Source organism: Streptomyces sp. NPDC031474 (assembly GCF_055581185.1).
In genome coordinates this window covers 1-48973 of record NZ_JBVIJX010000036.1, presented here as the reverse complement: position 1 = coordinate 48973, position 48973 = coordinate 1, and the positions used below count along the sequence as shown (strand labels likewise).

Below are 48973 nucleotides of genomic sequence, written 5' to 3'. Positions count from 1 at the left end.
GTCCAGGTGCGCGGCACCCGCCGTACCGTCGTCGGCACCATGGCCTGGGACCTGGACGAGATCGCCGCGGCCCGCCGTGACAACGGCCCCGAGGCTGCACTTGCCCTCCTGGGCGCCGGCCACCCGCACCCGACCCCCGCCCAGCCCCGCCCGACCCCCGCCCAAACGCAGCGCACTCTGGCCAACGGCACTACCGGCGCGCGCCTTCACCCGTACGCCGACCTGCAGCCCGCCGGCACCCGCTCGGCCGACCTTAAGAAGTTCGGCCACCGCAGCCCGGGGAGCGCAGGATGACCACACGGCAGCGCCACATCGCCCACCTGCACTTGCACGCCGCACTGACCGAGCCTCAGTACGACGAGATAATCGAACTGATGTATGGAATCACGCCTCATGTCCAGGCCGTGCCGCCCGACGCAGTCCAGCTTGACCTGACTTCGGCGCTCAGATACTTCGATCTGTCCCCCTATGACGTCGTTCAGCTGGCGAAGATGAGGCTGAAGGGGCTCTACGGCATCGACAGCAGTGCCGGGCTCGCCGGCAATCGCATGCTGGCGGCGATGGCGGCCGACGCGTCCGCGCCGGGAGACACCACCTGGGTCCCCACTGATCACGTGACCGACTGGCTGTACCCGCGGCCGGTCACGGCACTGCCTGGGGTCGGCCGCACCACGGCGGAAACCCTTCACAGATACGGCCTGCACAACATCGGCCAGATCACCGACCTGCCCTCGGCGACCCTGCAGCGGCTCCTCGGAGTCGGCCAGGCGCGGTTGTTGGCCGAGCGTGCCCGCGGCCACGACCCCCGTCCGGTCGTCCCCGCAGAACCGGCAGCACATCTGATCGCCGACCGCGTGCTGGAGCGGGACTGCCTCGACCCCGCACAACATCACCGTGCGGTTCTGGGACTTGCCGACCAGATCGGCCAACGCCTGCGCGGTGAAAGCCAGATCGCGAGCCGACTCACCCTCATGGTGCGGTACGCCGACCGCAGCTCCACCACACGCACGCGCACCCTGCCGGAGCCCACCAACCACTCGCCCGCCCTCGCTGCGGACGCGCTGAGCCTGCTGACCGGTCTCGGATTGCAGCGAGCGAGAGTACGCGCCTTCGCGATCCGCGCAGACAACCTGCTGCCAACTGGCAGGGCCTATCGCCAGCTCTCTCTGGACCCCGGCGATGCCCGCGCCCGCGCGGCTGAAGCCGCCGCAGACCGCGCCCGTCGGCGCTTCGGGCCGGAGGCTATACGTCCAGCCGCTCTGGCGAACTGACCGCTTGTGCCAAGAACCACTGGTTCCTGGCGAAGGCGGTGGTGTGAGGCATGGCGTTCGGCTCCCGTCGTTGGGTCGTGGCGACATCGTCGGGACTGGCTCCGGGGGTGCGCAGAAGACCTGGGTGCCGTTTGGGCGGGAGTCGCCGCCGACGGCGATGCGACTCGCACCACGCTACCCGGCCGGTGACGGCGTCGCGACACTGCACGACGAGCCCGAGCGAGAGAGGGGAGCTATGCGGTGACTCTGTCCGTGGCCTCGGCGTCGTCGTCGAAGGTCATCTCCGGTGCGGGCCGGCGGAAGCCGGGCAGGCATTGGACGGTGGCCCCCGCGCGCCCCATGGCCGAGCCCTACGCCGACAAGATGCGACTCGCCCTGTCCTTCCCGCGTAAGGCCAGCCCCGGCAGCAAGTGGGTCCACCACACCTCGGACACCTTCCTCGCCAGCCGCGCGATGAACAACTACCTGCGGGATAAGGCCGGTTCGGACGCCGACATCTTCGACATGCTCCGTGACGACGTGCTCGAACCCATCGGCGTCGGGCCCGACTTCCTCGTCTCCTCCCGCACCGACAACAGCCCCGGCGGGGCACCCTTCGGCGGCTACGGCATGTTCTGGACGCAGGACTCCGTCGCCCGGTTCGCGAAATTCCTCAACAACGACCACGGCGCCGTCAACGGCACACAGATACTCGACTCGACACTGCTCGCGGCCACCATGCAACGCACACCGCAGGACCGGGGCATGACCACCACCGGCACCAAGCCCATGAAGTACCAGAACGGCTTTTGGGGCGCCGAGTTCACCTCCGCCGACAACCCCGCCTACACCAGCCCCTTCTACGTTCCATTCATGTCGGGATACGGCGGCATCACCGTCGCGATGATGCCGAACGGCGCCACCTACTACTACTTCAGCGACAACAACGAGTTCAGTTGGAACGCCGCCGTCGCCGAAGCCGACAAGCTAGCGCCCATGCCCGGCGTGGCAGTTACTGCGAGGTAGACCCCATCAAACGCACCCTTGTCGGCCTGGGATGCGCTTCGCCTGACTATGACCGTTGCCGGGGTGTCCCACCCGAAGCCTTCCAGGTTCGATAGGAGACTCCGGCCAGCCGACAGTCGCTGAGGGGTGGACAGTTCAGCCTCCTTCGTGTGGTCACGTTCCTGCCCGTCGGGTACTACGACCGACGGGCAGGAGCGTGCCTGGGTGCGTCACCGGGGCGGGATCGCGGTCAAGCAATGACGCACCCAGGCTCTACTGACAGCTCCCACGCTAGGAGCCCATCAGAATCTGCGACCGCTGCTGACGAAGACCTATTCAGCCGCGCCATCCGGTCGACCCATGAGGCGGAAGCCTCGTCTGCCAGCGGAGCCGTGACCAGCGCTAATTGCCATGCAAGCATCCTCATATATGGCCTTCACTCTCAACCGCTGTCGGGCATCTCCTGAGTGAATGGCCAGCCTCCCCTTGACATCCAACTCAGAGATCATCAGTCGGGAGCGCAAGAGGACCGACTACTGGTCCGGCTTGGGTGGGAATGCTGAGAACTCGGGCTGTTCCGTCCTGGTCTGAATGGGCTGCCAGGTCTCGGATTCCCAAGTCAACGAGTTGTTCGGCAAGTGCGTCGTCGAGCGGGCTGTCGCCGAACAGGAGATGGAAGTAGACCGGTGCGTAGAACAACTGGGCTGCCGCGCTCGGGGCCAGGTCCGGGCGGAAGACACCTTCGTCGATGCCCTGACGCATCAGTTTCTCCACGGCCGCGGCGCGCTCCTGCCAGAAGCGCTCGCGGAAGTTGGCCATCGTCTCGGGGTCGTACTGCCCCTCGGCGATGATCTGGGCGACGAGTTTGCCCTGCGGGCCGGCGTAGTGAGTGATCAGCGCCTTGAGGTGTGCCAGGAGGGCGTCGCGCACCGGCACCCCTTCGGGGATGCGGGTGTGCGCCAGGTGGTTTTCCATGAAGGCGTCGATGACGACTGCGGCCTTGCTGGGCCACCACCGGTAGATCGTCGCCTTGCTGACCTTGGCCCGCTTGGCGATCGCCTCCATGGTCAGCTTCTGCACCGTGATGGCACGCCGTCCATCACGGACGAGAAGGTCCATGGTTGCGTCGAGGATCGCACGACGGCTCGATTCGCTTCGTACAGCCACAGTAGAAATTCACCTCAGGCGCGACCGCAATCCCCATGCCAGCGCGACTGGCATGCTCGTAGCAAAGGATACGACACGTATCGAATCGTTGTCGCCCGTCAGACGGTTGCTCCCGGGTGGCCGTGCCGACCGTCGTGGTTCGAGCGATCCATGCAGGCGTGACCCTCCGTGCTCTTGAGCATTTCGCGCTCCCCTGTTTTTTCAGCCCGAACGGTTCGCATCGCCGGAGGGAAGAGTCCTGTGGCTGGTGGCACTCCGTCAGAGTGTGACGGCGTGAGTGATGAGCCATAGGTCCAATTCATGGGGTTTATGGGCGGTGTGACTGGATCTTCGTTGAGTGGGGGGGCGGGTGAAACGCATGAGATGCGAAACGTATCGTTTCACATGTAGTGTTGCGTTGCCTTTCGTAGGAAGGAGGGCGCCCGATGACGGTGTGCCTTCGACAGGCGGCGTTCGTTCCGCCTTCTGTCTGTGTCGTCGCTGACGAGCTGGGGATCTACGCCGATATGGGTGTGGACATCGAGACGGTGCTCGTCGAGTCGTCAACGGATCAGAGAGACCGGTTGCTGAGCGGGAACGTCGACGTCGGCGTCACAGCCATGGACAACCTCTTGGTCTGGAACGCCGACGGCGGGGATCTTCGGATCGTGGCCCAGGTCGAGTCGACAACACCTCTTGAGCTGGTTGCCCGGCCCTCGGTGACCGGGGTGCAGGGACTGCGGGGTGCGGTGCTGGGCGTCGATGCCGTGAACAACGGGTTCGCTGTGGTGTTGCGTCCCGTGGGCCCGGGGCCGCGGATGACGCCGAGCAGATTCCCGCCCGGCTGGGCCGCCCGCCATCACCAGAAACTTGAGGACACCCCATGAGCAGTACGCCCTTCTCCCTGGGAACGTTCGCCGAAGCGTCCGGCAGTCCGTTCCCCGGCATCGTCCTGGATGACAAGGTGCACGACACCCGGGCCGTTCTGCCTGAGGCCGCCACCACCCGGGACCTGCTCGCTGACTGGGAGGCGTCCCTCGAAGCGCTGCAGGGTCTCGCCGACGCGCCCGTAGGCCCCGGACTGCCGCTCGGCGACCTGCGGGTGCTGGCCCCGGTCCAGCTGCCGGGTCAGATCATCGCTGCCGGAGCCAACTATCGCGAGCACATCATCCAGATCACGGTGGCGCACCGCCTGGGGAAGGCGGACGCCACCGAGGAGGAGCTGCGCGAGCAGGCTGCCCGGGAGATCGACGAGCGCCGGGCGAACGGTGAGCCGTATGTCTGGATCGGCGTTCCGTCAGCCATCAGCGGCCCTTACGACGACATCGTCCTGCCCTCCTTCGGTGAGAACCACGACTGGGAACTCGAGCTGGGCGTGATCATCGGTCGCGAGGCGCGAGAGGTGAGCCCTGCCGAGGCACTGGACTACGTCGCGGGCTACACCATCTGCAACGACCTCACCACGCGCAGTCTGGTGCCCCGCCCGGAGATCCCCATGATGGGCACGGACTGGATGCGGTCGAAGAACCAGCCCGGCTTCTACCCCACGGGACCGTACGTCGTCCCGGCGCGGTTCGTGGCCGACCCGCACGATCTCGACATCACCCTGCGGCTCAACGGCAAGGTCATGCAGAAGGGCAACACGGGTGACATGGTCTTCGACATCCCCGCCCTCATCTCCTACGTCTCCCACCGGTTGGTCCTGCAGCCGGGCGACATGCTCATCACCGGCTCGCCGGAGGGCAATGGTTCCCACTACGGGCGGTTCCTGCGCGCCGGGGACGTGATGGAGAGTGAGATCTCCGGCCTCGGGTCGCAGCGCAACGTCTGCAGGTAGGCACGTTCGTTTCGTCCCTACGGAACCATCACCTGGTTGAGGGGACCGTAGGGACGGCCCTGCCCACGAAGGCTCGTCGCCGGGCACCCTGGCGAGGAGGCGGACCGTAGCGATTGCCGTGGGTGCCGCCGCGGTTGTCTGTCGACCGCGGCGGCACCCACGGACCACCTGATTCGGCCAGCGTCGTCCGAAGACCTGCTTCCCCCTTCGCGCCGGAACGGTGGCATGCCGGCCGCCGGGACTGCCCCACGGTCTCAACTCCAAGGAGAATCATGTCTGTCGGTGTCAAGGCCGACTCGCTTCAACAGCACACGTCGCACAAGACGAGAGGGTCACCGGGCTCCTGGCCACGGCCACGGGGCTGTGCGTGGCCAACCTCTACTACGGGCAACCGCTGCTCGACGCCATCGCGCGCGGGTTGCATACGTCCTCGTCCACGGCCGCACTCCTCATCACGCTGACGCAGGCAGGCTACGCGGTAGGACTGCTCCTTCTCCTGCCACTGGGTGACCTCGTCAACCGAGCGAAGTTCGTGCCGTTGATGTCGCTGACGACGGCGGTCGCCCTGGCGCTGATGGCGATCGCTCCTTCCGCCCCGCTCTTTCTGGCTGCCGCCGCCGTCGCCGGAGCAGGCGCCTCGACCGCGCAGGTGTTGGTCCCGTTCGCCACCGAACTCGCGCCGGCGCATCATCGCGGCCGGGTCGTCGGCACGATGGCGATGGGGCTGCTGCTCGGCTCTGTGCTGGCCCGCACCGTGGCCGGCTACCTTGCCGATCTCGCCGGCTGGCGCACGGTCTACGGCGCTGCCGCTGTGGCCATCGGGGTGCTCGCCCTGGTCCTGCGGCTACGGATGCCGGTGGTGACGTCCTCCACGCGGATCGGCTACGGGGCGCTGCTGGCCTCCACGTTCCGAATCATCAGGCGGGAGCCGGTGCTTCGCGTGCGGATGGCGCTCGGTGGTCTCAGCTTCGCCGGGTTCTCGGTGCTGTGGACCGCCCTGACCATGCTGCTGAGCGGATCGCCTTACCACTACTCCATGGGAACTATCGGATTGTTCGGGCTGCTTGGAGTTGTAGGCAGTCTGGTGGCCCGACCGGTCGGATCACTCACCGACCGGGGACGTGGGGGCCTGCTGACCACCCTCAGTTGCCTGTTGCTCGCCCTGTCCTGGGTGGTCCTGTTCTTCGGGAACCACCACATCGTGCCGGTCATCATCGGAGCCGCGCTGTTCACTCTGGCAGTGCAAGGACTCCAGGTCGCCAACCAGAGCCGCATCTACCAGTTGGACAGCGGCGCGGTGAGCCGTGTCAACTCGGCCTACATGACGGCATACTTCATCGGCGGAGCAGTCGGCTCCGGGCTAACGGGCGCCGTATACGGGACGGGAGCCTGGACCGGGGTGTGTGTGCTCGGTCTGACCCTCGGCGTGTTGACGGTGCTGGCTTGGGCGTTCGGCAGCCGCGCCGACCGGCGGCGTCCTGCGCCGGCGCACACCTGAGAGGCTCCCGTCGGAGGCTGGAAACGCTCGCCGCCCGATACGTATGTCGCGTCTCTGGCCTCCACCCGCTGAGCGAAACGCACCGAACGCGGAGTTTCCGCCTGTCGAGGTGCCGGTCTCGGCCGGGCTCGGCACCGGACCGGCGCGGCACTCACGCCTTCTCGGCGACCGTCGCTTCGGCGAGTGCGGAGATGATCCAGCTCAACTGCTTCGCGTAGTGGTCGATGAACTCCGGTGAGGCGGGGTCCTGCTGGGTGAGTTCGCGGGCGAGCCATGGGAAGGCCAGCGGAGCGATCGAGGCGGCGATGAAGACGAGGGCCACGGCTCCGACGTCGAGATCACTGCGGAATTCACCGCGCGTCTGTCGTTCGCGCGTGTTCTCGACGCTCTTGAACAACTCGGCGACCCGCGCGTCCTCGGCGGGCGGGTGCATGCCGGGGTCCTGGCGGGTCAGCGAGTGCACCCACGCCGGGTTCTCACATGCCCAGTGCACGTAGTCTCGTGCGGCCTCCGCGAAGCGGCGAATCCGAGTGACCTGGATGGACTCCTCGAGCCGCCGCTCACTCAGTGCCTCGTACAACCCCCGCTTGCCTCCGAAGTGGTAGGTGATCAGCTGGTGGCTGACACCGGCCGCCTCGGCGATACGGACGACTCGGGCCCCGTCGAATCCGTGGGCGCCGAACTCGGCGTCGGCCGCCGCGAGGATGGCGCGTCGGGTACCGGCGGGATCGCGTTGGCGGTCCTGATCCCTGGGGCGCCTCCGGCACTGCCGCTTCCCGGAGGATGCTGCGGGCTCTACTGAACTCGTCCCCTGCGCTGTCTCAGGGGCGACTCCGTCGGCCGTCTCGTCGGCCGGGCCGAATACCCTGTCCTCCACTCGATTCACCTCCTCGTAGCTGCAGCGGTCTTCGGAGTGGCCTTGCCGACGCAGCAGTCGCGGACTGCACGCGGATCACGCTTCAGTCGACTTTCGGAGCTCACTGGGCTGCCCCCGGGGAGCCAGGAGCCGCCCGAAACCCGGGAGGGACTGGGCCGGTCGGTCCGTCCTCCAGGCGCTCCCTTGCGAACTCCACGCGGGTCGCCAAGGCGGGTACGCCAAGCTGCGCCCGTTTGCGTCGGGCGTCTGCCCGAGGCCTTCCAGCCGGTAGGCGACCCCAGGTCCGCCAGGAGTGTTCAGCTGAGGCGTTCCAGCACCATGGCCATGCCCTGCCCGCCTCCGACGCACATGGTCTCCACGCCCCACTGCGCGTCGCGCGTCCGCAGCCCGTTGATCAGGGTGGTCATGATGCGGGCGCCGGTCGCACCGAACGGATGCCCCAGCGCGACGGCCCCACCGTGCACGTTGAGCCTGTCCAGCGGGATGCGGAGTTCGCGCTGAGAGGCGATGACCTGAACGGCGAATGCCTCGTTCATCTCGAACAGGTCGATGTCCCCGATCGACAGGCCGGCGTGCGCGAGGGCCCGCCGTGTGGCCTCGACCGGTCCCAGGCCCATGATCTCCGGGGACAGGCCGGACACGCCGGTGGCCACGATCCTGGCCAGGGGAGTGATGCCGAGCTCTCGCGCCCTGACGTCGCTCATGATGACCACGGCGGCGGCTCCGTCGTTCAGCGGGCAGGAGTTTCCGGCGGTGACCGAGCCGCCTGGCCGGAAGGCAGGCTGGAGGCCTTCCAGGGCCTCGTACGTCGTGCCGGGGCGCGGGCTGTCGTCGGTCGCGATCACCGTGCCGTCGGGCCTTCGGACAGGGGTGATCTCCCGGGTGTGGAACCCGGACTCGGCGGCCTTGGCATACAGCTGCTGGCTGCGTAGGGCGTAGTGATCCTGCTCCTGGCGGCTGATCTTGAAAAGGCCCGCGACGTTCTCCGCTGTTTGCCCCATGCCGATGTAGACGTCGGGCAGCAGGCCGTCGGAGCGGGGGTCGGTCCATAGGCCGTTGGTTCGCGCGTCCTCCGCGGTACGGTCCCTGGCCTGCTCGAATGCCGGGTTCAAGACGTCGTCGGCATCCGCTCCGGTGGGTCCGAAGTGCCGGTAGCGGGAGACGCACTCGACACCCGCGCTGACGAAGACGTGGCCTTCTCCTGCCTTGATGGCGTGGAAGGCCATCCGGGCGGTCTGCAAGGAGGACGAGCAGAAACGGTTGACCGTGGTGCCGGGCACCTCGTCCAGCCCCAGCTGTACGGCCACCCGCCGGGCGATGTTGGCACCATGCTCGCCGCTCGGCTCGGCGCAGCCGAGGTGCAGGTCATCGATCTGTGTCGGGTCAAGTCCGGGTAGCTGGTCGAGGGCCGCGCGGACCGCCGTCACCGCGAGGTCGTCGGGGCGGACATCCTTCAGGGAACCCTTGAAAGCGCGCCCGATGGGCGTGCGGGCGGCAGCGACTACGACGGCTTCAGGCATGTCATGCACCTCTCAGGGTGGCGAACGGGTGCGTGCGGGCAGGCCGCATGAAGGCGGCCCTCCAGTGACGAAGATACTGTACGAACCGTTTCGAATGAGAGCGTAGGCGCCTTTGTTTCGCCAGGTCATCCAGGCTGATGACCGCTGTCTTGAGCTCGCATCCCAGCGGGCTGCATGCCAGAAAATATTACCGGCACCGATCCTAGACGTTCCGTTTCGCTTGCCCTAATGTGAGGCCACCTCGTGCAGAGAGGAGCACTCCAATGACGGCGTGCTTTCGACAGGCGGTGTTCGTTCCGCCACCCGTGTGTGTCGTTGCCCACGAGCTGGGTTTCTTCGCCCACGTCGGCCTTGAGGTCGAGACCGTGCTGATCGAGTCGTCGACGGACCAGCGTGACCGACTCCTGACCGACGACGTCGATGCGGGCGTCACGGCCATCGACAACCTGATCGTGTGGAACTCCGGCGGAGGCGACCTCCGAGTCGTCGCCCAGATCGAGTCGACGACACCGCTCCGGCTGGTCGCGCAGCCCTCGGTGAGAGGGCTGGAAGGCCTGCGGGGCGCAACGCTCGGCGTCGATGCGCCGGACAACGGATTCGCCGTCCTGCTCCGTCATCTCCTCGGTCACCATGGCCTCCCGCCCGGCGCGTACGAGTTCGAGCCGGTGGGCGGAGTGCGCGAGCGCTTCGAGGCGCTGCGCTCACGGTCGATCGACGCGGCGTGGCTGGGGCCGCCGCTGGACGAAATGGCGCAACAGGAAGGGTTCGTCTCGCTGCTCGCGGTCGAGGACGAGGTGCCGGACTTCCCCGGGCAGGGTGTTGTGGCCGGTCCCACGACGCGGCAGGCGGGGCGGGAAAAGCTCTCTCTCTACCTCACGGCCCTCGATGCGGCGCGGAAGTGGCTGCACGCCACTGAGGACGAACAGATCCTGGACGTGCTGACGAGAGGCGGCTACGGGCCGGCCTCGGCGCGGGCCGCGCTGCGCACCCGCCCCGTTTCACTGGCTCCTGCTCGTGCCGGTCTGGAGTGCGTCCTGACGATGCGCGACAAGCTCGGCATGATGCCCGACCGGGCGCCTGCTGCCGATGACCTGTACGACGGCCGCCCGCTCGGTCTGGAGCTTCGTCCATGACGCCCGACCCGTTCACGTCCGACGGCCGTCGCGATGACGCGGAGCGCGTCACGGACGGTCAGGTGGCGAAGAGCGTGCGTCATCTGCTCAGCGAGGACCGTACCTGCGAACTCCTCGGCATACAGGTCGAGTCGGCGGCCGACGGTCGGGCGCGCGCACGGATGCGGGTCCGGCCGGACATGGTCAACGGGCACGCGATCGTGCATGGCGGGCTCGTGTTCGCTTTGGCCGACACCACCTTCGCCTGCGCCGTCAACAGCTTCGGCCCGCCGGTCGTCACGGCGAGCGCGGACATCGCCTTCCGGCGCCCCGGCCGCCTCGGCGACGACCTGATCGCCGAAGCGGTGACCCGCTCCCGGCAGGGCCGCTCAGTGATCTGTGAGGTCACGGTGCGGCGCGGTGACGAGGTCATCGTCGAGTTCAGCGGGCGGGGGGCGCAGATCGTCCTGGCGGACGGTGTGCCGTCGGCGGGGAGCAATACGGTCCCGGGCAGCCTGCCCGGACGAGCCGGCCATGAGGAGCACCGCGCTCGTCCGGCGGGCGCGGACACCGACGCGGTGGACGGACCCGCCGTGCCAGGAACCACGACGGGCCGCTAGAGCCGCGGACGCCGAGCGCCCAGGTCGTCCGGCGGACGCGCGGGTGCAGAGATCAAACGGTACTTCCAAGTACCCGAGCCGCAAATGGAGTTCAGGTGTCACAGGACTGCGAAGTCATCGTTGTGGGTGGTGGACCCGTCGGGGTGATGGCCCTTGCTTTGCTGGGCCATGCCGGTGTGCGGGCCGTGGGGATCGAACGCGAGCCCGAGCTGTGGGAACAGGCGCGGGCCGTGCACTTCGACGGTGAGACCGTGCGTTCCTTCCAGTCCATGGGGCTGGGCGAGGAACTCTCCGCCCGGATCAAGCCGATGTGCGACTACCGCATGGAGAACGAGGCCGGCGAGACTCTGGTGGCCCATGCCACGGGGCAGATGGGACCTCAGGCATGGCACTCGGAGGTCCTGTTCCACCAGCCTGAGATAGACGCGCTGCTGCGCGCCGAAGTCGAGCGGCTCGCCGATGTGGAACTCCGGCTCGGTACTACGCTGCTGGACATCCAGCAAGGTGACGGCTCAGTCCGCTGCACCGTCCGTACACCGGACGGGACGACACAGACGCTCACCGCGCGATGGGTCATCGCCTGTGACGGTGCCACCTCGACCGTCAGGCGCACGCTCGGGATATCCGGCGAGAACCTCGGCACCGACGATCCGTGGCTCGTCGTCGACGGACACCTGCGCGGGACGGCGGGCATCAAGGGTGACATGGTCTTCCTCGGCCGGCACACCCGTCCCGCGCTCTGGATCAGGCTCCCCGGTGACCGGGTGCGCATGGAGTTCAAAGTCCTCCCCGAGGACGACCGGGAGGAGATCGCCACACCGGCGGGCATCGCCCGGTTGAGCCGAGGGGTTCTCACACCGCAGAACTTCGAGCCCGACCGCATCGCCGTCTACACCTTCCGCGCGCGGTTGGCCACGTCGTGGCGGGTCGGCAATGTGTTCCTCGCGGGCGACGCCGCTCACCTGGCGCCTCCGCTGTTCGGCCAGGGACTGTGCGCCGGCCTGCGTGACGTGGCCAACCTGGTGTGGAAGATCCGGCTCGTCTCGCGAGGCAGAGCCTCCGAGTCCCTGCTCGACACCTACGAGTCCGAACGCAAGGACCACGCCAGGTACTGGGTCCAGCAGGCGGCGACGATGGCCGGACTCGTCCAGACCACCGACCCCGTGATGGCCGCCCAGCGGGATGCGCACATCCGCGCCAACCCGGCCGACGGCTACCCGCCGGCACCCGCCCTGGGCCCGGGTGCGCACACGGGCCCGTCCGACCCGCACGCCGGACGTATCTCGATGCAGCCGCTACTGCCCGACGGGACACGGCTCGACGACCTCGTGGGACGCCGGTTCCTGCTCGCGGCCACGCCCGAACTGACTGCCGGGCTGCCCGATCCCGTACGCAAGGCGCTGGAGGCGGAGCCCGAGGTGGCCGTACTGACCTCCCCGCAGCACGTCGGCCAACTGCTCACCTCGGTCGAGGCCCCTGCCGTCCTGGTCCGTCCCGACCGCTATGTGCTCGGGACGGCACACACCCCCGAAGAGCTCGAAGCGCTGCTCGGGCTCCTGCCTCTCGCAGGCGCCCCGGAACCCCGGCGCGAGATGAGCCCGCCGCAGCAAGGGAACACACTGCAGGCCTGACCCGCGCGCGTGCAAACACTGTTTCACTCACAGGAGTTCACCATGCACGACCAACCCATCACCCACCTTCGGCACGTCGACATCGCCGTGCAGGACTACGACAAGCAGGTCGCCTTCTACGAGCAGCAGTGGGGGCTGACCAAGGCCGGCACCGACGGCGATGTCACGTACTTCGCCGCCGAGGGCTCGCCCGAGCAGTACGTCGTCCGGGTCCGCCGCTCCCAGGACAAGCGCCTCGACCTGGTCTCCTTCGGCGCCGCCGACCGCGCCGCGGTGGACGGCCTCGCCACCCGCCTCGCCACCGACGGCGTGAAGCTGGTCAGCGAGCCGGACACCCTCCAGACGCTGGGCGGCGGCTACGGCTTCCGGTTCTTCGACGTGGAGGGGCGCACCGTCGAGATCTCCGCGGAGGTCGCCGCCCGCACCCACCGCAAGGTCGAGGAGCGCGAGGACATCCCGGTGCGGCTGTCCCACGTCGTCCTCAATTCCCCTGAGCCCGAGCGCATGATGGCCTTCTACGAGAAGTACCTGGACTTCCGGCTCACCGACACCAACGTGCACCCGCAGCTCGGCGGGATCATGTGGTTCCTGCGCTGCAACCCGCAGCACCACAGCATCGCGATCGCCCGCTGTCCCCATGTCTCGCTGCACCACGCGTCGTTCGAGATGCGCGGGCTGGAGGAGTACATGCGGGGCAGTGGCCGCCTGATGCGCGATGGTGTCCACAAGGTCTGGGGGCCGGGCCGGCATCGCGCCGGCGACAACACGTTCACGTACTTCCACGACCCCAACGGCAACACCATGGAGTACACCACGGAGTTGGAGATCCTCGACGAGGACACCTGGCATCCCCACCTCTACAGCACCGATGACCCGGAGACCTCGGACGTGTGGGGGACGTCCAACCCGATGAACGAGTTCGTGTCCAAGGAGATGTTCAACGACCCGGACCGGGGATTGTTCATCGCACCGCCGGTGTGACCCCGCTAGCGCCTGAGGCGCGCTCGGGACGACACCACCGGGGGAGGGCTCAGGCTTCCCCGTCCGGTGACGGATGGGCCTCCAGGCCGCGGATCCCCAGTTCCACGAGCTGTTCCGCGAGCGCGTCGTCGAGCGGGCTGACGCCGAAGAGGAGATGGAAGTAGACCGGTGCGTAGAACAACTGGGCTGCCGACTTCGGATCGAGGTCGGACCGGAAGACGCCTTCGTCGATTCCCCTGCGCATCAGCTTCTCGACGGCCGCGGCGCGCTCCTGCCAGAAGCGCTCGCGGAAGTTGGCCATCGTCTCGGGGTCGTACTGCCCCTCGGCGATGATCTGGGCGACCAGCTTGCCCTGCGGGCCGGCGTAGCGGGAGATCAGCGACTTGAGGTGTGCCAGGAGGGCGTCGCGCACCGGCACGCCCTCGGGGATGCGGGTGTGCGCCAGGTGGTTTTCCATGAAGGCGTCGATGACGACTGCGGCCTTGTTCGGCCACCACCGGTAGATCGTCGCCTTGCTGACCTTGGCCCGCTTGGCGATCGCCTCCATGGTCAGCTTCTGCACCGTGATGGCACGCCGTCCATCACGGACAAGGAGGTCCATGGTCGCGTCGAGGATCGCGCGACGACTCAGTTCGCTTCGTACAGCCACGGAGTCAAGTTAACCCACGCGCGGCCTCATTCCCCAATGTCAGTGGAGGATCGACAAGGGGATGAGCCTGTCATACGATACGAAACGTTTCGAATAGATGAAGGAGTTGTACACATGAAGCTCGGTCGGATCTCAGTACCTTCTCCCGACGGCAACCAGATCAGGCTCGTCGCCGCGCGGCCCGACGAGGGCAGGGTCATCGACCTGGCCAGGGCCTACGCCCTGGGCAGGCAGGCCGAGGGCGCGACGCCGGACGCGGCCCGCCGGCTGGCCGCGGCCCACTTCCCGTCGAGCATGGCCGCCGCCATCGCCGCCGGGCCGGCCTTCCTCGACGCCGCCCACCGGGCCGTGGACGGGGCCGCCGACGACGCCTCCCTGCCCATCGAGGGCCTGTCCTGGGTGGCGGCCGTCGACCCGCCGGTCATCCGTGACGGACTGACCTTCCCGGCGCACATGAAGGGGTTCCACGAGAGGGTGGGCGGCGGACTGCCCAACCCCCAGCTGTTCAAGACGCCCGGCTACTTCAAGGGATCCACCGGAGTGGTCTACGGCCACGACGAGGAGATCCCCTACCCGAGCTACTCCGAATACGTCGACTACGAACTGGAGATGGGCCTCATCGTCGGAGCCGCGGGCAGCAACCTGACCCCCGACGGCGCCCGCGCCCACCTGTTCGGCGTCACGATCTTCAACGACTTCAGCGCGCGCGACATCCAGGGCTACGAGATGGCCATGAGTATGGGTCCGCAGAAGTGCAAGGACTACGCGTACGGCATCGGTCCCTGGATCACGACCGTCGACGAACTGCCCTCCACCGACGGGCTCAAGGGCGTCGTCCGCGTCAACGGTGAGGTCTGGAGTGAGACCACTGCCGAGGGAATGATCTACACGCCGGAAGAAATGCTCGCGTACGTCTCCATCAACGACAGGCTTCAGCCCGGCGACCTGATCGGCTCCGGCACCCTGCCCAACGGCTCCGGCCTGGAGATCGACCGGCGGCTGTCGCTCGGAGACGTCATCGAGCTCGAACTGGAAGGCGTCGGTGTCCTGCGCAACCGACTGAGCGCCGAGCCGGACAAGGCCCCCTGGTGGCCCGAGCCCCGCCCGTACCCCTTCGGTACGCCGGCGAACTGACGACGGGACCGACAAAGATGAGCAACCCGCACGCCGTCAAGCCGGTACGGCGCATCGTCACCGGCCACACCGCCGACGGCCGCTCCACCGTCATCAGCGACGGCCCGGCCCCCAACGTCTTCGTGTCCGACTCCGTCAAGGGGTTCGGCGCGATCGTCCCCTGGCAGACCGAACCGGGCGATGTCAGCAACGACGGCAACCAGGACGCGGCCTCCGCCGACGTTCAGGTGCCGATGCACCCCAAGCCCGGAGGAACGGTCTTCCGGATCGCGAGCTTCCCGCCCGACAGCGCCTACACCGAAGCCGCCGCCGACTCCCTCTTCGACGACATCGACGGCGAACACGCCCGCGACGCCGCCCAACACACCGTCGGCGGCCGCCACTTCTGGTTCCACCGCACCGACAGCCTGGACTACGCCCTTGTCCTCGAGGGTGAGATATGGCTGCTGACGGACGAGGGAGAGACCCTCGCCAGGGCCGGTGACGTGATCATCCAGCGAGGCACCAGCCACTCCTGGTCCAACCGCGGTGACACGACCTGTCGCGTGGCCTTCGTCCTCATCGGTGCCCTGCCCGTCGACACCGCTGTCTCATGAGCACCGCGCAGGACATTCTGTGGATGCCCAGCAGCGCCCGGCAGGACGGCAGCGAACTGGCTCGCTACCGCCGTGGGCTGAAGGACTACGACGGCGGTGCCGACTACCTTGATCTCTGGCGCTGGTCGACGCGAGACCTGGGCCGGTTCTGGGAGTCCGTCGCCGCGTTCGAGGACGTACGACTCGGCGGTACCCCGACCGGTCCGGTGGCTCCGCGGGAGATGCCCGGAGGTACGTGGTTTCCCGGCCGTACCGTGAACTACGCCGAGCATGTGCTGCGCCGCTGCCCGGGCGAGGCGCTCGTCGTCGTGGACGACGACGGCACGTCCCACACGCTCTCGCGAGCCGAACTCCGCAGCCAGGTCGCCGCTGTCTCCGCCGCGCTGCGCCGGATGGGTGTGGCCCACGGCGACCGGGTGGCCGCCGTCCTGCCCAACCGCGCGGAGGCGGTCGTGGGGCTCCTCGCCTGCGCGGCGGTGGGGGCTGTCTGGTCGGTCTGCTCCCCGGAGTTCGGCGCGGACGGGGTGACCTCCCGGTTCGCCCAGCTGGAGCCCAAGGTGCTGCTGCTCACGGACGGCTACCACTACGGCGGACGGACGCACGAACGCACGGACGAGATGAGCGCCCTGCTCGACCGGCTGCCGTCGGTGGAGCACGTGCTCTGGGTGGATCACCTCCACCCCGGAAGCCTGCCCACGGCGGACCGCCCCGTGTCGCTCTGGGGCACGGTCGCCGCAGGAGGAGCCGAGCCGGAGTTCGACGAGCTGCCCTTCGACCACCCGCTGTGGGTGCTGTTCTCATCCGGTACCACCGGGGCACCGAAGGGCATCGTGCACGGCCACGGAGGCGTCCTCCTGGAACACCTCAAGGTCCTGCGACTGCACTCGGACCTACGGGCCGGTGACCGCTATCTCACCGTCGCCAGCACCAGCTGGGTGGTGTGGAACATGCTGGTCTCCGGGCTCGCGGTCGGAGCCACGATCGTTCTGCTGGACGGGAATCCGGTCCGCCCCGACCTGGGGCGCGTCTTCCGCGTCGCGGACGAACACGACGTCGACACGCTCGGTGTCAGCGCCGGATACCTGCACGCCTGCCTGAAGGCCGGCCTCGCCCCTGGAACCGGGGCGCTGCGGACGGTGCAGGTGACCGGATCCCCGCTCTCCACCGACGGTTTCCGCTGGGTCTACGACCGGCTCGGCAGCGTGTGGCTGACGTCCATGAGCGGCGGCACCGACGTGTGTTCGATCTTCGTCGGCGGAGCCCCCACGCTGCCCGTCCGCGTGGGCCGCATCCAGGCGCCCGCCCTGGGCGTTTCCGTCGAAGCGTGGGACGAGGACGGCGAGCCCGTGGTCGGCAAGCGGGGCGAGCTGGTGATCACGCAGCCGATGCCCTCGATGCCGCTCCGCTTCTGGAACGACTCCGACGGCCGGCGCTATCGGCAGAGCTACTTCTCCGTGTATGACGGAGCCTGGCGGCACGGAGACTTCATCGAGTTCGAGCCCGACGGCAGCAGTGTGATCCACGGCCGCTCGGACTCCACCCTGAACCGGCAGGGCGTGCGCATGGGGCCCGCGGACATCTACCGGGTCGTCGAGGCGCTGCCCGAGGTGCGCGAAGCCCTCGTCGTGGGCGCCGAACTGGGCGAGGACGCCTACTACATGCCGCTGTTCGTCGCCCTCCAGGAGAACGCCGACTTCGAAGCGGTGGCGCAGCGCATCAACCAGGTGATCCGGGAGGAGCTCTCACCGCGGCACGTGCCCGACGAGGTCGTGCCCATGCGCGGGATCCCGCACACCCGCACCGGAAAGAAGATCGAGGTGCCGGTCAAACGCCTGCTGCAGGGAGCTTCCCTGAACGACGTCGTGGACCTGGGCGCGGTGGACGACAGCGCACTGCTCCAGGAGTACGCGGAGTTCGCCCACACCCGCCGGAAAGCATGAGGAAACCATGAGCCAGACCCCCTTCTCGCTGGGAACGTTCGCCGACGGTCAGTCCGGTCCGTTCCCCGGCATCGTCGTGAACGACAGGGTGTACGACACCCGGACCGTCCTGCCCGCCGCCACGACCACATCGGTCCTGCTGGCCGACTGGGACGCATCGCTGGACGCGCTCCAGTCCCTGGCCGACGCACCCGAGGGCGAAGGGCGGCCGGTCGGGGAGCTCACAGTGCTCGCTCCGGTCCAGCCACCGGGCCAGATCTTCGGCGCCGGAGCCAACTACCGCGAGCACGTCATCCAGATCACGGTGGCGCACCGCCTGGGGAAGGCGGACGCCACCGAGGAGGAGCTGCGCGAGCAGGCCGCCCGGGAGATGGACGAGCGTGCCGCCCACGGCGAGCCGTACGTGTGGGTGGGCGTCCCGTCCGCGATCAGCGGCCCGTACGACGACGTGATCCTGCCCTCCCTCGGTGAGAACCACGACTGGGAACTCGAGCTGGGCGTGATCATCGGGCGCGAGACGCGCGAGGTGAGCCGTGACGAGGCACTGGACCACGTCGCCGGGTACACCATCTGCAACGACCTGACGACGCGCAGCCTGGTGCCCCGCCCGGAGATCCCGATGATGGGCACCGACTGGATGCGGGCGAAGAACCAGCCCACGTTCTACCCCACGGGCCCCTACCTCGTGCCGGCGCGCTTCGTGCCCGACCCGCAGGACCTGGACATCACGCTCCGGCTCAACGGCAAGGTCATGCAGAAGGGCAACACCAACGACATGATCTTCGGGATCGCGGCCCTCATCTCATACATCTCGCACCGGGTGACGCTGCAGCCGGGAGACATGATCATCACTGGTTCTCCGCAGGGCAACGGCTCGCACTACGGCCGGTTCCTGCGGGCGGGGGACGTGATGGAGAGCGAGATCACCGGACTCGGCGCGCAGCGGAACCTCTGCAGGTAGCAGCCGTCACGTCCGTTGCTTGACCTCGGAGTGGAGCGAGTGGGTGGTCAGCTTCTCCAGCAGTGCGATCAGCGTCCGCTGCTCGTCCGAGCTGAGCGAGCCCGCCCACTCCCGTTCACGTTCGTTGTGCGCCTGGAAAGCCGTGGTGATCGCGTGCAGACCACTTTCGGTGAGGCTGAGGTTGACCGCGCGTCCGTCGTGCGGGGCACGCGCCTTGGTGACCAGACCGTCCCGCTCCAGGGTGTTCACCAGCGCCGACACGGCCGCGCGACTCATGCCGGACAGCTCCGCGACCTTCTTCGCCTCGACGGGGCTCGACAGCCAGATCGCGAACAGCACGCGGAAGCCGGGCCACGACCATCCGCGGGGCCGGTGGACGGTTGATTCCAGGTCGTAGACCAGCATGTTCGCGGCCCGGTGGAGGGTGAGCACCAACCGCATCGCCAGCGGATCGACGCCCGGAAGCTCACGGCTCGCGCGGCTGATCGCATGATCGATGAACGACCAGAAGTGCAGGTCCTCGTTGTCCGGGTGCTCGTGGTCCACATCAGGAGTGTAGGCCGGACGGCCGCTCATCCTCCGGCCCGCCTTCACGGTCGGACTCTGCCGAGTACCGCCCCCGTTTTCCGAAACATATCGAATGTCCCAGGGACCAGAAGAAGGCCTTATGAGTACCAAGACCGCACCCGCAGAAGTCCTCAGCGAGAAGTCGCTCTTCCAGGAGTCGGCCTACGTCGACGGACGCTGGGTCAGTCACGGGGAGTCCGGGCGGTTCTCCGTCGACAACCCTTCCACGGGCGCGACGATCGCGGATCTGCCGTCCATGAGCCGGGCCCAGGTGGCCGACGCGATCACGGCGGCCGGCCGCGCGCTCCCGGACTGGCGCGCCCGGTCCGGCAAGCAGCGGGCCCAGGTCCTGCGCCGTTGGTTCGAGCTCGTGACGGAACATGCGGAGGATCTCGCTCGCCTGATCACCCTGGAGGAGGGCAAGCCCCTCGCGGAAGCACGTGGCGAGGTGGCGTACGCGGCCTCGTTCATCGAGTGGTTCGCCGAGGAAGCCAAGCGCGTGCGCGGCGACATCTTCCCGGCCCCCGACCCGTCACGCCGCGTCCTCGTGCTCAAGGAGCCGGTCGGCGTGTGCGTCGCCATCACGCCCTGGAACTTCCCGGCGGCCATGATCACGCGCAAGGCCGCGCCGGCCCTCGCCGCCGGATGCACGATGGTCGTCAAGCCGGCCGCCCAGACACCGCTGACCGCGCTCGCGCTCGCTGAGCTCGCCGAACGCGCCGGCGTCCCGGCGGGCGTCCTCAACGTCGTCCTGGGCAAGGCCCGTGAGATCGGTCCCGAGCTGACCGGCAACCCGGCGGTGCGCAAGGTGAGTTTCACCGGTTCGACCGAGGTGGGACGCGTCCTGCTCACCGAGTGCGCGCAGACGGTCAAGAAGGTCTCGATGGAGCTCGGGGGCAACGCGCCGGTCCTGGTCTTCGACGACGCCGACCTCGAGACGGCTGTCGAGGGCGTCCTCGCGAGCAAGTACCGCAACACCGGCCAGGCGTGCATCAGCGCGAACCGGGTCTACGTCCAGTCCGGCATCTACGACCGCTTCGCCGAGGAACTCGCGGGGCGGGTCAGCGAGTTGACTGTCGGCGACGGTTTCGAACCCGGCGCGGAGCAGGGGCCGCTCATCGATGCCGCCGCCGTCGACAAGGTCCAGGAACACATCACCGATGCCACCGGCCACGGCGCACGCGTCCTGTGCGGCGGATCGAGCCACGAACGTGGCGGGTTCTTCTTCCAGCCGACCGTGCTCGCCGACGTGGCCCCCGGTATGAAGATCACGCGGGAGGAGACGTTCGGTCCGGTCACCCCGCTCATCCGGTTCGTCGACGAGGCGGACGCGATTCGCATGGCCAATGACACCGAGTACGGGCTCGCGGCCTACGTCTACAGCCGCGACGCCGAGCGGATCTGGCGGGTCTCCGCCGCGATCGAGGCGGGCATGGTCGGCATCAACTCGGGGCTGATCTCCAACGAGGTCGCACCCTTCGGCGGCATCAAGCAGTCGGGCCTCGGGCGTGAGGGCTCGGTCCACGGCATCGACGAGTACCTGGAGATGAAGTACCTCTCCTGGGAAGGCGCGGGTGCCCGGTAGACCTCCACGGACTCAACGCACACGACGAACGAAAGGGACAGCCATGTCCGCATACACCCGTGCCGAGGCACGTGACTGGGCCCGCGAGAAGCTTGTCGGCGCGGTCAACTGCACCATCCCCTCGTTCACCGGCGACCTGCGGGCCGTCAACGAGCAAGCCGTCCGCCACGACATCCGCCTCGCCAAGGAGCATGGCTTCATCGGCACCCTCGGTGTCTCCGAGATCAGCATCACCCTCGACGAGTACCTGGAGTTCCTCCGCATCTCCAAGGACGAGGCCGGCGACGACTTCTACGTCGTCCACCACGCGAGCTGGAACGACCTCGAGCAGAACCTCGAAGCGGTCCGTGGTGCCGAAGCGGCGGGAGCGGACCTGGTGCTGCTGGCCTACCCGCCCAACTTCTACCCGGAGTCCGAGCAGGAGATCTACGACTACACCAAGGCGGTCTGCGAGGCCACGAACCTCGGGATCATCCTGTTCCCGATGACCATCTGGAACTTCGGCACTCGCATCCACCCCTCCGATCTCCCGACCCGGCTGATCCGCCGTCTGATCGACGACATCCCCAACATCGCGGTCATCAAGGCCGAAGGCGGATACCCCAACATCCAGAGCGCCGTCGAGTGCAATCGGCTCTTCGGCGACGAGGTGGTCATATCGGTGCCGATCGAGGGCGATCTGATCCCTCTGTCGCAGGTGATGCCCATTCAGTTGTCGGCGACCAGCGACCACGAGTACTTCGGCCCGATGATCCCGCGCGTCATGGAACTGCTGCGCGACGGGAAGCATGACGAGGCGACGGCGATCTACTGGCAGCTGCATCCCGCCCGCAAGACCAAGGCCGCACTGTTCGGGACCCTGCACGGTGGGTCGGTCCTCAACCGCCAGGCGTGGAAGTTCCAGGGCTGGCTGCAGGGATACAACGGCGGACCGCTCCGCCAGCCGACGATGCGCCTCCAGGACAGCCAGATGGCCGCCCTGCGCAAGGGACTCGTGGACGCCGGCCTGGAGCCGAGCATGGATCCCATCCGTGAGTTCTTCACCGGACGCCACCCGGCCTGACAACACGACCCCGGACCGGCCCCGGGGGCGGCAGCCGCAGAGCTGCCGCCCCCGGGGCCGTAGTTGTCCGACTCAAGCGGCTGATGGCCGTTCAGTGTTCCTGGAAGGCACGGCTGATACGGGCGTCCAGAGACACACCAGCGCCCCGTTCGCCCGCGAGACGCGCGCACAGAGCCGCCACCGTCAGATCCTGCAGAGCGGACCCGACCGACTTGTAGAGCACGATGTCATCGGTTCCGGTCCGGCCCGGTGCGCGACCGGACACCACGTCGGCGAGAGATACGAGCTTGTCGGTGAACTCCAGGCCCTCGGCCCGTGCGGCGATGAAGTCGCCGGTCTCGTGGGCGACTTCGTCGACAAGGTCGCACACCACGACATCCGCGCGGTCGATGGCGACAGGGTCGAGTTCACGCTGCTCGGGCAGCGTCGACCCGATGGACACGACGGTCGTACCCGGTTTGAGCCAGGTGCCGCGAACGGTGGGCGTCTCGTCCCGGGACCGGGCGGCGCACAGCACCAGATCCACGCCGTCGACCGCGTCCTCGGGCGCCTCGGCGGGAACCACCTCGGCCGCCAGGTCGGTGAACGACCCGGCGAACCGGGCTCGGCTCGCCGGGCTCGGGCTGTAGACCCGTACGGTGGTGAGCTCCCGCGTCGAGGCCAGGGCCCGAAGATGATTCGTAGCCTCGAACCCCGAGCCGATGACGGCGACCGAGAGTGGCCTTTGCGGTGCCAGGAACCGGACGGCGAGGGCCGAGGTCGCCGCGGTACGGAAGCCCGTGATCGACCGGCCGTCCAGCAGGGCGACGAGCTCCGTGGTCTCGAGGTCGAACAGCGCCACGAGGTAGGCGCCCCTGCGCTTGCCGTTCGACACGGCGATGAGCTTGGCTCCCATCACACCGCTGCTCGGGAGTATCCCGCTGAGGGTGCGCATCCACTCCTCCTCGCCCCTGGCCATCGTCCGCGGGGGGAAGTGCGCTTCGGAGACCGGAGCGGCGTAGGCCTCGTGCAGAGCCTTCAGCGCGGACTCCCAGTCGAGCAGGGAACGGACGTCGTCGTCGGTGAGATACACGGCCATGGGGAAGCTCCTTGCGGGTGAGCCGGTCGACCGGAGGAGGGGGGTGCGCGACAGGCCGGAATGCGCCGACTACGAAGATCGCGGCGTGTGTGAGCCGAGAGATGCTGGGGCACGCCAACTCCTGGCGCCAAAGGGCTCGTTGACAGCAGGGACGTGCAGATCGCGGGGGATCCGGCGGCGCACGAGCCGGTCGACCGGCCTACTCCGTTCGATGCGGTACGTATCGTTTCGATTCGTGCTTACTTTAAGTGGCGGCCGCACTGTCCGCAATCCCGTGCGCGCCTCCAACCCTTTCGCGAGAACGACTGGCTACGCCGAGATTTCCCCGAAGCGGATCACGTGCGATCCCCGACCGCCGGCCGTACCGGTCCGTCCTCAAGGGCCCGGCGGCAGAAGTCGGCGAACGCTTTGGCTCGTCTGGTGAGGTTGGCGCGGGCGGGCCAGGCGAGCAGCACGGGCATGTCCGGCACCTCCTCCCGGATCGCGCATTCGGCCAGCGGTACGCCTTCGTGGCTGATTCCGGAGGCGGGCCGCTGGATCAGAAGTGAGTAGCCGAGGCCCCGGGCCACCAGGGACCGCACCGTCTCGAAGCTGCTCGTCGTGTGCCGGATCACCGGCCGTATGCCGAGTGAGGCGAGCAGCTCCGTGAAGTAGTGCAGGCTCGGCGGGTTGTCGAGCATGACCATCGGCTCGTCCGCGAGGTCGTGCAGGCTCACCGGCGCCTGTCCGGCCAGGGGGTGCGCGCGGGGCAGGAGCAGATGCGGCCGGGTGATGTACAGCGTCTCCTGCTGGATGCCCGGCTGCAGGTCGAGGTCGTACAGCAGGGCCATCTCGCAGCTGCCGTCGAGAAGTTTCTCCTGCAGCTCCACCTGAGTGCCCTCCGTGAAGCTCAGCCGCACCGTCGGATGCTCGGTGGCGAAACCCTCCAGGACGCCGGGCATCAGGAACGGGGCCAGGGTCGTGTAGCAGCCGACCGTCAGGTTCCCGGAGAGCTCCCCGCCCAGGTTGCGTGCACTGGAGACCAGTTCGTCCGCGTGGGCGAGCAGCGGGCGCGCGTCGGCGAGCACGGCCAGGCCGGCCTGAGTGATCGTCAGCCCTTTGGCCTGGCGGCGCAGGAACAGCTGGACGCCGAGGGTGCGCTCGAGCTCGCTGACGGCCAGGGCGATCGTCGACTGGGAGATGTGCTCGCGTGCCGCGGCGCCCGCGATGGTTCCGGCCTCGGCCGCCGCCACGAAGAACCGGAGCTGGCGCAGTGAGAGCGTCATGGTCCATACCTCAGGATTCCTGTGGTTGTTGTCGGCGCATTGCTGGATTCCAGAGTATTCCGTGCTCAGGCGCCGTACCGCACAGTCGTTGCAGCCCGATGCGGCCGACATCCCCTGTCCGGATGTCGCCGACACGTGAGGAGCCGCCATGTCCATCGCACGCAATCTCACCAGCAAGGACCTCTACGCCGACCCGTATCCCGTCTACCGCGAACTCAGGGACGACGAGCCCTGGGCCTGGTCGGACGGGCTCGGCATGTGGCTCGTCAGCCGCTACGAGGACGTCGTCTTCGTCGACGAGCACCCCGAGATCTTCACCGCGCACCAGGAGAACTCCCTCGCCGAACGCACCATGGGTCTGGTCATGATCCGAACCGACGGCGACGCCCACCGCAGGCTGCGCTCGGCGGTGGACGGCCCGCTGAAGCGTCGCAACGTACGTCAGCAGTGGTCGGCGGGGCTCACCGCGCACGCCACCGAACTCGCCGGGCGGTTGGCCGAGAAGCCCGAGTTCGACCTGGTGACGGACTTCGCGGCGCCGTTCGCCGCCCAGGCACTGATGCGGACGGCGGGGCTCCCCGACGTGACCACCGAGCAGGTGGTCGAGTGGTCGCGTGCCTTCATCGCGGGCCTGGCCAACCACGACGACGACCCCGAGGTCTGGGAACGGGCCGGACGCGCCAGGACCGAGGTGGGGGAGCTGGTCCGCGAGGCCGTCGCCCGCGTGACGGCCGTACCGGACCACACCGTGATCTCCGCGATGGTGCACGCCGAACTCGCCGAACCGCTGACGACCGAGGAGATCGCCACTCAGGTGCGTCTGATGATCTCCGGCGGCTTCAACGAGCCCTGGCATGCGCTGGCCACCCTGGTCTGGCAGCTGTGTGAACAGCCTCAGCTGCGCGACCGCGTACTGGCCGATTCCGGGGCCCTCGACGCGGCCATCGAGGAGACGATGCGCTGGCTCACCCCCGTCGGAGCCTTTCCGCGTCAGCTCGCCGTCGACCACACGGTGGGGGACGTGACCCTGCGAGCCGGGGACAAGCTGCTCGCGCTCGCCGCGTCGGCCAATCGGGACGACCGGAAGTTCGCCGCCCCCGACGCCTTCGACATCGACCGTCCCGAACTCTCGGACCACCTCGCCTTCTCGCTCGGCGCGCACTACTGCCTCGGCACCTATCTGGCACGGGAGCAGCTCCGCACCGCGGTGCCCGCACTGTTCAACTCGCTCACCGGGCTGCGCGTCACCAGCACTCCGAACCTCGTCGGCTGGATGTTCCGCGGACCGGAATCGGTCCTCATGCGTCACGACGCCCAGGGCGTGAACGGAGCGGCACAGTGATCCCGCTCTGTCCGATCGCCGACCTCACCCCCGGTGTGGTCACCCGGATCGCCAGGCCCGACGTGCCGGTTCCCCTGGCACTCGTCAAGGTCGGCGAACGTGTCTTCTGTATCGACGACACCTGCTCCCACGAGACCGCCTCGCTGTCCGACGGCTGGCTCGACGGCCATGAGATCGAATGCCCGCTGCACGAGTCACGTTTCGACCTGCGCACCGGCAAGCCCGACTGCCCGCCCGCGCGGCGGCCCATCCGTACCCACGTCGTGCAGATCGTCGACGACATGGTGTGCGTCGACGCAGCGTCGTTGGCGCCGGCCACGGAGACCGCGCGATGACCACGATCGCCGTCGTCGGCACCGGACTGGCCGGTGTCAGAGCCGCCGAGGCCCTGCGCACCGAGGGCTACGACGGGCGTCTCGTGCTGGTCGGCGAGGAGGCCGCGCAGCCCTATGACCGGCCTCCGTTGTCCAAGCAGGTGCTGCTGGGCAAGTGCGAGAGCCAGGACATCGCGCTGACGGACGAAGACCTGCGTGCCGTGCTCGACGCCGAATGGCTGCTCGGTACCCGCGCCACCGCCCTCGATCCGGCCTCACGGGCGCTCACCCTCGCCGACGGGCGAAGCCTGCACGCGGACGGTGTGGTCATCGCGACGGGAGCCCGCGCTCGCACACTCCCCGGAATGCCGCGGCTGCGCGGGGTGCACACCCTCCGCACGCTCGACGACGCACACCGATTGCGCGAGGACCTGTCCCGTCCCGCCCGGGTCGTCGTGGTGGGAGGCGGGTTCATCGGCGCGGAGGTCGCCTCCTCGGCGCGTGCCCTCGGACACGAGGTGACCATCGTCGAGTACGAACAGACGCCACTGCTACGTCAGTTGGGGGCCGACGCCGCCGGCATCCTGGGTCGCCTGCACACGGACCACGGGGTCGCTCTGGTGACCGGCGTGGGTGTGACGGGCCTCGTCGGCGAGGACGCGGTGCGAGCGGTGGAGTTGTCCGACGGCCGCATCCTTCCCGCGGACGTGGTGGTCGTCGGCGTGGGAGCCGTGCCCAACACCGAGTGGCTGACGGGTTCCGGTGTCGCCTGCGACAACGGCGTCCTCACGGACGAGCGGTGCCGGACCACCGTGCCCGGGGTCGTCGCGGCGGGCGACGTGGCCGCGTACCGCTGCCGCGGGGGGCGGCTGCGCATCGAGCACTGGACCAACGCGCGGGACATGCCGCTTATCGCGGCCGGATCGCTGCTGGCCACGTTGCGAGGGCAGGACCCCACGGCACAACCGGTCCACGACCCGCTGCCCTATGTGTGGTCGGACCAGTACGGCGTCCACCTCCAGATCGCCGGCCGACCCGGCGTCGACGACGTGCTCGAACTCGTCTCGGGCTCGTTCGACGACAGCTTCGCAGCCGTGTACCGGCGCGACGGCGAGATCTCCGGCGTCCTCGCGGTCGACAGCCCAAGGGAGTTCGGACGGCTGCGCCGGGATCTCCGCAGCGCCTGGAGCGTCCGGTAGCCCGGTCGACGCGTCGCCGACCCACTCAACTTTCCAGAGGAACCCTTCCAGAGGAACACAGACATGTCTCATGAAGTCCGCGCTGTCGTGGCCCGCAGCAAAGGCGCCCCTGTCTCGGTGGAGACCATCCTGGTGCCCGACCCCGGGCCGGGCGAGGCCCTGGTGCGGGTGCAGGCCTGCGGGGTGTGCCACACCGACCTGCACTACCGGGAGGGCGCCATCGGGGACGACTTCCCCTACCTGCTCGGCCACGAGGCCGCGGGAGTCGTCGAAGCGGTCGGTGAAGACGTCACCGACGTCGTCCCCGGTGATTTCGTCATCCTCAACTGGCGAGCGGTGTGCGGGCGGTGCCGTGCCTGTCGGCGCGGCCAGCCCTGGTACTGCTTCGACACGCACAACGCACGGCAGAAGATGACGCTGAAGGACGGCACGGAGCTGGCGCCCGCCCTCGGTATCGGGGCCTTCGCGGAGAAGACCCTCGTGGCCGCCGGCCAGTGCACGAAAGTCCCCCAGGTCCGGCCCGAAGCGGCCGGCCTCCTCGGCTGCGGGCTCATGGCCGGGCTGGGAGCCGCGCTCAACACCGCACCCGTCAGCAGGGGACAGAGCGTCGCGGTGATCGGCTGCGGCGGCGTCGGCGACGCGGCGATCGCCGGTGCCCGCCTCGCCGGAGCGGCCAGGATCATCGCGGTGGACATCGACGACCGGAAGCTGGCCCTGGCCGAGACCTTCGGCGCCACACACACTGTCAACTCCCGCGACACCGACCCCGTGACGGCGATCCGCGAACTCACCGGCGGGCACGGAGCGGACGTGGTGATCGATGCCGTCGGCCGTCCGGAGACGTACAAGCAGGCCTTCCACGCCCGTGACCTGGCCGGAACCGTCGTACTGGTGGGGGTCCCGACGCCGGACATGAAGCTGGAGCTGCCGCTGCTGGACGTCTTCGGCCGCGGTGGCGCGCTGAAGTCCTCCTGGTACGGCGACTGCCTGCCCTCGAGGGACTTTCCGATGCTGGTCGACCTGTACCGGCAAGGGCGACTGGACCTGGACGCCTTCGTCACCGAGACGATCGCCCTCGACGAGGTGGAGAAGGCCTTCGAGAAGATGCACTCAGGTGAGGTGCTGCGGTCCGTGGTGGTGTTCTGAGTGGCCGCACGAGTCGAACACGTCGTCACCACCGGGGAGTTCACCCTCGACGGCGGTACGTGGGACGTGGACAACAACGTCTGGATCGTCGGGAACGACGAGGAGGCCCTTGTCATCGACGCCTCCCACGACACGGACGCGATCGCCGCAGCCGTCGGCGAGCGTCGGCTGACCGCGATCGTGTGCACGCATGCCCACAACGACCACATCAACGCCGCCCCGGCGCTCGCCGCCCGCACCGGTGCACCGATCCTTCTCCACCTGGACGACCGCATCCTGTGGCGGAACGTCCACCCGGACACATCCCCGGACGGTTACCTTTCCGACCGGCGTCGCCTCACAGTCGCCGGCACGGAACTCATCGTGCTGCACACGCCCGGCCACACCCCAGGGGCCATCTGTCTGTACGCGCCGGACCTCGGCACTGTCTTCACCGGCGACACGCTCTTCGCCGGCGGCCCGGGGGCCACCGGGCGGTCGTTCTCGGACTTCCCCACCATCATCCGTTCCATCCGCAGCGAACTCCTGCCCCTGCCGCCGGACACCCGGGTACTCACCGGGCACGGAGCGACCACGACCATCGGGGCCGAGGCTCCGCATCTGGAGGAGTGGATCGTCCGCGGGCACTGAATTCTCCGCTCCGGTCTTCCCAGGAGCGGTCGGCACAGGTACCGTCCAAATAATCAAAGCTTTGATTACATGCTTTGATCAGGATCTTGCCCGCTTCGTCCCCAGCCCTGCTGGGCCGGCGCCGCCCCCTTTTCGGCCCTTTGCCAGAGGGCACAGCCGACGATCGACTCAAGGAGTCCTCCTCATGTCCCGAGCCCTCGCCCCTCCCAGCCCTGGCGCCCTGCGCGCCTGCATGTCCCGGTTCGCCACCGGCGTCACCGTCGTGACGTACGCGGGCGAGGACGGTCCCCGGGGCGCGACCATGAACTCCTTCACCTCCGTCTCCGCCGACCCCGCGCTGGTGCTCGTCAGCGTCGCCCGACGCGCCCGCTGCCACGACCAGCTGATCGACAGTTCCTTCTGTGTCAACATCCTCGGCGCCGAACAGGAGCCGCTGGCCCGGCTGTTCGCCGGGGCGCAGGGCGCCACCGAGCCCCGCTGGGCGACCGCGGCTCGGGTGCCCCGCCTCACGAACCCGCTGGCATGGGTGGAGTGCGAGCCATGGCAGGCGTACGACGGCGGAGACCACACCCTCCTCGTCGGCCGCGTCACCGACCTCGGCCACCGCGACGGCGACGCCCTCACCTACGCCTGGAGCCGCTTCGGCACCGCGGCCGAGTCCACCGACGGCATCGAACACCTCATCTGAACCCGCCCCCCGCTGATCACCTCCACAGGAGAACCACCATGGCCGCACGCACCGGCAAGGAATACCTGGAGCGCCTCGCCGCCTCCCGCCCCACCGTCCACATCCAGGGCGAGACCGTCACCGGCGGCATCCAGGACCACCCCGCCTTCCGCAACGTCGTCCAGACCTACGCCGAACTGTTCGACCTCCAGCACTCGGACGAGCACAAGGACACCCTCACCTACACCTCGCCCACGTCCGGCGAGCCGGTGGGCACGTCCTTCCTCACCCCGAAGACACCGGACGACCTGGCCAAGCGCCGCAAGGCGTTCAAGGTGTGGGCCGACCACAGCAACGGCATGCTCGGCCGCACCGGCGACTACATGAACAGCTCCCTGATGGCGCTCGCCTCGGCCGCCGACTGGTTCGCCCAGGCCAACCCCGCCTTCGGCGAGAACATCCGCCGCTACTACGAGAAGGTCCGCGAAGAGGACCTGCTGTGCACCCACACGCTGATCCCGCCGCAGGTCAACCGGTCCGTGGCCGGCACCCAGCAGGCCGGCGGCAAGCTCGCCGCGCGGATCGTGAAGGAGGACGACAACGGCGTCGTCATCAGCGGGGCGCGCATGCTCGCCACCATCGCCCCGTTCGCCGACGAGATGCTCGTCTTCCCCTCCACCGTGCTGCGCGGCACCCCCGAGGACAAGCCGTACTCCTACGCCTTCGCCATCCCCAACGACACCCCCGGCCTGCGCTACATCGCCCGCGAACCCCTCGACTACGACCGTCCGCGCCACGACCACCCCCTCGCCTCCCGCTTCGAGGAGTCCGACTGCGTCGTCGTCTTCGACGACGTGCACGTGCCGTACGAGCGCTGCTTCGCCCTCGGCGACGCGGAACTGTGCAACGGCTTCTACTCGCAGACGTCCTCCGTGGTGCACATGACCCACCAGGTCGTCACCCGCACCACCGCCAAGACCGAGTACGTCCTCGGCCTGGTGTCGCTGCTGACCGAGGCCATCGGCATCGAGCAGTTCCAGCACGTCCAGGAGGACGTCGCCGAGATCATCACCACGCTGGAGATGTTGCGGGCCTTCCTGCGCGCCGCCGAGGCGGACGCCGAGGTCAACGAGTACGGGGTCCTGACCCCGGCCTTCGCCCCGCTCAACGCGGCCCGCAACCTGTACCCCAAGCTGTACCAGCGCTTCCCGCAGATCCTGCGCAAGCTCGGCGCCTCCGGCCTCATGGCCACCCCGACCGAACTCGACATCCAGGGCCCCGCTGCCGCCGACATCGAGGCGTACCTCCAGTCGGCCACCCTCACCGGCCCCGAGCGCGTGAAGCTCTTCCGCCTGGTGTGGGACACCTGCATCTCCGCCTTCTCCAGCCGCCAGGCCCTGTACGAGTACTACTTCTTCGGCGACCCGGTCCGGATGGCCGGCGCGTACGTGAAGAGCTACGACCGCGAGCCGTACAAGGCCAGGGTCCAGGCCTTCCTCGACCGCGCCTGATCCCGGACGGACGACATGACGCACCCGCTCGGAAACTCCCCCTCGAAGATCATCGCTCTGCATCTCAACTACCCCAGCCGCGCCAAGGAGCGCGGCCGGATCCCCGCCCATCCGTCGTACTTCCTCAAGCCACCCTCGTCGTTGGCGGGCACCAAGGAGGCACTCGTCCGCCCCGACGGATGCGAACTCCTCGGCTTCGAAGGCGAGATCGCCCTCGTCATCGGCTCGCGCGCGCAACGGGTGAGGCCCGAGAACGGCTGGCAGTACGTGCGATGGGTGACCGCCGCCAACGACGCCGGTGTGTACGACCTGCGCTACGCCGACCGCGGCTCCAACCTCCGCTCCAAGGGCGCAGACGGCTTCACGCCGATCGGACCGCGACTGCTGGACGCACGCCAACTCGACCCGGCCGCGCTGAGGTTGCAGACCTGGGTCAACGGCGAACTGGTCCAGGACGACACCACGGACACCCTGCTGTTCCCGTTCGGCGAGCTGATCGCGGACCTGTCGAGGCAGGTCACCCTGGAGCCGGGGGACATCATCCTCACCGGCACGCCGGCCGGCGCCTCCGTGGTCGCCCCCGGTGACGTGGTCGAGGTCGAGGTGACCGGAAACGGGCTGTCCACCGGCCGCCTCCGCAATCCCGTCGCCGCCGGGCCGGCCCTGGACTCGTACGGGGCGATGCCCAAGGCCGATCCGGCGGAGCGGGAGGCCGCGTACGGGACGGCGTACACTCCCGCGCCCCTGCTGGACAAGCGGGTCGAGGAGGGGCTGCGCTCGGTCGCAGTCGCCACCCTCAGCGCACAGCTCCGTGCCCGCGGCCTGCCGCACATGTCCATCGACGGTGTCCGCCCCACGCTGCCGGACCGGACCATGGTCGGCGTCGCGCACACCCTGCGCTATCTGCCGCTGCGCGAGGACCTCTTCAAGAAGTACGGCAACGGTATGAACGCCCAGAAGCGGGCGATCGAGGAGCTGAGGCCGGGCCACGTGCTCGTCATGGACGCACGCCGCGACACCTCCGCCGGGACCCTCGGCGACATCCTCGCGCTGCGGGCCCAGACGCGTGGTGCGGCCGGGGTCGTCACCGACGGCGGCCTGCGCGACAGCGCCGCGGTCACCGAACTCGGCCTGCCCGTCTACCACGGCGGGGAGCACCCCTCCGTCCTGGGCCGCCGCCACATCCCGTGGGACTCGGGCGTGCCCATCGCCTGTGGCGGCGCGCTGGTGCAGCCGGGCGACCTGATCGTCGGTGACGCGGACGGTGTCGTGGTCGTGCCACCCGAGCTGGCCGTGGAGCTGATCGCCGACTGCCGGGAGCAGGAGCTGCGAGAGCGCTTCATCACCGAGCAGGTGCGTGCCGGGCACAGCGTCGACGGGCTGTACCCCCTCGGTCCCGACTGGCACGAACCGTTCGAGCAGTGGCGCCGCAGCCACGCCCCTTCGCAAGAGTCGCAAGGAGAAACCGCATGAAGTTCCGCAGCGATCCCACCACCATCCGCGGATCCATCGCCCCGGTCGTCACCCCGTTCACCGACGAGGGCGCCGTCGACCACGACAGCCTCCGCTCCCTGATCCGCTTCCAGCTGGAGTCCGGTTCGCACGGCATCTCGCTCGGCGGCTCCACCGGCGAGCCCAGCGCACAGACCGTCGCCGAGCGGATCGCCACCATGCGTACGGCCGTCGAGGAGATTGGCGACCGGGTGCCCTTCCTGCCCGGAACCGGCTCGCACAAGCTGAACGAGACCCTGGAGCTGACGGCCGCCGCACAGGACCTGGGAGCGGACGCGGCCCTGGTGATCACCCCCTACTACGCGCGCCCCACCCAGGAGGCGCTGTACCAGTGGTATGCCACGGTCGCCCGGGAGTTCCCGGACCTGCCGATCGTCGCGTACAACGTGCCCTCCCGCACGGCGGTCGACATCGCCCCCGAGACGGTGAAGCGGCTGTTCACCGACTTCGACAACTTCGTCGGAGTCAAGGAGACCACCAAGGACTTCGAACACTTCTCCCGCGTGCTGCACGCCTGCGGCCGCTCGCTGCTGGTGTGGTCCGGCATCGAACTCCTCTGCCTGCCGCTGCTCGCCCTGGGGGGCGCCGGCTTCGTCAGCGCCGTGGCCAACCTGGCGCCGACCGCCGTGGCAAGGATGTACGAGCTGTGGGAGTCGGGGGACTTCGACGGCGCGCGGGACCTGCACTACCGCCTGCACCCGCTGGTGGACCTGCTCTTCGTGGAGACCAACCCGGCCCCGGCGAAGTGGGTCCTCGCCCAGCAGGGACGGATCGCCTCGCCTCACGTACGGCCGCCGCTCATCACACCCACCGCCCCGGGCCTGGCCCGCATCCGCACTCTCCTCGCCGAGGGCGGGGACCTGACGCAGCAGCTCGGAACGCAAGCGAACGGAGCCGACAAGTGAGCACCGCCCCCGAGGGCCTGCCCTCGACCATCCGGCACTGGATCGGTGGCGAACTCGTCGACGCGGCCGACGGCCGTACCTTCGACGTCACCGACCCGGTGTCCAACACCGCCTACACACAGGCCGCACGGGGTGCGCGGGACGACGTCCAGCGGGCCGTCGAGGCAGCGCGGGCCGCCTTCCCCGGCTGGTCGTCCATATCCAACCGCGAACGCGCTCGCGTCCTGTACCGCATCGCCGACGCCGTCGAGGCCCGCCACGACCGCCTCGCCCGGTTCGAGTCGTACGACTCGGGCCTGCCGATCACCCAGGCCAAGGGCCAGGCGCGGCGCGCCGCGGAGAACTTCCGCTACTTCGCCGACGTCATCGTCGCGCTCGGCGAGGAGGCCTTCCGGCAGGGCGGTGAGCAGTTCAGCTACGTGGTCCGCACCGCGGTCGGGGTCGCCGGCCTGATCACCCCGTGGAACACCCCGTTCATGCTGGAGAGCTGGAAGCTCGCGCCGGCCCTCGCCTCCGGCTGCACGCTCATCCTCAAGCCCGCTGAGTGGACGCCTCTGTCGGCCTCGCTCTGGCCTGAGATCTTCGCCGAGGCGGGCGTGCCGGCCGGAGCCGTGAACATCGTCCACGGCATCGGCGAGGAGGCCGGGCAAGCTCTCGTCGACCACCCGGACGTGCCGCTGATCTCCTTCACGGGCTCGACCGACACGGGCCGCCACATCATCCGCTCCTCGGCCGAGCACCTCAAGACCACGTCGATGGAGCTGGGCGGCAAGTCCCCGGTCGTCGTCTTCGCCGACGCGGACATCGAGGCGGCCCTGGACTCCGTGGTCTTCGGCGTGTTCTCGCTCAACGGCGAACGCTGCACGGCAGGTTCCCGGGTGCTCGTCGAGCGCCCGCTGTACGAGGAGTTCACCCGCCGCCTCGCCGAGCGAGCCGAACGGGTCAGGGTCGGCCTGCCCTCCGACCCCGCCACCGAGGTGGGCGCGCTGGTCCACACGGAGCACTACGAGCGCGTCCTGAACTACGTCGAGATCGGCAAGAAGGAGGCCCGGCTGGCGGCGGGCGGCGCCCGCCCGGACCACCTCACCGAGGGCAACTACCTCCAGCCGACCGTGTTCGCCGACGTGTCCCGTGACGCCCGTATCTTCCAGGAGGAGATCTTCGGCCCCGTCGTGGCCGTCGCGCCCTTCGACGACGAGGCCGAGGCGATCGAGCTGGCCAACGCCACCCAGTTCGGCCTGGCCGCGTACATCTGGACCTCGGACCTCAAGCGCGGTCACCGCATCGCGCACGCCGTCGAGTCCGGCATGGTCTGGATCAACTCGCACAACGTCCGTGACCTGCGCACCCCCTTCGGTGGTGTGAAGGCTTCCGGCGTCGGCCGGGAAGGCGGCGCCCACAGCATCGACTTCTACACCGAGTCCAAGATCGTCCACGTCGCTCTCGGTGACGTCCACACCCCACGATTCGGAGCCGTCCGATGACTGGAACAGCCGCACCGGACGTCGTGCGCTCCGCCTACGCACAGCTCGCCGTCACCGACCTGGCCAGGGCCCGCTGGTTCTGGGTGGACATGCTCGGATTCCACGTCCAGTACGAGGACGCCGACTCCCTCTACCTGCGCGGGACCGACGAACTCACCCATCACTCGCTCGTGCTGCGCAAGGGTGAGATCGCCGCTCTCGACCACATCTCCTACCGCGTCCGCACCCCTGAGGACGTCGACAGGGCGGAGAAGTTCTTCGCCGAACTCGGCCGCCCCGTCAAGCGGTTGAAGAAGGGCGAGGGCACGGTCGGAGTCGGGGACGCCGTACGCGTCGTCGACCCGCTCGGCTTCCCGGTCGAGTTCTTCCACGACATCGAGCGTGGTGAGCGCCTCATCCAGCGTTACGACCTCCACCGCGGCGCCCAGATCGCACGCCTCGACCACTTCAACATCTGTACCCCCGACATCCCCGCCGCCTACGCCCACTACCAGTCCCTCGGCTTCGGCTGCTCGGAGACCATCGAGGGCGACGAACACGAGCTGTACGCCGCCTGGATGTACCGCAAGCAGACCGTCCACGACGTCGCCTTCACCGGCGGGGCCGGCCCCCGCCTGCACCACCTGGGCGTCGCCACCCACGAGTCCCACCAGGTGCTGCGCACCGCCGACATCTTCGGCGCGCTGCACGAGGAGAAGCACATCGAGCGCGGGCCCGGCCGACACGGTGTCTCCAACGCCTTCTACGTCTACCTGCGCGATCCCGACGGCCACCGGGTGGAGATCTACACCTCGGACTACTACACCGGCGACCCGGACCACGAGACGTACCGGTGGAACGTCAACGACGACCGCCGCCGAGACTTCTGGGGCAACGCGGTGATCGAGTCCTGGTACAAGGAGGCGACCCCGGTCCTCGACCTCGACGGACGGCAGCAGCCGGTGAGCAGCTCACTTCTGGACGAGTCCGCCGTCCAGGTCGGCGCGGACGGACTGGGCTGACCGCGTGAACAGCTCCGGTGCCGGGTGCGGCACCGGAGCGGCCAGCACGGCGCGGCCGGAGCGTGAATCTGGCCCCGCTGGCCGCTGAAACCGGCATCCTCCCTGGTCAGCAGGGGCCGCTCGACCTCGGAAACCGTTCGGCGGCTGCGTCGATTGCCGCGTATCCTAAAGGATCAAGGAGTCGTCCAAAGCGTCGACTTTGTTGGGTCAACTGCCCGACTCCACCATTGCGGAACGAGCGTTCGGGCACGCGCCGAGATTGTCCACGTTGCAGAGCGAGGGGGTGCCATGTCCGAGCCGGCGGCACCGACCACGGCGGTTACCCGGCCTGCCAAGAGGCTCTCGGCAAGCCGTGAGCGGACCATCCTGCGAGCCGTCTACGAGATACTCGCTGAGTCCGGTTACCAGGGGCTGCACTACGAGGCAGTGGCGACCCGCGCCAGGACGAGCAAGGCCACGCTGTACCGGCACTGGCCCACCAAGGCGGAACTGGTGACCACGGCCATGAGCTTGCGCCCGGCCGAAGACCTGCAGGTGCCGGACACCGGCACGCTGCGTGGCGACCTCCTGGCATACCTCCAGTTGCTCGCCGAGTGGATGGGGGGCGAGCCAGGCGCCGTGATCAGCGGTCTTTTCGTCACCATGCGCAATGATGCCGAGCTGGCGGCGCAGCTGCGCCCCTTGTTGATCCCCGCTGTGCCGCCCGTCCGGGCTGTCTGCGAGCGCGCAGAACGGCGTGGAGAACTCGCCCTGGACCAGGACGTGCGATTCATCGACGAGCTCTGTGCGCCGGCCCTGTTCATGCGCCACGCGCTGCTCGGCCTTCCCCTGGATGAGGAGTTCGTCGAGTATCTGGTCGACGGCGTTGCCATGCCGCTGCTGACCCGCGCCACGTGACGCGGTCTGTCGTCCCGGTCTGCTGCGGCCGCCCTGGGGCAGGCCTCGTTCGTCACGCGATGAGCCTGAGGTGGTGAGGGATGACGAGTCCGGCGGTGCCGAGCACCGTGGTGTGATCGTTGGCCTCGGCGAAGACGATCCGCGTGGGACCGGCCGCGTAGCGCACCGTCACCGGTCCGGTGAGGCTGCGAAAACAGATTGCCGAGTGCGGGGAGACCGGCGTGGCCGTCGTCCGCCGGGTCGGTCGACCTGGGGGGCGGTACGGCCGGCGGTCATCGCCTCGGGTCTGGCCGTATCTCGCCTGCTGGGCCGACATTCCACGGCTGGAGTTCGGTGGACCCCACCGCCGCGATGCCGTTGGTGTTGCTGCGGGTCTTCCTCAGCAGGTGCCGGCCCTGCCGCTGCTTCGGCCGTCAGTCGCGGAACGGGAGCCGGACGGGGCGTCCGGTGCGCCTCGTCCGCTCACCATCTGATCCCGGAGGTGACCGGCGCCCGGTTCCTCGTCGCCGCTGTGCCGAGGCCGACCGCCAGCCGGTTCACATGGTCGGTAGGGCTTGGCCCTGCACAGCCTGGATGTCGAGCTCCACCCGCAGGGTGGTCCCGATCGCTGCGATCCCGGCCGTGACGACCTGGTTGTAGCTCATTGCGAAATCGTCCCGCTTCAGCTCCGCCGTCGCCTTGAACGAGGCCCGTGTCCCGCCCCACGGATCGGGCCCGGTTCCCAAGTAGGCGAGGTCGAGGTCGACCTGCCGGGAGATGCCGCGCAGGGTCAGTTCGCCGTGCACCGACCATCGGTCCTGACCGACCGCGGAGAGTCCCACCGACCGGTAGATGATCTGTGGGAAGTCCTCCACGTTCAGGAAGTCGGCGGACCGCAGGTGCCCGTCCCGCATGCCGTTCCCCGTGTCGATCGACGCGGAGTTGACGATCGCCTCGACCCGTGACTTCTCGACGTCCTGCCCGATTTCGATGCGGCCGGAGAAGTCGGTGAACCGGCCGCGCACGCTGGAGATCCCGAGGTGCTGCGCGACCGCGCCGACCGCGGAGTGCGCCGGGTCGATGGTCCAGGGCCCGGGCGGTGGCAGCTCGGTGCCGCCCTGCCGGGCGAGTACCAAGGTGCCGGCGTCGGCCCGCCCGGAGGCGGTGACCAGCGTCGTGCCGGCCTGCGGCGTGTATCCGACCGCTGTCACGATCACCACGTACGAGCCCGGGGCGAACCGTGCGGCGTCGTGTACCTCGCCCTCGTCGTCGGCCTCGGCCCGCAGCATCTGGGCGCCGGTCATGTCGGTCACTGTGATGACGGCGTGCGGCAGCGCCCAGCCGTCCTTCGTACGAATCCGCGCACTGAGTCCCATGGGGTGGGTACACCTTTCTCGCGCCGCAACCGGCGCCGCTCTCGCGGGTGCTGACCACCCGCGACCAGGGTTCCCCCGTCCTGTCAGGGGCCCTGGTAGTCATGCCTGGCGTGTCAATCCCGGACCGGTGGTGGCAGGCCGTCCCCTGCCGTTCACCACCACCGGGTCCGGGATTCAGTCCGACCGGGCCGGGCGCGCCGCCGCTCTCGGCGCGCCCGGCCCGGCGACCGTCACTCGCCCGGGTGGGAGAGCTCGATGTCGTGGCCGTCCACACCGGACCCGTGCACGGTCAGGTGGGTGGCCTTCGGCGGGTAGCCGGTCGCGAGGACCGTGTACTCGCCGCGGTCCAGGTCGGCGAAGGCGTAGCCGCCGTCCTCCCCGGTGGTTGCGTTGGACACGACATTGCCGACCGCGTCGATGAGCGTGACCCGTGCGTCGTTCAGCGGCCGGCCCGCCGCCGTGACCACGCCCTGCACCTGCGAACCGGAGGACAGCTCGACCTCGGTCCTGGTGACGCCGTGCGCGGCGATCTCGATGGGCAGCGCGATCGGCCGGTAGCCGACCGCGGTCACCGCGAGGGTCAACTGGCCAGGCACCAGCTCGGCGAAGCTGAAAGTGCCGTCCGTGTCGGTCAGTCCGGCGGCGAGCACGTCACCGCGCACGTCGGCCGCGACCACCATGGCGCCGACGACCGGCTTCTTGGGATCGGCCGACCTGACTGTGCCGACCAGGCCGCTGGTGCCGGAGAGCATGATGTCGTACGAGACCGGCTCGTCGCCGACCACGATGGTGGACGCCTGTGGCTGGTAGCCCTCGGCGGAGGCGATGAGCACGTAGCTTCCCGCGCCGGGCGCGTCCACCGTGTACGAACCGTCCGGGTGGGCCACCACGCGGCCCGCCTGCCGCCCGCCCAGCGAGATCAGGGTGACGGCTGCCCGCGGCACCGGCGCCGACTCGGCTCCGATGACGTGGCCGCTGACCGGTGTGCCGCCGGAGGACGGGATCTCGGCCGTGACGCTCGCGGTCGCCGTCGGGACAGCCGTAGTGCGTGGCTGGGCCGTGTCGACGGGCGCGGCCTCGGAGGAAACCGGGCTCGACACCCGCTCGTTGCTGCGGCCGCGGAGGCCGAGTGCCGCGAGGGCGGCGCCCACGAGGGCGAGGATGCCGGTGACCAGGACGGCCGTGTGGACGCCGTTCATGAAGGCGGTGTGGCTGCCCTCCACCACGGCCGCCCTGAGCTGTGCGGGCATCGCGTCGGAGACCGGGGCGACGCCCATCGCGACCGCGTCCTTCGCCTCCTCGAAGCCAGCGGCTGCCGAGTGGGGCACGCCCGCGTCGGTAAGTGAGTCGGTGAGTGTGGAGCTGACCCGGCTGCTGATGATCGAGACGAGCACCGAGGTGCCGAGCGCGCCGCCGATCTGGAGCGAGGTGGCTTGGAGGCCTCCCGCGACACCGCCGTCCTTGACGGGGGCGTTGCCGACGATCGCGTCGGAGGACGCGGACATCACCATGCCGACGCCGAGGCCGAGCGCGGCGAACGGCGGCCACATGGTGGCGTACGAGGAGTCGGCGCTCCATGAGAGCATCGCGAACGCGGCGCCGGCCTGCAGCACCATCCCGAGCGGCATGGTCAGGCGCGCCCCGAACTTCTCGGTGAGCTTCGCGCCGAGCGGCGAGGCCACCATGGAGACGAGGCTGAGCGGCAGGGTGCGCACACCGGACTCGACGGGCGTGAAGCCGCGTACGTTCTGCAGGTACAGCATCACGAAGAAGATCACGCCGAGCAGGACGAAGAAGTTCAGCGCGGTGACGACGGTGCCGATGGTCAGGGCCGGGTTGCGGAACAGTCGCATGGGCAGGAGAGGGTGCGCGACGCGGGTCTCGTACCAGCCGAAGAGGACCAGGACGACGACACCGCCGACGATCGCGCCGAGCGTGCCGGCCGAAGTCCAGCCCCAGGTCTCGCCCTTGACGACGCCGAAGACGACGGCGAGCAGTCCGAGCGCGAGCAGCACGACGCCGGGCACGTCGAACTTCTCGTTTGCGGCGGCCTCGTTCCTGGACTGCGGCAGCACCAGGAGACCGAAGACGAGGGCGATCACGCCGATGGGGGCGTTGATGTAGAAGACGGACTCCCAGTTGACGTGCTCGACGAGCAGCCCGCCGACGATCGGGCCGAGCGCGGTGGAGACGGACGAGATCATCGCCCAGATGCCGACGGCCATGCCGAACTTCTTCGGCGGGAACACGGCGCGCAGGAGTGCGAGGGTGTTGGGCATGAGCATCGCGCCGAAGAGGCCCTGCAGGGCGCGGAAGGCGATGACGCCCTCGATCGAGCCGGCGAGGCCGATCGCGACGGACGCGGCGGTGAATCCGACGACGCCGACGAGGTAGAGGGTGCGGCGCCCGAAGCGGTCGCCGAGCTTGCCGCCGAGGATGAGGGCGGCGGCGAGGGCGAGCAGGTAGGAGTTGGTGACCCACTGGAGTTCGGCGGTGGTGGCGTTCAGGTCGCGGGCGATCTCGGCGTTGGCGATCGAGACGACGGAGCCGTCGAGGCCAACCATGAACAGGCCGAAGGCGACGGCGATCAGCGTCAGCCAGGGGTTGGCGCGAAGACCACGGGGGTGGGGGTCGGATACGGGAGGGGGCGCTGTGGACACAGCGGCGACAGACATGGGTGAGGTGTCCTCGGGACGTGTAGCGCGCAGATGCGGGCGCATGGACATGGGGGGCGGCACAACCCGGCCTGGCCGCAGCGGCGGCAAGGGCACTGGGCGTACGGGGAGCCGGACCGGTCAGGAGGAGCGGTCAGGCGCAGTGGTCGCGCAGGCGCCGGGTGAGAGCCTCGAGGGCGCCGAGTGCCGAGCCGAGGGCCTCGAGGTCGCCGTCGGTGAGGGTACGCAGCGCGGACGCGAGCTGCGCCGCCGCGATGTCCTCGACCTCACTGATGCGCTGACGGGCCTTGGCCGTGACACGCAGGTGCGCGACGCGCCTGTCGGTGTCGTCCTGGTGCCGCTCGAGCAGGCCCGCTTCGGTGAGGCGGGTGACCAGGGCGCTGACGTTGTTCGGCATCATCCGCAGCGCGCCGGCCGCCTTGTGGACGGTGGCGCCGTCGTGCTCGGCGACGTACTGAAGCAGCGCCAGCTGCCGCTCGGGGAGCTTGGGGTAGGGCAGTTGGCCTGCGATGCCCCGTTCGATGGACCGGTTCAGCGCGGGCAGGCACGCCACGAGGCCCGCGGCCACGTGGCCGATGCTCTGGCTCGGGCGAGCCTCGCTGACTCCGGACACGCCCACCAAGCTATATATGAGGAGACACCTATGTCAAAATACTGATTGTCGGGAGAGGCTCACCAACGACACCATCCCGGCTCCATCGACACCCTTCTGGTGCCGGAAGGTGTACCAGCCGACTTGGCCTCCGTCTCGGGCACGCACGACGTACCGGAGGAGCTGACCGGACACCGTCTCCGAGGCACTGGACCCGCTGGGCGCACTGCGCGCGGGCCCGGGAGTACCCCCGTATCAAGGTGGATCCCGACCTTCTCTTCCTCCTGGCCTCTTCGTCACCCGCGCAGGCATCGGCGCGGGCACGGCCCTGGCCCCGGCCATCGTCGAGAACGACTACGGCACCTATGTCGCCCGCAGGGTCGCCCGGCGGATGGTCGTCTTCCTGCAACGTCCTGGTGGCCAGGCCCAGTTCAGCATCTGGTCCGAGGGGGGTGCTCCCGCCGGCCATCGGCGGCAAGGACGTCTTCGCGCAGCTCGGTATCTGGCTTGCGGCGACCGAGCGCATCGTGGTCGGTTCCGGCATCGCCAACATGTGGGCACGACCCGGGCGAACCATGCACGGCGCCGCGGCCGTGCTGGCCGACGGCTATCCCGGGCGTTTCGTGCTCGGCATCGGCACCGGCAAAGCGGATCAGGCGGCCGCAGTCGGCCTGCGTTACGACCGGCCGCTGGCTCAACTGCGCAGCTACCTCGACCGCCCTTGACCATCGCACCGCCTCCGGACGCGCAGTACCCCCGGCTGCTGGCGGGGGTGGGGCCGAAGATGCTCGCGCTGGCCGGCGAGCGCGCCGATGGCGCGCTGCCCGCGGCGGTGCCGCCCGAACAGATCGCCGCCGCCAGGGAGACCCTCGGTCCGGACAAGCTGCTGATCCAGATGCTGGCGACCGTGCCCGACACCGATCGGCAGCGTGCGCGGGACATCGCCCGCACGATCGTGCGGTCCATCATCAAACGCGCCGAATCACAGTACGTATACAGTCTCGGTCGACTGGGGTTCACCGACGCCTGCCAGGACCAGGCGGCCCGTCGGTGCGACCCGGGAGGCGAGCGCGGGCGTCCACTTGCCGAAGGTCGAGGCGTCCAGGGTGTCGTGCGCGAGGGGTGCGAACTCGTCCGTCAGTCGCCAGAGAGGGGCGTCGGCCGGCTGGAGCGCGAAGGGCCAGCGGTCGTAGTAGGCGCGCCAGGCGCCGGTGGGCTGCGCGGGGGCGATGAAGCGGGTGAAGGTGACACGTTCGCCGACGGCCGGCAGCAGGCGTCGTACGCCTGCCGCCGCCTCGGTGTAGCGGGGAGCCGCCCAGGGGCTCGCGGGGTCGGCGAAGACGTCCTGCATGTCGATGACGGCAAGCCAGCCGGTTGTCATACGGTCACCGCCCCCTCCTGTGCGCGGACGCGGTCGCGGCCCAGGGGCAGGGTGCCGAGGAAGCCGGGGGCGGCGGCACTGGCGGCCAGGGTGAGCAGCAGCGGGAGGGCGGGTACCTCGCCGTTGCGGTGGTCGGGGGGCGGTGGAGATGGAGCGGTCGGTCCGCTGTCGTGTCGGCTCGGTGTTTACCTGGGACCGCGTGAACCGGAGGTGACCACGAGGATTCGTGTGTCGAGGGACGGCGGCGCCACACGCTCAGCGTCGCTTGACTGCCTCTGGGTGGCCCTCGAGTGCGGGACGCTTCAGGATGTGCCCACGTCAGCCGTCAACGGAAGGACAGTGGCGAAGCGGTTGCGGCAGCAGGCGGAGGCTCTGCGCCGGCTGCTCCCGAGGCTGTTGACCTCGGAGGTTGATGATGCGGTTCGTCGCTGTCAAGGGCGGTTGCTGCCCGAGGGATGAGGTGCGGTTCAGGTTGCCTGAGTGATGGGGCGGCCTCCCCGTCGGACGCCTCTCTCACTGCGTACGCGGGGGCGCGTTCGCGGCGTTGGGCGGCGAGCAGGTATGCCGGCGATCATCGAGGTCGGCGGTCGCACTTCAGTACATGAGAGTCAATCACCAAAGCGTGCAACCGTATGAACCCTCACATATGTCTCATACTGTGACCACCAGTCCCCGACGTCTCATAAGGGGGCGTCATGTACACCCGCCATCGCCTCATGGCCATCACCGCGAGCGCACTCCTGCTGGCCGGCACCGCGGCGTCGGCCTCTGCCGCCGCCACGTCCCCGGCACCGTCCACGAGTCTGATCGTCAACGCGAGGATCGCCGGTCACTGCTCCTTCGACCGGGTCGTCATCGCTGTGAAGGGCAAACTGCCGCCGACCACCGTCACGCGTGTCAAGGAACTCCGCTACGACAGCTCGGGGAAGAAGGTCCCGCTGGCCGGGAAGCACTTCCTGGAGATCAAGCTCTCCCCAGCCGCAGCCCACAACAACGCGGGCAGGAACGTCTACAAAGGCCCGCGCCTGATCAAGCTGAGTCTGCCGAAACTCAAGGGCTTCGCACTGACCGGCGACTTCGAGGGCGTCGTCACCTTCGGGGCCGCGTTCGACAGCAAGCCCTCCTACACGACGAAGCAGCTACACCGCCCCGAGCGCTTCGTCCTCGACATCGCCCACCACAACACCTGCCGTTCCTCGCACTGAGGTGCCTTGACGGATCCTGGGGTCGCGCACCGCCTCGCACGAGGGCGGCACCGGCAAAGATCATCCTCGACTTGGAGCGCAAGTACGTCAGGGATTTCGCCGGGAGGGGCGTCGTGGTGGGAGCGTGTGCGGCAGCTACGAGTCCCGGCGCCGACTACTACGTGGGGGAGGCGAGGCAATGGCCTGTTCGACCAGGGCCCGGATTTTCGCGTGGGAGCGGTTGACTGCCTGCTGGCCCTTGGACAGGTTTTCCCACCTGCCTCGGTAGGGGACTCGAACCGTGCCTCCGGCACCGCGGTATCCCTTGTCGGCCCAGCAGGGGATGCCGGCCTCGGAGAGTGCATCGATGATGCCGTTCTCGCGGGCCGCCCGGATGTCGTGTACGGCCCCGGGCAAGGCTGGTGAGGCCCACAGGAGACGACCCTTAGGATCGGCGATGACCTGCACGTTCATGCCGTGCTTCTGGTGTTTGCCAGAGCAGAAGGGCCGGTCGGCGGCGATCCGGTCGATCGGCAGCAACGTCCCGTCCAGAATCACGAATGCCTTCGTCGACGCGGTCTTGACGGCTTCCGCGATGGTGGGCGCAAGAGCGGCCAGGACCTCGACGGCTTCCGTGACGTAGCGGTAGACGGTGGTGGTACCGACACCGAAACCGGCTGCGAGCTGGGCGTAGGTGTGTCCACTGCGCAGGTGGGCGAGGGCGAGCAGGGCCTGGCGGCCCGCGCTGAGGCGCCGCCATCGGGTGCCGAGGGCGCGGCGGTGCTCTCGCAGACGGGCGGAGAGGAAGCGGAGGGCGGAGCTGGACACGTCGATGCCGGACGGGTAAACAAGCACGCGAAGCCTCTGGTGGAGACGGTTCTCTTGGTCGAAAACCCATCTACCAGGGGCTTCACTTGCCTGTCAGCTTAACTGCAAAGCCCGCTTGCCAGGCTGAAAGGGTCAGCGTGCAGGCCACAATTGAGGAGTCGAGTTGTTACGTTGCGAGGCGGTCGGCAAGCGTTACGGCGGAGGACGGTGGGTCCTCAGCGACGTGGACATGCAGGTCTCGACCGGAGACGTCCTCGCGGTGGTGGGTACCAACGGCTCGGGGAAGTCAACCTTGCTGAGGATCCTCGTCGGACTGACGCAGCCCACCTCCGGGACCGTGTCGGGCCGACCACCACACATCGGTTACGTACCGGACCGCTTCACCGCCCATGACCGCATCTCGGCCATCTCCTACCTCACCCACATTGGGCGTATCCGTGGCATGTCAGCCTCCGCCGCCCGTGCCCGAGGAAATCACCTGCTGGAGCGGCTGTCCCTGGTGGGCGGGCGGAACGCGTCGTTGCGCACGCTGTCGAAGGGCAACGCGCAGAAGGTGGCGCTCGCCCAGGCCCTGCTTGTTCAGCCCGACCTGCTGGTCCTCGACGAACCCTGGTCAGGTCTGGACGCCTCGGCCCACGGTGTCCTCGCCGAGTTGATCGCCGAAGTGGCTGCGCGGGGCGGGGCGGCGTTCTTCACCGACCACCGCGAGGCGATCAACGAGACGCACGCCAGCGGCGCCTACGTCATCAGCGACGGCCGGGTCACCTGGCGCGGCGGCCGGCACGCCGGGAGGCGCGCCTTGATGATCGAGTTGGTCCTGACCGTGCCACCCACCGACATCATGCCGGTCGAGGTGGACTGGTCCGCGTTACCGGGCGTCGTGGACACCGTCCAGCGCGATGGGGAGGTTGTCCTGCGGGTAGCCCGGAAGTACTCGGACGCCGTGCTGCTGACGGCGCTGCAGCATCGGTGGTCAGTGGTGAGCCTGGCCGGGACTGCGGACAAACACGGTTCCCGGGTCGACGCGAGGAGGACCGCTCAGTGATCGCCCTGGTCCGCTACATGTTTTCGGTGCTACTGCTCTCCCAGCGCTACCTCGCGCCGCTGCTGCTGTTTCTCGGTCTGGTGGCCGTGCTGACCAGCAGCGACACCGGCCCGCTCACCGCGACCTACGCCTCGGTGGCCGGGGCCATGCTGCTGTGCTCGGTCTGGCTGACCATGGCACTGATCGGTCTCGAGGACGAGCCACACCGCTCGATCGTCGTCGTCAGCACCGGCAGCCATCTACGCGTCCTGCTCGCAACGGCTGGGACAGCAGCTGTGTGGTGCCTGCTGCTGACGGCTGCCGGTCTGGTGCTGCCGCTGATGTTCGGGCCCCACACACCCGGCCTTGTGGACCTGGTGCTGGGGACCGAGGCCCAACTTACCTGCGCCTTCACCGGCATCGCGATCGGACTGGTCAGCTCGCGGCTGGTGTTCCGGCGGCAGGGCTACGCACTTGTCCTAGCCCTGATGCTCCTGCTGGCCGCGCTGCTGGGCAAAAGCGTCTCACCGGTCAACGTCATGCTCACTCACCTGCAGAACACACCGGACTCGACGGCTGCCCTGGTGCCCACGAGCTTCCTGCTTGCCACCGCCGCGGGCTTATTGGGGGCCGCAATAGCTATCACACAGTCGATCTCCCGCAAAAAGGCATGAGTCCTACGGCAGTGTGCCCGCACCGGCGCAGGCGGCGCAGCACCGTTCAGCAGGACGGATGCCTCCCGCTCTCCTGGCCCCTTCGGCGCTCATGGACCCCAAGCAGCTGCCGATCGACCAACGGTACGCACGCAAACGGGTGTCAACGGTCATTGAGATGCCCAGGTGGGTGGCCGTTGGGTGTCCAGGCTGGTGGCCATCAGAAACCCAGGTGCGTGGCCAGTGGTGTTCCTGGGGGCGGGGGTCAGTTCAGGGGGACCACTCCCTTCCCGGCGAGGGCCTCGGCGAGGCGATGCGAGTCGCCGGTGGTGGTCACGAGGTGAGCGTGGTGCATCAGGCGGTCGGTGCTCGCGCCCGCGAGAGTCTGGTCCGAGCCGACCAGCCTCTCCTCGCCCAGCGCGAGCGCGAGCGGCTCGACGGGCAGGACATGCAGCGTGGTGCGTTCGACGTCCAGACGGCTCGCGGGTATCTGCCCGGTCGCCCGGTGACGGCGCGAGTTCACCGCATCGCACCAGGTCAGGCAGGCATCGGCGAGCTCGGCGAAGGTGTCGTAGGCGGACAGCAGGTTCGCGTTGGTGGGCACCAGGTCTGCCTTCGCGATGCGGACCGTGGCCTCCGCACCACCCTTCGACTCGGGGTCGTAGGGCACGCAACTGACCACCTGGCAGCCGTAATGCCGGCCCGCGGCAACCATCTGCGGATGACGTACCGGGATCCCGGCGATGTGCTCGACGGTGACCGTCTTCGCATTGTCGGTCAGCACATACGTCGGCGCCCCGCCGATCCGCCTGAGCGTGGTGTCCAGGCAGGCCACCAGCGTGCCCAACGTGCAGTCCCAGACCGGGATCACCACCCTGAACCGCGACCAGGACAGCCATGCACAGAACAGCCAGGTCCGCCGGCCGCCGATGCGCGGACCCTCGCCCCAGTCGAACTGCAGCCACCGGCCCGGCTCGGGAATCCGCGGCCGGTACGTCCGGCGCTTGCCCGCCTTCCACGCGGTCTTCGCCGCGTTCACCGCCCGTCTCGTCGAGCGTGCGCTGCCCCGGTAGCCCATCTTCACGAGCTTCTCGTGGACCACATCGGCGCGGATCGTCGCCTTCGACTGCTCGACCCACTCCTCGACCTTCTCCAGGAACGCGTCGATCATCTTCGGCCGCGGCTCTCGCTCATAGGGATTGCGCCCGCCGTTGCGGGCCTCGACATACCGCTTGACCGTCTTCGGGTCGTGCCCCGCCAGGGCCGCCGCCGACCAGACCGTGCCCGTCAGGTCGTACGCCTCAAGGATTTCCATAATCTCCGTGTCAGACTTCGTCACAGGACCTCTCCGGCCGGTAGCTGATGCGTGCAAACACCAGCAAACGGTCGGAGGGGTCTCCTCCAGTTAAGGAAGTGATCAGGAACACCACTGGTCAGACGGCCATCCACCTGGAATTTCGGTGGCCATCAGCCTGGACTCGGCTGGCCGCACATCTGGACTTTGCCACGGCCGCCGTCAACGGGCGGTATTGAAATACTCATAAGTCAGGTTGGGAAACGCTCAGTCAGCCCACTGCACTCACCCAAACCGCCTCTGAACAGGGAAAACGGATCTCACCGGTCTGGAAATGCGGCAGTTCACCGCTCAAGGGCAGCGGACTTGCTCCGCAGACCTCTATTTCGCCATGCTCGCGCACCAGCCGGTCTCGATCGTGAACCAGAAGACCTGCGACACGGTGCTGACGCGGCGAGGGGCCGCCGGGGGTGTACCGGCGGGGATAGCGGAACCAGCGAGACCACAGGGGGTGGCATGCGCATCATCGGTGTTCACGGAGTTGGACAGGGCAGGACCAACGAGATCCGCCTCGCATACGACCGGGGCAAGGCGATCACACCTAGCCCGGGGCGCCGGCCGGACGCCGCCAGGGCCGTGGTCCCCACGCTGACGGTTCCGCACTACACGACCTCTCAGGACTGGAATCCGTTCGACTCATCCACGGACTTCTCCGTACCTAGCTCTTCGACTGGGCCTGGTTGACGCTCCTCTTGCCGAAGGAATTCCTTGGCATCGGGGACAACAGCCCCAATCCTCCGTAGTCGGATCCGGATCTCACTCGCGCGTGCATGACCCGCTTGCCTTCAAGGCCTTGCACGCAGACGCGAGCGCTGTTGGGGGAGTGGAGCCGAGCGGCCTGCCGGAGATGAGCGGACGCGAAGCCCTGAGCGCCGAGCTGAGCACTCTCGGCATCGACGTCTCCAAGCGCCTGATGGAGCACCATCACCGGTTGCTGCGCGAGATCGGCGCGACCGACGCGGCCCACCTGGCCGGACTGCGCGCCGGTCAGCAGGTCCTCGTCG

42 protein-coding genes and 4 pseudogenes are annotated in these 48973 nt (G+C 68.8%); 33 read left to right on the top strand and 13 right to left on the bottom strand.

What is annotated here, in order from left to right; all coding sequences use genetic code 11:
* The 3 genes and pseudogenes from ACZ5SK_RS44865 to ACZ5SK_RS44855 form a co-directional block, all read left to right on the top strand.
* Positions 1-294 (top strand): annotated as a pseudogene (locus ACZ5SK_RS44865) (DNA polymerase III subunit alpha); the annotation flags it as partial.
* A complete protein-coding gene (locus ACZ5SK_RS44860) occupies positions 291-1271 on the top strand; it encodes a DNA polymerase Y family protein (RefSeq protein WP_334583501.1) in 981 nt (326 codons plus the stop codon). The pseudogene ACZ5SK_RS44865 and the gene ACZ5SK_RS44860, both read left to right, overlap by 4 nt.
* A 240-nt stretch (positions 1272-1511) precedes the next feature.
* Positions 1512-2276 carry a serine hydrolase domain-containing protein gene (locus tag ACZ5SK_RS44855; protein WP_334583500.1) on the top strand — a complete coding sequence of 255 codons (765 nt, stop codon included), beginning with the start codon at positions 1512-1514 and terminating at the stop codon, positions 2274-2276.
* A gap of 477 nt (positions 2277-2753) precedes the next feature.
* Here ACZ5SK_RS44855 and ACZ5SK_RS44850 read toward each other — a convergent pair whose 3' ends face one another.
* Positions 2754-3422, bottom strand: coding sequence for a TetR/AcrR family transcriptional regulator (locus tag ACZ5SK_RS44850; RefSeq protein ID WP_334583499.1), 669 nt, complete (start codon positions 3420-3422; stop codon positions 2754-2756).
* Between the two features lie 425 nt (positions 3423-3847).
* On the opposite strand from ACZ5SK_RS44850, the gene ACZ5SK_RS44845 reads away from it, so the two are divergent.
* The 3 genes from ACZ5SK_RS44845 to ACZ5SK_RS44835 all read left to right on the top strand — a co-directional run bounded on the left by ACZ5SK_RS44845 (position 3848) and on the right by ACZ5SK_RS44835 (position 6736).
* Positions 3848-4288 carry an ABC transporter substrate-binding protein gene (locus ACZ5SK_RS44845; RefSeq protein ID WP_361709843.1) on the top strand — a complete coding sequence of 147 codons (441 nt, stop codon included), beginning with the start codon at positions 3848-3850 and terminating at the stop codon, positions 4286-4288.
* Positions 4285-5238, top strand: a complete 954-nt coding sequence (locus ACZ5SK_RS44840) for a fumarylacetoacetate hydrolase family protein (protein ID WP_468158647.1) — start codon at positions 4285-4287, stop codon at positions 5236-5238. Before ACZ5SK_RS44845 ends, ACZ5SK_RS44840 begins: the two co-directional genes overlap by 4 nt.
* Positions 5239-5605: 367 nt before the next feature.
* On the top strand, positions 5606-6736 hold the full coding sequence (locus tag ACZ5SK_RS44835; protein ID WP_334583496.1) for an MFS transporter: 1131 nt from the start codon (positions 5606-5608) through the stop codon (positions 6734-6736).
* A gap of 151 nt (positions 6737-6887) precedes the next feature.
* Here the strand turns inward: ACZ5SK_RS44835 and ACZ5SK_RS44830 are convergent, their stop codons facing one another.
* Entirely contained in the window at positions 6888-7613 is a 726-nt protein-coding gene (locus ACZ5SK_RS44830; protein WP_334583495.1) for a TetR/AcrR family transcriptional regulator, read from the bottom strand.
* A 296-nt stretch (positions 7614-7909) separates the two neighbouring features.
* Positions 7910-9133 carry an acetyl-CoA C-acetyltransferase gene (locus ACZ5SK_RS44825; protein ID WP_334583494.1) on the bottom strand — a complete coding sequence of 408 codons (1224 nt, stop codon included), beginning with the start codon at positions 9131-9133 and terminating at the stop codon, positions 7910-7912.
* Between the two features lie 263 nt (positions 9134-9396).
* Here ACZ5SK_RS44825 and ACZ5SK_RS44820 point away from each other — a divergent pair, with 263 nt between their 5' ends.
* The 4 genes from ACZ5SK_RS44820 to ACZ5SK_RS44805 all read left to right on the top strand — a co-directional run bounded on the left by ACZ5SK_RS44820 (position 9397) and on the right by ACZ5SK_RS44805 (position 13477).
* Positions 9397-10266, top strand: a complete 870-nt coding sequence (locus ACZ5SK_RS44820; protein ID WP_334583493.1) for an ABC transporter substrate-binding protein — start codon at positions 9397-9399, stop codon at positions 10264-10266.
* The gene (locus ACZ5SK_RS44815; protein WP_334583492.1) at positions 10263-10865 is read left to right on the top strand and encodes a PaaI family thioesterase; all 603 of its coding nucleotides are present in this window, start codon (positions 10263-10265) and stop codon (positions 10863-10865) included. The genes ACZ5SK_RS44820 and ACZ5SK_RS44815 overlap by 4 nt, the downstream gene beginning before the upstream one ends.
* A 95-nt stretch (positions 10866-10960) precedes the next feature.
* Positions 10961-12496 (top strand): bifunctional 3-(3-hydroxy-phenyl)propionate/3-hydroxycinnamic acid hydroxylase, encoded by a 1536-nt coding sequence (locus ACZ5SK_RS44810; protein ID WP_334583491.1) that lies wholly within the window; start codon positions 10961-10963, stop codon positions 12494-12496.
* A 42-nt stretch (positions 12497-12538) separates the two neighbouring features.
* Positions 12539-13477 (top strand): VOC family protein, encoded by a 939-nt coding sequence (locus tag ACZ5SK_RS44805; protein ID WP_334583490.1) that lies wholly within the window; start codon positions 12539-12541, stop codon positions 13475-13477.
* 49 nt (positions 13478-13526) lie between these two features.
* Here ACZ5SK_RS44805 and ACZ5SK_RS44800 read toward each other — a convergent pair whose 3' ends face one another.
* On the bottom strand, positions 13527-14126 hold the full coding sequence (locus ACZ5SK_RS44800; protein ID WP_334583489.1) for a TetR/AcrR family transcriptional regulator: 600 nt from the start codon (positions 14124-14126) through the stop codon (positions 13527-13529).
* A 114-nt stretch (positions 14127-14240) separates the two neighbouring features.
* On the opposite strand from ACZ5SK_RS44800, the gene ACZ5SK_RS44795 reads away from it, so the two are divergent.
* The 4 genes from ACZ5SK_RS44795 to ACZ5SK_RS44780 are packed head-to-tail and all read left to right on the top strand — an operon-like array spanning position 14241 to position 18757.
* Complete coding sequence (locus ACZ5SK_RS44795; protein WP_334583488.1) at positions 14241-15260, top strand: fumarylacetoacetate hydrolase family protein; 1020 nt, start codon at positions 14241-14243, stop codon at positions 15258-15260.
* Between the two features lie 17 nt (positions 15261-15277).
* Positions 15278-15856 carry a cupin domain-containing protein gene (locus ACZ5SK_RS44790; protein WP_334583487.1) on the top strand — a complete coding sequence of 193 codons (579 nt, stop codon included), beginning with the start codon at positions 15278-15280 and terminating at the stop codon, positions 15854-15856.
* Positions 15853-17796 (top strand): acetoacetate--CoA ligase, encoded by a 1944-nt coding sequence (locus ACZ5SK_RS44785; RefSeq protein WP_361709866.1) that lies wholly within the window; start codon positions 15853-15855, stop codon positions 17794-17796. Before ACZ5SK_RS44790 ends, ACZ5SK_RS44785 begins: the two co-directional genes overlap by 4 nt.
* Before the next feature lie 7 nt (positions 17797-17803).
* Entirely contained in the window at positions 17804-18757 is a 954-nt protein-coding gene (locus ACZ5SK_RS44780; RefSeq protein ID WP_468577813.1) for a fumarylacetoacetate hydrolase family protein, read from the top strand.
* A 6-nt stretch (positions 18758-18763) separates the two neighbouring features.
* Here the strand turns inward: ACZ5SK_RS44780 and ACZ5SK_RS44775 are convergent, their stop codons facing one another.
* Entirely contained in the window at positions 18764-19303 is a 540-nt protein-coding gene (locus ACZ5SK_RS44775) for a MarR family winged helix-turn-helix transcriptional regulator (protein WP_361709872.1), read from the bottom strand.
* A gap of 121 nt (positions 19304-19424) precedes the next feature.
* On the opposite strand from ACZ5SK_RS44775, the gene ACZ5SK_RS44770 reads away from it, so the two are divergent.
* Positions 19425-20909, top strand: coding sequence for an NAD-dependent succinate-semialdehyde dehydrogenase (locus ACZ5SK_RS44770; RefSeq protein ID WP_457495866.1), 1485 nt, complete (start codon positions 19425-19427; stop codon positions 20907-20909).
* Positions 20910-20952: 43 nt separating this feature from the next.
* Positions 20953-21972 (top strand): dihydrodipicolinate synthase family protein, encoded by a 1020-nt coding sequence (locus tag ACZ5SK_RS44765; RefSeq protein WP_334583482.1) that lies wholly within the window; start codon positions 20953-20955, stop codon positions 21970-21972.
* Between the two features lie 91 nt (positions 21973-22063).
* On the opposite strand, the gene ACZ5SK_RS44760 is transcribed toward ACZ5SK_RS44765, so the two are convergent.
* Positions 22064-23050 carry an ornithine cyclodeaminase family protein gene (locus ACZ5SK_RS44760; RefSeq protein ID WP_334583481.1) on the bottom strand — a complete coding sequence of 329 codons (987 nt, stop codon included), beginning with the start codon at positions 23048-23050 and terminating at the stop codon, positions 22064-22066.
* Positions 23051-23385: 335 nt separating this feature from the next.
* Positions 23386-24315: a LysR family transcriptional regulator gene (locus ACZ5SK_RS44755; RefSeq protein ID WP_361709879.1), complete on the bottom strand. Its 930-nt coding sequence runs from the start codon at positions 24313-24315 to the stop codon at positions 23386-23388.
* A 148-nt stretch (positions 24316-24463) separates the two neighbouring features.
* On the opposite strand from ACZ5SK_RS44755, the gene ACZ5SK_RS44750 reads away from it, so the two are divergent.
* From ACZ5SK_RS44750 to ACZ5SK_RS44695, 12 genes are all read left to right on the top strand, one after another.
* Positions 24464-25657 (top strand): cytochrome P450, encoded by a 1194-nt coding sequence (locus ACZ5SK_RS44750; RefSeq protein ID WP_468577810.1) that lies wholly within the window; start codon positions 24464-24466, stop codon positions 25655-25657.
* A complete protein-coding gene (locus tag ACZ5SK_RS44745; protein ID WP_334583478.1) occupies positions 25654-25992 on the top strand; it encodes a bifunctional 3-phenylpropionate/cinnamic acid dioxygenase ferredoxin subunit in 339 nt (112 codons plus the stop codon). Before ACZ5SK_RS44750 ends, ACZ5SK_RS44745 begins: the two co-directional genes overlap by 4 nt.
* Complete coding sequence (locus ACZ5SK_RS44740) at positions 25989-27170, top strand: NAD(P)/FAD-dependent oxidoreductase (protein WP_334583477.1); 1182 nt, start codon at positions 25989-25991, stop codon at positions 27168-27170. Before ACZ5SK_RS44745 ends, ACZ5SK_RS44740 begins: the two co-directional genes overlap by 4 nt.
* 63 nt (positions 27171-27233) lie before the next feature.
* Positions 27234-28316, top strand: coding sequence for an S-(hydroxymethyl)mycothiol dehydrogenase (locus ACZ5SK_RS44735; protein WP_334583476.1), 1083 nt, complete (start codon positions 27234-27236; stop codon positions 28314-28316).
* Positions 28317-28946: an MBL fold metallo-hydrolase gene (locus ACZ5SK_RS44730; protein ID WP_457495864.1), complete on the top strand. Its 630-nt coding sequence runs from the start codon at positions 28317-28319 to the stop codon at positions 28944-28946.
* Positions 28947-29130: 184 nt separating this feature from the next.
* On the top strand, positions 29131-29634 hold the full coding sequence (locus ACZ5SK_RS44725) for a flavin reductase family protein (protein ID WP_069758046.1): 504 nt from the start codon (positions 29131-29133) through the stop codon (positions 29632-29634).
* A 38-nt stretch (positions 29635-29672) separates the two neighbouring features.
* Positions 29673-31124, top strand: a complete 1452-nt coding sequence (gene hpaB / locus ACZ5SK_RS44720) for a 4-hydroxyphenylacetate 3-monooxygenase, oxygenase component (RefSeq protein WP_457495863.1) — start codon at positions 29673-29675, stop codon at positions 31122-31124.
* 15 nt (positions 31125-31139) lie between these two features.
* Complete coding sequence (locus ACZ5SK_RS44715; protein WP_457495862.1) at positions 31140-32597, top strand: fumarylacetoacetate hydrolase family protein; 1458 nt, start codon at positions 31140-31142, stop codon at positions 32595-32597.
* A complete protein-coding gene (dapA, locus tag ACZ5SK_RS44710) occupies positions 32594-33541 on the top strand; it encodes a 4-hydroxy-tetrahydrodipicolinate synthase (RefSeq protein ID WP_334583472.1) in 948 nt (315 codons plus the stop codon). Before ACZ5SK_RS44715 ends, dapA begins: the two co-directional genes overlap by 4 nt.
* A complete protein-coding gene (gene hpaE, locus ACZ5SK_RS44705) occupies positions 33538-35025 on the top strand; it encodes a 5-carboxymethyl-2-hydroxymuconate semialdehyde dehydrogenase (RefSeq protein WP_457495861.1) in 1488 nt (495 codons plus the stop codon). The genes dapA and hpaE overlap by 4 nt, the downstream gene beginning before the upstream one ends.
* Entirely contained in the window at positions 35022-36026 is a 1005-nt protein-coding gene (gene hpaD, locus ACZ5SK_RS44700) for a 3,4-dihydroxyphenylacetate 2,3-dioxygenase (RefSeq protein ID WP_361709899.1), read from the top strand. The genes hpaE and hpaD overlap by 4 nt, the downstream gene beginning before the upstream one ends.
* Before the next feature lie 288 nt (positions 36027-36314).
* Positions 36315-36923, top strand: coding sequence for a TetR/AcrR family transcriptional regulator (locus tag ACZ5SK_RS44695; RefSeq protein WP_326672493.1), 609 nt, complete (start codon positions 36315-36317; stop codon positions 36921-36923).
* A gap of 536 nt (positions 36924-37459) precedes the next feature.
* On the opposite strand, the gene ACZ5SK_RS44690 is transcribed toward ACZ5SK_RS44695, so the two are convergent.
* From ACZ5SK_RS44690 to ACZ5SK_RS44680, 3 genes are all read right to left on the bottom strand, one after another.
* On the bottom strand, positions 37460-38278 hold the full coding sequence (locus ACZ5SK_RS44690) for a YceI family protein (RefSeq protein WP_468577804.1): 819 nt from the start codon (positions 38276-38278) through the stop codon (positions 37460-37462).
* 230 nt (positions 38279-38508) lie between these two features.
* On the bottom strand, positions 38509-40953 hold the full coding sequence (locus ACZ5SK_RS44685; protein WP_468577802.1) for an MFS transporter: 2445 nt from the start codon (positions 40951-40953) through the stop codon (positions 38509-38511).
* Between the two features lie 133 nt (positions 40954-41086).
* Positions 41087-41566 carry a MarR family winged helix-turn-helix transcriptional regulator gene (locus tag ACZ5SK_RS44680; protein ID WP_329224276.1) on the bottom strand — a complete coding sequence of 160 codons (480 nt, stop codon included), beginning with the start codon at positions 41564-41566 and terminating at the stop codon, positions 41087-41089.
* Positions 41567-41997: 431 nt separating this feature from the next.
* Here ACZ5SK_RS44680 and ACZ5SK_RS44675 point away from each other — a divergent pair, with 431 nt between their 5' ends.
* A complete protein-coding gene (locus ACZ5SK_RS44675; RefSeq protein ID WP_334583466.1) occupies positions 41998-42270 on the top strand; it encodes an LLM class flavin-dependent oxidoreductase in 273 nt (90 codons plus the stop codon).
* A 296-nt stretch (positions 42271-42566) separates the two neighbouring features.
* Here the strand turns inward: ACZ5SK_RS44675 and ACZ5SK_RS44670 are convergent.
* Positions 42567-42926 (bottom strand): annotated as a pseudogene (locus ACZ5SK_RS44670) (cysteine hydrolase family protein); the annotation flags it as partial.
* Between the two features lie 695 nt (positions 42927-43621).
* Here ACZ5SK_RS44670 and ACZ5SK_RS44665 point away from each other — a divergent pair.
* Positions 43622-44131: an AMIN-like domain-containing (lipo)protein gene (locus tag ACZ5SK_RS44665; protein ID WP_334583465.1), complete on the top strand. Its 510-nt coding sequence runs from the start codon at positions 43622-43624 to the stop codon at positions 44129-44131.
* Between the two features lie 171 nt (positions 44132-44302).
* Here the strand turns inward: ACZ5SK_RS44665 and ACZ5SK_RS44660 are convergent.
* A pseudogene (locus tag ACZ5SK_RS44660) lies at positions 44303-44965 on the bottom strand (transposase family protein); the annotation flags it as partial.
* Positions 44966-45101: 136 nt separating this feature from the next.
* On the opposite strand from ACZ5SK_RS44660, the gene ACZ5SK_RS44655 reads away from it, so the two are divergent.
* Both ACZ5SK_RS44655 and ACZ5SK_RS44650 read left to right on the top strand, forming a co-directional pair.
* Positions 45102-45983, top strand: a complete 882-nt coding sequence (locus tag ACZ5SK_RS44655) for an ABC transporter ATP-binding protein (RefSeq protein ID WP_361709910.1) — start codon at positions 45102-45104, stop codon at positions 45981-45983.
* Positions 45980-46636 (top strand): hypothetical protein, encoded by a 657-nt coding sequence (locus tag ACZ5SK_RS44650; protein ID WP_361709913.1) that lies wholly within the window; start codon positions 45980-45982, stop codon positions 46634-46636. Before ACZ5SK_RS44655 ends, ACZ5SK_RS44650 begins: the two co-directional genes overlap by 4 nt.
* Before the next feature lie 244 nt (positions 46637-46880).
* On the opposite strand, the gene istA is transcribed toward ACZ5SK_RS44650, so the two are convergent.
* Complete coding sequence (gene istA / locus ACZ5SK_RS44645; protein ID WP_361709916.1) at positions 46881-47930, bottom strand: IS21 family transposase; 1050 nt, start codon at positions 47928-47930, stop codon at positions 46881-46883.
* A gap of 844 nt (positions 47931-48774) precedes the next feature.
* Between istA and ACZ5SK_RS44640 the strand changes: the two are divergent.
* Positions 48775-48973: pseudogene (locus ACZ5SK_RS44640) on the top strand (hypothetical protein); the annotation flags it as partial.

Bases quoted from the DNA above. Each gene is read 5' to 3' on its own strand.
- dapA (WP_334583472.1), top strand. From the start codon at position 32,594: ATGAAGTTCCGCAGCGATCCCACCACCATCCGCGGATCCATCGCCCCG.
- ACZ5SK_RS44760 (WP_334583481.1), bottom strand. From the start codon at position 23,050: ATGGCCGTGTATCTCACCGACGACGACGTCCGTTCCCTGCTCGACTGG.
- ACZ5SK_RS44785 (WP_361709866.1), top strand. From the start codon at position 15,853: ATGAGCACCGCGCAGGACATTCTGTGGATGCCCAGCAGCGCCCGGCAG.
- ACZ5SK_RS44740 (WP_334583477.1), top strand. From the start codon at position 25,989: ATGACCACGATCGCCGTCGTCGGCACCGGACTGGCCGGTGTCAGAGCC.
- ACZ5SK_RS44790 (WP_334583487.1), top strand. From the start codon at position 15,278: ATGAGCAACCCGCACGCCGTCAAGCCGGTACGGCGCATCGTCACCGGC.
- ACZ5SK_RS44735 (WP_334583476.1), top strand. From the start codon at position 27,234: ATGTCTCATGAAGTCCGCGCTGTCGTGGCCCGCAGCAAAGGCGCCCCT.
- ACZ5SK_RS44805 (WP_334583490.1), top strand. From the start codon at position 12,539: ATGCACGACCAACCCATCACCCACCTTCGGCACGTCGACATCGCCGTG.
- ACZ5SK_RS44780 (WP_468577813.1), top strand. From the start codon at position 17,804: ATGAGCCAGACCCCCTTCTCGCTGGGAACGTTCGCCGACGGTCAGTCC.
- ACZ5SK_RS44815 (WP_334583492.1), top strand. From the start codon at position 10,263: ATGACGCCCGACCCGTTCACGTCCGACGGCCGTCGCGATGACGCGGAG.
- ACZ5SK_RS44845 (WP_361709843.1), top strand. From the start codon at position 3,848: ATGACGGTGTGCCTTCGACAGGCGGCGTTCGTTCCGCCTTCTGTCTGT.
- ACZ5SK_RS44860 (WP_334583501.1), top strand. From the start codon at position 291: ATGACCACACGGCAGCGCCACATCGCCCACCTGCACTTGCACGCCGCA.
- hpaB (WP_457495863.1), top strand. From the start codon at position 29,673: ATGGCCGCACGCACCGGCAAGGAATACCTGGAGCGCCTCGCCGCCTCC.
- hpaD (WP_361709899.1), top strand. From the start codon at position 35,022: ATGACTGGAACAGCCGCACCGGACGTCGTGCGCTCCGCCTACGCACAG.
- ACZ5SK_RS44725 (WP_069758046.1), top strand. From the start codon at position 29,131: ATGTCCCGAGCCCTCGCCCCTCCCAGCCCTGGCGCCCTGCGCGCCTGC.
- ACZ5SK_RS44770 (WP_457495866.1), top strand. From the start codon at position 19,425: ATGAGTACCAAGACCGCACCCGCAGAAGTCCTCAGCGAGAAGTCGCTC.
- ACZ5SK_RS44690 (WP_468577804.1), bottom strand. From the start codon at position 38,278: ATGGGACTCAGTGCGCGGATTCGTACGAAGGACGGCTGGGCGCTGCCG.
- istA (WP_361709916.1), bottom strand. From the start codon at position 47,930: ATGGAAATCCTTGAGGCGTACGACCTGACGGGCACGGTCTGGTCGGCG.
- ACZ5SK_RS44685 (WP_468577802.1), bottom strand. From the start codon at position 40,953: ATGTCTGTCGCCGCTGTGTCCACAGCGCCCCCTCCCGTATCCGACCCC.
- ACZ5SK_RS44825 (WP_334583494.1), bottom strand. From the start codon at position 9,133: ATGCCTGAAGCCGTCGTAGTCGCTGCCGCCCGCACGCCCATCGGGCGC.
- ACZ5SK_RS44750 (WP_468577810.1), top strand. From the start codon at position 24,464: ATGTCCATCGCACGCAATCTCACCAGCAAGGACCTCTACGCCGACCCG.
- ACZ5SK_RS44665 (WP_334583465.1), top strand. From the start codon at position 43,622: ATGTACACCCGCCATCGCCTCATGGCCATCACCGCGAGCGCACTCCTG.
- ACZ5SK_RS44715 (WP_457495862.1), top strand. From the start codon at position 31,140: ATGACGCACCCGCTCGGAAACTCCCCCTCGAAGATCATCGCTCTGCAT.
- ACZ5SK_RS44840 (WP_468158647.1), top strand. From the start codon at position 4,285: ATGAGCAGTACGCCCTTCTCCCTGGGAACGTTCGCCGAAGCGTCCGGC.
- ACZ5SK_RS44795 (WP_334583488.1), top strand. From the start codon at position 14,241: ATGAAGCTCGGTCGGATCTCAGTACCTTCTCCCGACGGCAACCAGATC.
- ACZ5SK_RS44765 (WP_334583482.1), top strand. From the start codon at position 20,953: ATGTCCGCATACACCCGTGCCGAGGCACGTGACTGGGCCCGCGAGAAG.
- ACZ5SK_RS44695 (WP_326672493.1), top strand. From the start codon at position 36,315: ATGTCCGAGCCGGCGGCACCGACCACGGCGGTTACCCGGCCTGCCAAG.
- ACZ5SK_RS44755 (WP_361709879.1), bottom strand. From the start codon at position 24,315: ATGACGCTCTCACTGCGCCAGCTCCGGTTCTTCGTGGCGGCGGCCGAG.
- ACZ5SK_RS44820 (WP_334583493.1), top strand. From the start codon at position 9,397: ATGACGGCGTGCTTTCGACAGGCGGTGTTCGTTCCGCCACCCGTGTGT.